The organism is Mesorhizobium sp. M1050, from assembly GCF_040318715.1.
GTDB lineage: Bacteria > Pseudomonadota > Alphaproteobacteria > Rhizobiales > Rhizobiaceae > Mesorhizobium.
Genome location: NZ_JAMYMV010000002.1, coordinates 1 through 55,864, shown reverse-complemented (window position 1 = coordinate 55,864; position 55,864 = coordinate 1). Strand labels below are relative to the sequence as shown.

Here is a 55,864-nt window from a genome sequence, read left to right as displayed (position 1 = left end):
TCGAGATCGATCAGCGCCGCGATGGCGCGCGCACGCCTGCGGATCGACGCGGCCGAGACGAAGAAGCGCCCGCCGGGCTGGCAAAGTTCATCGAGCAGAAGATTCTCGGCGACCGTCAATCCAGCGGCGCCGGCCTGGTCCGTCGCCTGATGGACGGTCGCGATGCCGGCAGCCTTGGCGGCGCTGGGCGAGGCGAAGGCGACGAACCTGCCGCCAAGCGTGATCGTTCCCGCGTCGGGCACATGTGAGCCCGAAAGGATTTTCACCAGCGTCGACTTGCCGGCGCCGTTGGCGCCCATCAGCGCCACCACCTCCCCGGCCGCGACGGCAAGATCGGCTCCGGCGAGCGCGCGCGTCGGCCCAAAAGATTTCTCGATCCCGGCGACAGCGACGGCAATGGGGGCGGCGGTGAGGGACAAGTGGTTCAGCCGGTTATGGATTGGGTGAGAACTGAGAAAGGCAGGCAAGCCAACGGGCACGGTCGCGCCTGTCAACCGCCATATTCCATGATTGCCAGCCCGGCATTGTAATCGAGCGAATAGATGATGCCATTGGCGTCGACGAACACGTCGGTCGACTGGATCACTCGTGGCCGGTTCGGACGCTTGTCGACCATGCGGCTGGGAGCCGGCGGTACCAGCGCTCCTGTCTCCTTCGGCCGATAGGGGTCGGAGATGTCGAAAACGCGCACCCCTGCATTCTGGTAGGTTGCAAAGATCAGCGTGTCGGACACGAAGCTGCCCGGTCGGTTCTCATGCAGATTGTGCGGGCCGAAATGTCCGCCCTTGGCAGTGTAGTCGGTTTCATCCGGGGTCGGCAGCGTCGAGATCGAAATCGGGTTCGCCGGATCGCGTATGTCGAAGATCCAGGTATGCTTGCGCCCATCCTCCTCATGGTCGAGCACGGCCTCGTCGGCGACGACGAGCAGACCGCGCTTGACCAGCGGTAACGCCGAATGCGTGCCGCCTCCATAGGGCGGCGACCAGTTCTTGTGGGTGATCAGCTTCGGCAGGGCAGGGTCCGCGACATCGAGGACGGTCAGCCCGCCGTCGCGCCAGCAGGCATAGGCGGTGTCGCCTTCGACGACCGCATGATGCAACGCGTAGCGTCGACCGTCGGGCCAGCCCGGTGTCTCGCCGCTGGCGAGATGCATGCCGGGAATCCACCAGCGACCGGCCTCGACGGGCCGTGTTGGATCTTGAAGGTCGACCGTGAGCAGAATGTAGTCGCTGTAGCCGTCGAGAAGCGCCGACACATACGCGTAGCGCCCACCGACATACCAGATGCGATGAATACCGATGCCATCGACCGGGAAGAAGCCGATCTGGCGAGGCTGCGTTGGTTTCGAGATATCGTAGATGGCCATTCCGGCCGACCAGGTCCGCGCCGAGCCCGAACCGGAAGCGGTGCCGATCGTCTCGCCGATCGACTTGGTGTAGTAGACCTTCTCATCGAACGCGAAAGCAGCATCGGCGAACAGGTCGCGCGCATGGACGACCAGCAACAGGTCTTCATGCGTCTGCAGATGGATCGTCCAGGTATTCGGTGGCGCCGGCACGAACACCGTCCCGCCCGGATTCTTGGGATCGCGCACATCGATGATGGAAAAGCCTTGAGACCAGGGATGCGCGACATAGGCGAAGCCCCGATGCACCATCACCTGCAATCCGTCCGGCCGCCCACCCTGATCGGAATGACCGATCAGGCGCATGTTGCTGAAATAGTCGGGGGTTGGGACAGAACTCATGATCGTCTTTCGTAAGGTCGGGCCGGCGCCTCCTGCCTGTCGGAGCGGGTGGAGGCGCAGATGCGGTCGCCGCCGGGCATTCCAGCGTGATCATCCCCGGTCAGGCCGGGGATGATTGTTCGGATTGCTGATTGTCTGAAGGAGGATGCCGGATTTCAATTGGACGCAGGTATCCAGGGTGCTTTTGCCGCGTCGCTGTCCTTGAAGGCCGGGAACTTCGCCTGCAGGTCCTCGATCGTCTTGATGTTGTTGTCGACGAGATCCTTCCTGGTGACGAGCGTCGGCTGGATCAGCACGGAATGGCCGGGATTCTGTCCGGCGATCAACTGGGCAAGTGCACGCACCGAAGCCTCGCCGACCACGGCCGGATTGGTTGCCGCCGTCGCCACCCAAGGGCTGTTCGGTTCGAGAATGGCCTGGATGTCCGAGGTCGAGATGTCGACGCCATAGATCTTCACCTTATCGGCGACGCCAAGCTCGTCGATGGCGAGCTTCACGCCACGAGCGAATTCGTCCCATGGAGCGAAGACAACCGAAAGCGTCGGGTTGGCGGTGAGCACAGCCTTGGTCTGGTCCGCGACCGAAGCGGCGACGGTGTCGTTGACCACGCCCCAGGTGGCGACTTCCTTGATGCCTAGGTACTTTTTGCCGAAATCCTTCCAGACCGCATAGCGGCGATCGAGCGGCGCGAAGCCGGCGACATAGAGGACGCCGCCATCGAATTTCTGGCCCTGGTCCTTGACCGCCTGGTCGAGCACGAGGCGCGCCATATCGGCGTCGGACTGTTCGACCTGCGGGATCTTTGGATTGTCGAGATTGGTGTCGTAGGCCACCACCGGAATGCCGGCGTCAAGCGCCGCCTGTGCGACGTCCTTGATTGCTTCGGGCTGGCCGTTGTTGATGATGATGCCTTGCACGCCGAGATTGATCGCCTGCTGGATCAACTGTCGCTCGGTGTTGATGTCGTTGCGCGCCTGCGAGATGTTGGCCTCGATGCCAAGCGCGTCGGCCTGTCGCTTCACGCCGGCCTCGAATGCCTGGAGCCAGTCGCCGGAGCCGAGGAAGCTGACGACGGCAATCTTGACGCCGCCCTTGTCGAAGGGAGCTGGTGCGCCGGATATGCCCTGCGCCGAAGCGGCGGTGACGAGACTGGCGATGCCAGCGACGGCCAGGGAAAGAAGATGCTTGATCATGTGGGGACCCCTTTGGAATTGGCGGCATTCTAGGGAGGGGGATCATCGCTTCCGAGAACGCTCGTTGCGAGTTTTTCGCATCCCGGAGCATTTCCGCTTCGCTTCCTTTCGGTCTTTTAGCAAATGAAGGCGACCTGGTGCGGGGCGTTCGCTGTCCGGGAAACAGAATTGTTCCAACGCGAGCATCCTTGCTCTAAAGGACGCGCAGGAATCCTGGATCAGATGCGCATGAGCGAACCGGCAGACCCTTCGGAAACACAACAGGTGGACGACGAGCCGCCACGGCGGCGTGAGCCGGTGTTCAACCTGCCCCCGGTGGTGCTGGCGGTGATCGGCATTTGCGTCGCCGTCTATCTGCTGCAGCAATATGTGCTGAACGAAGCACAGCAGATGTTATTGCTGTACGACGGGGCTTTCATCCCGGTTCTCTACACCGGACAATATGGCTTCGACTGGTTCCTGTTTTCCCGGCCGTTCACCTATGCCTTCATGCATGGCGGCTTTGCCCATATTGCCATCAACATGGTCTGGCTTGCAGCCTTTGGCTCGCCATTGGCAAATCGTTTGGGCACGCTCTGGTTCGCGCTGTTCTTTGCCGTAACCGGGCTGGCTTCGGTCGCGCTTTTCTGGGCGATGCATCCTTATGGAGAAGCGCCGCTGGTCGGTGCCTCGGGAGCCATATCAGGCATGATGGGAGCTGCGGCGCGTTTCGGTTTTCGTACCGATCGCTCGGCCGGCAAGGCTGCCTTCGCCGGCCCGGTGCTGCCGATCGCATTGGTATTGCGCTTGCGCGGCGTCGTGATCTTCCTCGCCGTGTGGATGATCATCAATCTTGCCACCGGTCTTCTCGGTTTTGCCCCGGGAGTAGAGGGCCAGATCGCGTGGGAAGCCCATATTGGCGGCTTCGTCGCCGGCTTCTTCGGCCTGCGCTGGTTCGACAGGCGGTGGCCGGCACCGGAATGGGAGAACACCGACCACCGCACTTGAAATGCAACCGATCACGGCGCACGATATTCACTCTTATGTGAAAGCCGGTCAGGCTGGAACCGGCGGGCAAAAAGCAGAGGAGGAAGCCATGACGGTGAAGGCAATTCTCGAGAAAAAAGGCCATGACGTGTTGACGCTCGGGCCGAACGAAAAGCTGAGCGAAGCCATTCGCATCCTGTCCGAACACAGGATCGGCGCGCTGGTCATCACCAATGGTGACCACAAGATCGTCGGCATTCTTTCCGAGCGCGACATTGTGAGGGTTCTGGCCAAGGAAGGCGGTGCCGCGCTCGATATAGCGGTGCGTTCGGCGATGACGCCCAAGGTGAAGATCTGCAACGAAAACCACACCGTCAACGAGGTGATGGAAATCATGACCCGAGGCCGTTTCCGCCATCTGCCGGTGGAAAAGGACGGCATGCTCGATGGCATCGTGTCCATCGGCGACGTGGTCAAGCGGCGCATCGAGGATGTCGAGCGCGAGGCCGAAGAGATCAGGGCCTATATCGCCACCGCCTGAGCGGTGGAGGGAACCGCCGGCCGGAGCACCGACCGGCGGAGCCGTGTCTACCTGTTGTCGAGTTCGGAACGGACGAGTTCCAGCCCACGCCGGGTGATGCGGTAGGGTCCACCGCCCGACGAGGAAACGGCCTTCTTCCGCTTCAGCTTTCGAAACATGTCGAGATCGACGCCCGGATAATGCCAGCCGTCACGGGTCAGGCATTTGACGGAGGCGATCCGCTTTTTCTCGTTCTTTTCGATTTCAATGCGTCCGCCCTGCGCGAGCAGATGCAGGATGCGCTGTTCAATGCGCGAAATATCCATGGGAGAGTTTCCGGGAAAACAGAAAATGCCGCCGCCGCGAAACTTCACGGCACGGGGTTTCAGGTTTTCTGCCCTGCCTCGCTAGGAGGTCAGGGCCTTACCGGGACTGAGCGTAAGTGGACATCCACTCTCCATTGGGATGGGCGTCCTATAGGCGAAAGCGGCTGAAAAGGCCAGTCCGTGGCTTTGCGCTTGTCTCGTTGAACGGTTTGCACTAGCGAAGTTGCACACCAAAATATGCGTAAACGCATAATCCGTAGTTCCAATACGCAGGCCACAATGTCCCTCATCGACACCCGCACGCCCGACGCCAAGCGCCTTGTTTCCGGTGCCACCGGCGACTGGGAGATCATCATCGGTCTCGAGGTCCACGCGCAGGTCACCTCGGAAGCAAAGCTGTTTTCCGGCGCCTCGACCGCCTTTGGAGCGGCACCCAACGCCAATGTCAGCCTGGTCGACGCGGCGATGCCGGGCATGTTGCCCGTCATCAACGAGGAATGCGTCAAGCAGGCGATCCGCACTGGCCTTGGGCTGAAGGCGCAGATCAACCACAAGTCGGTCTTCGACCGGAAAAACTACTTTTATCCCGACCTGCCGCAGGGTTACCAAATCTCGCAGTTCAAGCAGCCGATCGTCGGCGAGGGCACGGTGATCGTCTCGGTCGGTCCCGACCGCCAGGGCGAATTCGAGGACATCGAGGTCGGCATCGAGCGGCTGCATCTGGAGCAGGATGCGGGCAAGTCGATGCACGACCAGCATCCGACCATGTCCTATGTCGACCTCAACCGGTCGGGCGTGGCACTGATGGAGATCGTCTCGAAACCGGATATGCGCTCGGCCGACGAAGCCAAGGCCTATGTCACCAAGCTGCGCACCATCGTGCGCTATCTCGGCACCTGCGACGGCAACATGGACGAAGGTTCGATGCGCGCCGACGTCAACGTCTCGGTACGCAAGCCGGGCGGTGAGTTCGGCACGCGCTGCGAGGTCAAGAACGTCAATTCGATCCGCTTCATCGGCCAGGCCATCGACTACGAGGCACGCCGGCAGATTGCCATCCTCGAGGACGGCGGCAAGATCGACCAGGAAACGCGGCTGTTCGATGCCGTCAAGGGCGAGACGCGCTCGATGCGCTCGAAGGAAGAGGCGCACGATTACCGCTATTTCCCCGATCCGGATCTTCTGCCATTGGAATTCGACCAGGCCTATGTCGATGCGCTGGCCAGGGAGTTGCCGGAGCTGCCGGACGACAAGAAGGCGCGGCTGATCTCGTCGCTCGGTCTTTCGACCTATGACGCCTCCATCCTGGTTTCGGAAAAGCCGATCGCCGACTATTTCGAGAAGGTCGCCGCCGGCCGCGACGGCAAGCTCGCCGCCAACTGGGTCATCAACGATCTGCTCGGACAATTGAACAAGGCCGGAAAAGGCATTGAAAACGCTCCGATTTCGCCTGATCAGCTGGGCGCGGTCATCGATCTCATCAAGGATGGGACCATCTCCGGCAAAATCGCCAAGGACCTGTTCGAGATCGTCTGGACCGAGGGCGGCGATCCGCGCCAGCTGGTCGAAAGCCGTGGCATGAAGCAGGTCACCGACACCGGCGCCATCGAGAAGGCGGTCGACGAGGTCATCGCTGCCAACCCCGACAAGGTCGAACAGGCGCGCGCCAAGCCGAGCATGGCGGGCTGGTTCGTTGGCCAGGTGATGAAGGCGACCGGCGGCAAGGCTAATCCACAAGCGGTCAACGATCTCGTCAAGGTCAAGCTGGGCATCGAGTAGGGCTGTGTTCGTCCGCACCGCCGGGGAACGCGACCTTGCCGCTGTGCGGACGCTGCTGGTCGAGACTTGGCATGCGACCTATGACGCCCTTTATGGCGCTGCCAAAGTGACCGAGATCACCGATGAATGGCACTCGATTGCCTCGCTTCGTTCGCGGCTGACACGGCCGAATTCGGAGTTCCTGGTGGCCGATGACGGCAAGCGCATCGGCGGCATGGCTTTCGCCGCCGCCACCGCGGATGCGAAGGTCATCCTGTTGAACCAGCTTTACGTCCATCCGGACTGCCAAAGGCGCGGCATCGGGCAATCGCTGCTCGACGAGATCGAGGACAGTTTCCCGGAAGCGCAAGTGCTGCGCGTCGAGGTCGAGGAGGCCAATAGCGGCGCCATCGCCTTTTACCGATCGAAAGGGTTCCTGCCCGTCGGCGCCGCGGCGGAATCCCGCGACAACTCAAGGCCGACGATGCTGAGTTTTGAGAAGCCGCTCGGCTAGATCGGCGTGTCCGGTCGCCAATTGTCTCGCGTTTTTGATTTGACCTGCCCCCGCAGGCGTATCAACGCTGCTTGAGCCAGCGTCCGCATCCAACGGCGCGACGGCGAGGGGGAAATTTATGCCGAGCTTGCCGGAACTGATGCCGACACAGGTGTCGGACGAGACCTTTGGTGGCGTCACCTACCATATAGCCGGCGAACTGGTGCCGGTGCTCTCGGTCGATGTGACGCGGATGCCAGTTTATTTCGAGCACCACATCCTTTTGTGGAAGAATTCCACCATCACCATCGGCCTGAAGTCGCTGAAGGGCGCGTTGAAGCGCATGATGGCCGGAATGCAGATATTCGTCACCGAGGCTTCGGGGGCGGGCATCATTGCCTTCAGTCGCGATGGTCCGGGCCACATCGTGCCGATCCATCTCCAGCGTGGCGACGAGATACAGGTGCGCGAGCACCAGTTTCTCGCCGCGACCGGCAATGTCGACTACTCTTTCGAGCGTGTGCGTGGCCTGGCGACGATGCTGTTCGGACAGAGCGGCTTTTTCATCGACCGGTTTCGCGGTGATTCCGGGGACGGCATCGTCTGGCTGCACGGCTATGGCAATGTCTTCGAAAAGACGCTCGCCGCCGGCGAGACCATCGACATCGAGCCTGGTGGCTGGCTGTTCAAGGATGTTTCGGTCACGATGGAAACCAAGATCGATCGCCTGTCGAGTGGCTTCTTCGGTGCCAATATGAACTTTGTCGTCAACCGCTTCACCGGACCGGGCCGGGTCGGCATCCAGTCGATGTATCTGCATATGCCAAGCGAAGAGTAGTTCGAGCATGGCGGCAACGATCCGGCCCTGCGTCATCCCGGCGTTTGCTGTGCCGGCTTACGACGGATATGCAGTGACATGACCAAACTGTCCCGCATTGCCGCGCTGACGCTGCTCGCCATCATCGTTTTCGCAACTTTGTCGCCGATCCAGATGCGGCCGCACTTCGCTGAGGCAAATGTCGAGCGCGCCTTGGCTTACGCACTGTTGGGCTTCGCCCTGGGGCTCGGCTTCCCCAACCGACTTTATCACGTGGTGATCTTCGTGATTGTGACCGCCGGCATGTTGGAACTGCTTCAGATCGTCGACCCCGGTCGCCACGCGGAGCTTGCCGACGCAGTCGTGAAAGCCTGTGCTGGTATTGTCGGAATCCTCGTAGGGCAATTGTTCGCCAGAGGCAGCAGACGATTAGGAGAGCGGTAGGCGCGGGCAGAAAACCGCTGCGCCGAAGCAGCAAGACTTCGTATCGAGCTATGTAGAGGGGATCTCCACATTGTCGATCAGCCTGGTCTTGCCGAGCCAGGCGGCCGCGAGCAGGCGCCCTTCGCCGTTTCGATGCCATGGCGCGAGCGTCAGGCTTTCGCGTGCCTCGACATAGTCGACCTTCTGGAAACCGGCCGCGATCAGGGCACGGCTGGCCTCTTCGGTTGCGTGGCTCTGGCCGGCGCCTGCCGCCAAGGCCGCTGCAGTGTCGCGCAATATCACGTTGAACTGGCGGGCGATCCTCAGTTCGGTCTCGTCGAGATAGGCATTGCGTGACGACATGGCGAGACCATGCGCGTCGCGGATCGTCGGTGCGCCGATGATTTCGACGGGCAAGTCGAGGTCGCGGCAGAGCTGCCTGACGACGCAAAGCTGCTGGTAGTCCTTCTCGCCGAAGATCGCACAGTCGGGCGTTGCCTGCAGCAAGAGCTTTGCCACCACGGTGGCGACGCCGTCGAAAAAGGTCGGCCGAAAGTCCGCTTCGAGCCCGGCCGAGGGGCCGCCGACCGAGATTCTCGTGGCGAAGCCGGAGGGATACATCTCGCCAACCGTCGGCGTGAAGGCAAGGTCGGCTCTCGCCATTCCGAGCCGGTCGACGTCGCGGGCGAGCTGGCGCGGGTACTTGTCGAGGTCTTCGGTCGGCGCGAACTGTGTCGGGTTGACGAAGATCGACACGACGCAGCGCTCGGCTCTCTCAAGCGCGATTCTCACCAGCGAGATGTGCCCGTCATGCAGTGCGCCCATGGTCGGCACCATGGCGACGCGAAGACCGTCGTGCCGCCAGTCGCGGATTTGCGCGCGAAGTGCGGCGACGCTGTCGACAACGAGTGGCCGGCTCATGTGTCGTCCCTGCTGTTTGTCGCCGAAAAGACATGTCCGGGGCCGGGGAATGCCCGGCTTCGCACCTCCGCCGCATAGACTTCAGCCGCATGCGAGATCACGCTGCGCAGATCGGCGTATTCCTTGACGAATTTCGGCACCCGGTCGACGGTGAGCCCGACCATGTCGTCGATGACCAGGATCTGGCCGTCGCAGTCGCCGCTGGCGCCAATGCCGATGGTGGGAATGGCGATGCGGCCGGTGATATCGGCGGCGACCGTCTCGACCGTGCCTTCGATGACGACAGAGAAGGCGCCGGCGCTTTCGACGGCAAGCGCATCGCGAAGCAAAGCCGCAACAGCCTCCTCGGTGCGGCCCTTGATCTTGTAGCCGCCGTCCTTTTCGACGGATTGTGGCTGCAGGCCGATATGTCCCATGACCGGAATGCCGGCGGCGACGATGGCCGCGATCTGCCCGAACATGTCGACGCCACCTTCGAGTTTCACCGCTTGGCAGCCGGTCTCGTCAATAACGCGTCGCGCCGAAGCGACGGCTTGCACCGTAGAATCCTCATAGCTGCCAGCCGGCAGGTCGACGACGACGCAGGCCTTGACCGAACCGCGCATGACCGCTTGCCCATGCGCGATCATCATCTCGAGCGAGGCTCCCAGCGTCGTCTTGTGCCCGTACAGCACCATGGCGACGCTGTCGCCAACCAGAAGCAGATCGACATGGTCGTCGAGCAGACGGGCGATGGGGTAGGTGTAGGCGGTCAGGCAGACGATCGGCGTGCCACTCTTGCGGCGGCGAATCAGCTCGGTGCTGATGCGGATGTCGGTGGTCGGCAATTCCGTGGCCAATCTTCACCTCCTTTGGCCTGCTGCCGGCTTGGATACCCGCAAGGCGCGCGCAGAGCTTTAGAAAGACCGCAACGGCTTGGCAAGCGCGCATCCCGCGACGGAGGAGATCACCGGCTTGTGTCGCGTTTGGCAAGCCAATTGGGCGTTCCCCGTGGCAAAAGCCTTGCCTTCGCCAAGGGCTGACGCCATAAGCAGGAAACGGCCTGCCGGCGCGAGGGTTCTAAAGATGAAGACTTTCCTGACGCAGTTTTTCACCTGGTGGAACAGCCAGACGCTGGGAACGCGCCTGCACACCTGGCGGCATGGCAAGAAGGTCGGCCAGGATGAAGCAGGCAATGTCTATTACGAAGGCGGTATCGATTCGGAAGGCCGCACGCGCCGCTGGGTCATCTACCGCAACTATTCGGAGGCCTCAGCCATACCGCCCGGCTGGCACGGCTGGATCCATCACCGCGTCGATGTCGCGCCGGCAAGCGAAGACTACAAGCCGCGCGACTGGCAGAAGCCTCATCAGCCCAACCTGACCGGCAGCCCGGCTGCCTATCGCCCGAAGGGCTCGGTGCTGACCAATCAGCATCGCCCGCAGGTTACTGGCGACTACGACGCCTGGACACCTGGATCGTAGCTATAGGGTGCAGGACGGTCCTTTATCGCCACAATTGGTGTTTAGCTGGTTGCTGATCAGAAAACGGCGACTAGCCTTGGCGATCGATAGTGTCGCCCGGGCGCGAACCACCGGTACCATTGCATGAGCTTTTTCAACCTGACATCGATGGGCGGTATGATACTAGCCGCCGGTCTTGGCGTTGGCACGGTGGCGTTTGCCGCCTCGCCTGAACCCGCTGCACCGGCGCCGGCACCGCCCGCGGCATCGGAGCGGGTCACCAATCCCGTCGCCGAGTTCGCCGGCATCGACAAGATCACCGGCCGCATCATCACCTTCGATGTCTATATCGATGAGACAGTGCAATTCGGTGCCTTGCAGGTGACGCCACGCGTTTGCTATTCGCGGCCGCAGAACGAAGAGCCGAGGACAGATTCCTTCGTCGAGGTCGACGAGATCACGCTCGACCGCAAGATCCGCCGCATCTTCACCGGTTGGATGTTTGCCGAAAGCCCCGGCCTCAACGCCGTCGAGCATGCCGTCTACGACGTCTGGCTGAAGGAATGCAAACAGAAGTCGGATGTCCCGGCGCCGGACGGCGCCAAGGCTGACGCCACCAAAGCCGACGCTTCGAAGCCCGCCGCAGCCAAGCCGAAACCTGCGGCAACCCCGGACGCGACAGAGCAGGACCTGACAGCGCCGGATGTGACAGAACCGGATGTGACTGAGCCGGACACTTCGGATCCCGATTCGACCGACGCCAACTGATCCTCCGGAACCGTCCCGATCACCAAGCGTTGGGCCACGGAAGACTGCGCATCTATGCGTAAGGAGGATCTTCCGATGTCAGCCAGCAAGCGCATCACGGCCAGCAAGGCAGAATTGCTTGAACTCGAAAAGGGGTTCTGGACAGGCGACGCGGCCTATTATGCCGCCAATGCCGACACCGAATGCCTTGTAGCATTTCCGCAGATGGCAAAGGCGATGGATAATGCCGATCTCGCCAAGACCGCAACCAAACCCAATCGCTGGCGCGATCTGAACATCGACCTCAAGGGAATTATCGAGCCGGGCAGCGACATCGTCATGCTGACTTACGAGGCGCATGCGACACGTGAGAACGGCGAGCCTTACGCGGCGCTGGTCAGCACTGGCTACGTCCATCGCGCCAATGGCTGGAAGATGATGTTCCATGCGCAGACGCCGATAGAAGTCGGGGCTAATCGTCAGGGGTAGAATACGGCCTCGCCCTTGAGCGCATCGGCCAGCATCTTCTCGTATTTGCCGCGCGGCACGTCGACCGCGCCGAAGCGCTTGAGGTGCTCGGTGGTGAACTGCGTATCAAGTAGCGCGAAGCCCCGCGCCTTCAGGCGCTCGACGAGAAAATAAAGGCAGATCTTGGAAGCGTCGGTCTCCCTGGCGAACATGCTCTCGCCAAAGAACACCCGGCCGAGCGACACACCATAGAGGCCACCGACCAGCCGGTCGTCGCGCCACGCCTCGACCGAATGACAATGCCCTATCCGATGCAGTTCGACATAGGCTTCGCGGATCGGCGCATTGATCCAGGTCGACCGGCGCTCGGCGCGCTTCTCGGCGCAACCGTCGATCGTCGCTTCGAAGTCGAAATCGAAACGGATGTCGAAAGGGCTCTTCTTGATCGCTTTCCTAAGGCTTTTCGGTGTGTGGAAATGGTCGAGCGGTATGATGCCACGCGTCTCCGGCCGTACCCAGAACACTTCCGGGTCGCCGGCACTTTCGGCCATCGGGAACACGCCCGACGCATAGGCCTTGAGCAGAAGGTCGGTGGGAATGCGATAGCCGGGCGCGTAGGGACGGGTCATCGCGTCTCCGCGTTACTCTTCCTCGGCCAGATATTTTTCCAGCCAATGGATATCATACTCGCCATTGGCGATGTCGGCATTGCCGACGAGATCGCGAAACAGCGGCAACGTCGTCTTGATACCGTCGACGACGAATTCGTCCAACGCGCGGCGCAGGCGCATCATGCACTCGACGCGGTTGCGCCCATGCACGATCAGCTTGCCGATCAGGCTATCGTAATAGGGCGGGATCTTATAGCCCGAATAGACGCCGGAATCGACGCGTATGCCCAGGCCGCCCGGTGTGTGGAAGTGCGTGATCGTGCCGGGAGACGGCGTGAAGGTACGCGGGTCCTCGGCATTGATGCGGCATTCGATGGCATGGCCGTTGAACTTGATGTCCTCCTGCCTCACCGAGAGGCCGCCGCCGGACGCAACGCGGATCTGTTCGTGCACGAGGTCGATACCGGTGATCGCTTCCGTCACCGGATGTTCGACCTGCAGGCGCGTGTTCATCTCGATGAAATAGAACTCGCCATCCTCATAGAGGAATTCGATCGTGCCGGCGCCGGAATAGCCGAGATCGGCGATGGCTTTGGCACAGATACCGCCAATTCGAGCCCGTTCTTCGGCGTTGAGGGCCGGTGAAGGAGCCTCCTCCCAGACCTTCTGGTGGCGACGCTGCAGCGAGCAGTCGCGCTCGCCGAAATGCACGCCGCGGCCAAAGCCGTCACCAAACACCTGCACCTCGATATGGCGTGGTTTTTCCAGGTACTTTTCGATGTAGACGGCATCGTCGCCGAAGGCCGCTCCAGCTTCGCTGCTCGCTGTCTGCAAGGCGATCTCAAGTTCAGCCTCGGTAAGGGCGACCTTCATTCCGCGCCCGCCACCGCCTGCGGATGCCTTGATGATCACGGGGTAGCCGATCTCGGCAGCAATGCGCCTGGCTTCCTTTTGATCGGTGACCGCGCCGTCCGAACCGGGCACCACCGGAATGCCGAGGCGTTTTGCAGTTCGCTTGGCCTCGATCTTGTCGCCCATGATGCGAATGTGGTCGCCGGTAGGGCCGATGAATGTGATGTTGTGCGCAGCCAGGATGTCCGCGAATTTGGCATTCTCGGACAGGAAGCCGTAGCCCGGATGCACTGCGTCGGCGCCGGTGATCTCGCAAGCCGCGACGATCTGATGGATGTTGAGATAGCTGTCGCGCGATGGCGGTGGGCCAATGCAGACGCTCTCGTCGGCGAGCCGCACATGCATGGCGTCGGCATCGGCAGTCGAATGAACTACCACCGTCTGAATGCCGAGTTCCTTGCAGGCACGCAGGACCCGAAGGGCGATTTCGCCGCGATTGGCGATGAGGATCTTCTGGAACATCAGGTCCGCTCTACTCGATCACGACGAGCGGCATACCGTATTCGACCGGCGTCGCATCCTCGAAAAGGATCGCCGTCACCGTGCCGGCGCGCGGCGAGGGGATCTGGTTCATCGTCTTCATCGCCTCGATGATCAGCAGCGTCTGGCCTTCCTTGACTTTCTGGCCGACTTCGATGAACGCCTTGGCGTCGGGCGACGGTGCCAGATAGGCAGTGCCGACCATGGGCGAGGTGACCGCGTTCTTCGACACGTCGGCCACCGCCGGGGCGGCGGCCATAGCGGCTGGCTGAGCTGTTGCCGGCGCATAGGCCGGCTGCGGTGCTGCGATCGCGTGAACGGCGGGCGCCTGGCGTGAGACGCGCACCTTCAGGTCGCCCAGCTCGACCTCGATCTCCGTGAGATTGGTGTCGTTCAGTATGCCCGCCAGATCGCGGATCAGCTGCTGGTCAACACCGTTCTTCTTTATCGACATTTTCGAGCCTTCTGTTTGTTGGCCGGTCATAGGCGTGCGGCCAGCGCCTGCAGCGCCAGCGTATAGCCGAGCGGCCCAAAGCCACAGATCATGCCGACGGCAACCGGCGCGACCATGGAGACGTGGCGGAATGGTTCCCGCGCATGGATGTTGGAAAGATGGACTTCTGCCACCGGCAACGGCGCGATAGCGCGGATGGCGTCGTGGATGGCGATCGAGGTATGGCTGTAAGCGCCAGGATTGATGACGATTCCGACAGCCTTGTCGCCGGCTTCCTGAATCCAGTCGACAAGGTCGCCCTCGTGATTCGACTGGCGGAAATCGATTTCGAGTCCAAGTGCCGTGCCGGCCTGTTTGCAGTCTTCGGCGATGGCGGCAAGCGTCTTGCCGCCATAGATGCCAGGCTCGCGCTTGCCGAGCGCGTTGAGATTGGGACCGTTCAAGACGAAAACCGTTTTCAAAAAAGCCGACCTTTTCCGGCGCTGACATCAAGTCGACGCGCTGGGCCCTCTATAATGGGCATACCCGCCCGCGGAAAGAGCGCAAGTGCGTTCTTTCACTGTCCACAACAGGCGGAAATGTGCCCGTGAGAAATAGGTTGGTAGCAAGATCAGAGGGCGGCTTTCGCCGCCTCGATCTTTTCGGCCAGCACTTCCTGCCCAAGCGCCCCGAATACCACCTCGTTGCCGACGACATAGGACGGCGTTCCGGTGATCGCCAGTTTGCTGGCAAGATCGTAGGTCTTGGAGAAGGCCTCGGTGATTCTCGGGTCCTTCATTTTCTCGCGCAGCGTTGCTTCGTCGGCACCGAGCGACAGCGCGACCTTGATGGCCGCCGCCTCGGTGGCACGTCCCTGGCCGCCGAGCAGCGCATTGTGGAACTCGCCGTATTTTTCCGGGTGCATCAGGTGAAAGGCCATCGAGACGACGCTCGCCTTCTGCGAATCCGGTCCGAGGATCGGGAATTCCTTGAGCACGAAGCGCAGGTCCGGATCGGACTTGGTCAGCGCCCTCATGTCTTCGATGGCGCGTCTGCAGAAGCCGCAATTGTAATCGTAGAACTCGACGATGGTGACCTTGCCGTTCGGATTGCCGACGACGCCATCGAAAGCGGAGTTGAATATCTGGTCCTTGGCGTTCTTGATCACGCCGAGATGAGCGATGCGCTGCTCTTCCTTCTGCTTGGCCTCGAGTGCGTCCTGGACCTCCAGAAGGACTTCCGGGTTCTTGAGCAGATAGTCGCGGATGATGCCTTCCACCTCGCTGCGGTCGATCTTGGTGTCGGCCGCTACCGTCTCGACGGGCTGCGTCGTACCGGCCTTGGCAATCTGCGGGCTTCCGGCCACGAATCCGAAAGCCAGCATGGCCAACGCGACCGCAACCCCCGTGGTGCCCAACAGCAGTGCCTTTTTCATCGTTCCGTTCCTTCTACCTGTTTCCCGGCCTGGCTGTGTCGCAGCTCGTGGCCGGAAGGTTCACTTGATCTTGGTTGATGGCTTGTAGTTTATGATATCCTGGGCGCGAAGCCAGCGCGGCTCGCCGCGCTTCATCTCTTGCTGCGCCCGCATGGCGAAAATCTTCGCATCCTTGTAGTTGCCGGAATAGAAGTGACCTTCGGCGGTGGCGAGTTCGGCGCCCGGAATATCACCCAGCTCGCCATAGGCTTGCGCCAGATAACGATAGCCGGCCGAATTTTCCTTGTCGCGCTCGAGGCCATTGTTGATCTGCACCACGGCTTTTTTCAGCGAGTCGGGCGTGCCGACGGCCATCAGCGCCTGGCCAAGGGAGACAGGCAGCAATCCGGACCGCGCCGGATCGAGGCTGACCGCCTTCGCGTAGGCCCCGGCCGCATCCTTGGGCTTGTTCGCCTTCATCAGGATATCGCCGCGCAGCTCCTGGAAATAGGCGTTCTTCGGCTGCGCCTTGATCAATGCATTGGTCTTGGCGAGGGCGGCAGCAATGTTGCCGAACAGGTAGGTCGACTGAGCGTCGCCATACTGTGCGGCCAGTGTTCCCTGCATCTTTCGCATCAGCCGCGACGCAGCCGCCTGGCCATCCATGTAGACGGCGATCTTCACCCGCATCATGTCATGACGCTGCTGCAGGGCGGGAGGGTCCAGCCTATCGACATTGGGGCTCTGTTTCACCAGCACGTCCAGATTGGAGATGCGGTCCTGCGGCATCGGATGGCTGATCCGGTAGGGATCGACCTGCGCACCCGAAAGCGACAGCGCCGTCTGGAAGCGGCGGAAGGTCTTCAGCATGCCCATGCCGGACTGGCCGGTGGCGTTGAGATAAGTGATCGCCGAGCGATCGGCCGTCATCTCCTCGGTGCGCTGATAGGCGAGGATGCTGCGCTGTGCCATCTCGCCGCCGCCGGCCGCCACGCCCACGCCGGCGCCGGCAAGGCCGCGGCTGTTGGTGGTAGCACCGGCGACCATGGCGCCGGCGCCAAGCAACGTCGCGATGATGGCCATTGTCTTGGCGCGTTCGAGCTGGTCGCGCAGTTTCTGCTGGTGACCGCCGGCGATATGGCCGGCTTCGTGGGCAATGACGCCGATGATCTCGTTGGGCGTCTCGGCCGTCATCAGCGCACCGGTGTTGATGAACAGCCGGCGCCCGGTGACGAAGGCGTTGAAGCTCTGGTCGTTGACCAGCACGATGTCGATGCCGTCATTTGCCAGACCCGCCGCCCTGAAGATCGGCCGCGCGTAGTCGCGCACCAGCGCTTCGATCTCGGCGTCGCGTACGACCGGCACGTTCTGGGCGAAGGCACTGACCGAACTTGCCGCTGCGACCGCAACGCCAAGCGAAAGCGTCGCGAAGACGCGCGCTGTCCGGGCAATCGTCGATCTGGGTCGGCTCAACATGATGGCTCCACTGGTAGATGAGCGGGCGAAAGATGAAAAGTCGGCGCCGGAAACTTCCTCAACTTGTGATCCTCACATCAATCGGGCATTTGTGCGGCGTATGCGTCAGGGGCTTGGCGCGCTTGGTCGGGAACAGGGATAAAATGGTCGTTTCGCTCTCACGCCGTGGCAATGTCGAGCCCTTCCATGCCATGGACATTCTGGCCGAGGCAAACCGGCTGAAGGCAGCAGGCGTGCCGGTTGTTTCGATGGCCGTCGGCCAGCCTTCCGATCCCGCACCGGTTCTGGTTCGCGCGGCCGCGGCCAAGGCCTTGCAGGACGGACGCATCGGCTACACCGACGCGCTGGGACTGGCAGGTTTGCGCAAGGCGATTGCCGAACACTATGCCGATCACTACGGGCTCGATATCGAGCCCGGCCGGATCGCCGTGACCACGGGATCGTCGGCCGCCTTCAACCTCGCTTTCCTGGCGATGTTCGATCCGGGCGATCGCGTCGCCATCGCGGCTCCCGGCTATCCTGCCTATCGCAACATCATGGCAGCACTCGGCATCGAGGTGGTCGAGATCGAACTCGGCGACGCCGCTTACCTGCATGCCGGCCACCTGGAAACGGCGCATCGCGAGAAACCGCTGAAAGGCGTTCTGTTCGCCAGTCCGGCCAATCCGACCGGCGCGGTCATACCGGCCGATGACCTGGCGGCTCTGGTGAGGACGGCACAAGAACTCGGTATCGCCGTCATCTCGGACGAGATCTACCACCGGCTGGCCTACGCCGCCCCCGACACCACGGCGCTCGCCTATGGGGATAGCGTGACGGTGATCAATTCCTTCTCCAAATACTACTGCATGACCGGCTGGCGCATCGGTTGGATGGTGCTGCCCGAAGATCTGGTGCGACCGGTCGAGCGTGTCGCCCAGAGCCTCTACATCTCGCCGCCGGAACTTTCGCAGATAGCAGCGATCGAAGCGTTCAAGGCGATCGAGGAGCTGGAAGCGGTGAAAGCCCGCTACGCCTGGAATCGCGAGCTGTTGATGAAACGCCTGCCGGAGCTCGGCTTTCCGCTGGCGGCACCCATGGACGGCGCCTTCTATGCCTTTTGCGATGTCACCCGGCATACCAATGACAGCATGGCCTTCGCGCGAAAGATGCTGGCTGAGGCGCATGTCGCGGCAACCCCCGGCCGCGACTTCGATACCCAGGCGGGACATCGAACCATGCGCTTTTCCTATGCCGGCAGCCACGACGACATGGTCGAAGCGATGGCGCGCATTGAACGCTGGTTGAGGTAGCGCCATGCCGGAGCTCGGACAGGCTACGAAACTTGATCAGGCATTGGCCGAAGTCGCCGCTGAAATGGCGGAACGCACCGATCGTGGCGACGTCGCGTCCTATATTCCGCAACTGGGCAAGGTCGATCCGAAGAAGTTCGGCATCGCGGCTGTCACCAATGACGGCCGCATGCTGATGGCGGGCGATGCCGAACAGGCCTTTTCGATCCAGAGCATCTCGAAAGTGTTCACCCTGACATTGGCGCTCGGCAATGTCGGCGACGCGCTGTGGCAGCGGGTCGGGCGCGAGCCTTCGGGCAATCCATTCAACTCGATCGTCCAACTCGAGCACGAGAACGGCATTCCGCGCAATCCGTTCATCAATGCCGGCGCCATCGTCATTTCCGACATCCTGCTCGCCGGCCACGAGCCGCGCGAAGCGATCGGCGAAATCCTGCGCTTCGTCCAGTTCCTCGCCGATGACGAAACGATCATCATCGACCGCGAGGTCGCCGCGTCCGAACGCGCCACCGGCTATCGTAACTTCGCGCTCGCCAACTACATGAAATCCTTCGGCAATCTCCACCATGCGCCGGAGCTGGCGCTGGGCGTCTATTTCCATCATTGCGCCATCGCCATGAGCTGCCGGCAACTGGCGCTGGCCGGCCGCTTCCTGGCCAATGGCGGCAAGAATCCGGCGACCGGGCATTCCGTGGTGTCGGCCGAGCGGGCGCGACGCATCGGCGCCATGATGCTAACCTGTGGCCACTATGACGGCTCCGGTGACTTCGCCTTCCGCGTCGGCATTCCCGGCAAGAGCGGCGTCGGCGGCGGCATATTGGGCATCGTGCCTGGCGTGGCGTCGCTTGCCGTCTGGTCGCCCGGTCTCAACGCCAACGGCAATTCCAAGCTGGGATCGATCGCGCTGGAAAAGTTGGCCAGGATGATGAACTGGTCGATCTTCGCGCCTTGATGCGTGTCGCCCAAAAGTGCGCAGCAGTTTTGGGACAACGACATGCGTAGAATCAAAGAAGCGCTTTAGCATCTCGCGGCGGATCGGAACGCCAGATGTGAAAAATTCGGTAGTGGGTCAGTTCGGAATCTTGGATTTGCCGGCGAGTGCCCACAGCGCCTGCCGCGGCACCGTCTAACCCGAACGACATATATCGTTCGATCAGTTCCGGGCCATTGACCATAATACTATCGAACGGAGAATGGCCCCCTTCGCTGGAAGGGTCTCATATAGTTCTTTGCGGCATCAGGCCGTGCCTCTGCCTCTCACGTGCCTCTGCCTCAGAAAAAAATGCGGCCTCTCAAAAAAGATGCGTCGCCTTTAGGCTTCTCAGTGGAGGAAGAGATGAAAGCGCTCCTTACTTTCGCGGCGGCTTTGGCACTCGCGCTCGCAGCGTCCGCTCCCGCGTCTGCCGTGAAGAATGGATTTGACAGCGATACGTCAACCACATCCGGACAGGGAAATGGCGGAAAAACAAATGACAGCGCCAACCCGGACAACAGTGGCACGACGACAACGACCACCACGACTTCAGGACCGCATGGTCAGGTGAAGCAGGGCGAGACCGACTGTAATAACTGCTCAACGACGACCACGTCGGACCTGCCGGGCAAGAACAGATAGGCCAATGAGGAACCAGGGGCGGGAAAGCCGCCCCTGGCTACCAAAAATCCCGCGCCGTCTTTCGAACAGCGCGGGATTTATTTGTCATAAAATCACTTCAAGCGACTGAAAGATTTAGAAAAACCCTTTTCGCTGCCACCAGCCTGCACGCTTCGGCTTGTCCTCGGTTTTCGCGGCCGCTTCTTCGGCTACGGTCGACGACACCACCGGCACGACCGGCGCATTGACGGCGGCCGGCTTGCGCCGCGACGGGCGGGCCTTCGGCGCCTGCTCGACGGCAATTGCCTCGTCTGACGCAGTGGCCGGCGTCTCGACCGGTGCTTCCGCTTCGACAGCCGGCTCCTCGGCGACGACCTCTGCCGCGGCCTTCTTCGGCTTGGCGGCACGTCGTGGCTTCTTCGGCTTCTCGGTGCTGGGCGCGTCGTCATTGGCCGGAGCAAGCGCCGCCGGCTCTTCGACCGGTGCGGCGACCAGAGGTTCGCTGGCGATCGCCTCGGTTACCGAGACTTCGCCTTCAGACGCGTCGGCAGTTTCGCCAGTGCTTGCCTCGGCCTCGCCTTCGCCGTCTTCACGGCGGTTGCGCTTGCCGCCGCGCTTGCCGCGCCGCCGCTTCTTGCCTTGGCCTTCATCCGAAGTTTCAGCCGTTTCGGCAACCCCGAGAGTGGCATTGTCGTCCGCTTCCGCGTCGCTATCGCTGGCGGCGGATTCTGGGAACTCGCCGGCTGGGGCGGAAATGACAGCGCCGTCCGTTGGCGCGCCATGTTCGCGGTCGCGATCCTTGCCGCCGCGACGTCTGCGGCGCTTGCGACGCTTGCGGTCACGGCCTTCGCCTTCCTCACCGCCGGCAGCGGGTCGGGGTTGTTGCTGCGGCTGCGGGCGTGGCTGTTCGGCCTGCACCGGCGCCTCATCGTCTTCCTCGACGACGACAATCTCGTCCTCGGGCTCTTCCGGCTCGACATAGGCCGGGAAGCTGCGCGCCTCGACAAAGCCTTCCGGCTTCTCGGCCAGCGCGCCGCGGAAGATCGCATAGTGCTGCGCGCCGACGGAGTCGTCGGCCTCGATGGTGATCGTCAGCCCAAAGCGGCTTTCGAGTTCCACAAGCGTGCCGCGCTTGTGGTTGAGCACGTAGAGCGCGGTCGCCGCCGGTGTCCGCACGGTGATGTGGCTGCGCGAATCCTTGAGCAGGAACTCCTCGATTGCCCGCACCACCATCAGCGCTACCGACGAATCGGACCTCACATGGCCGGTGCCGCCGCAATGCGGGCAGGGCTTCATGGTCGATTCCAGCACGCTGGCGCGGATGCGCTGGCGTGACATCTCCATCAGACCGAAATGCGAGATACGGCCGACCTGGATGCGCGCGCGATCGTTCTTGAGGTGATCCTTCAGCCGCTTCTCGACGGAGCGGTTGTTGCGGTTCTCCTCCATGTCGATGAAGTCGATGACGATCAGGCCGGCGAGATCGCGCAGCCTGAGCTGGCGTGCGACTTCCTCGGCGGCCTCCAGATTGGTGTGGAGCGCGGTGTCCTCGATCGAGTGCTCCTTGGTGGAGCGGCCCGAATTGACGTCGATGGCAACCAGCGCCTCGGTCTGGTTGATGATGATGTAGCCGCCGCTCTTCAGCGTCACCTGCGGCTGCAGCATGCGGTCGAGTTGCGCCTCGATGCCGTTGCGCACGAAGATCGGCGTCGTGTCGCGGAAAGGCTGAACCACCTTGGCGTGGCTCGGCATCAGCATGCGCATGAAGTCCTTGGCCTCGCGATAGCCTTCCTCGCCGGAGACAAGAATCTCGTCGATATCCTTGTTGTAGAGGTCGCGCACCGAACGCTTGATCAGACTGCCTTCCTCATAGACCAGGGCAGGCGCCGTTGACTGCAAGGTGAGGCTGCGGACATTTTCCCAAAGCCGCATCAGATATTCGTAATCGCGCTTGATCTCCGCCTTGGTGCGGCTCTCGCCGGCGGTGCGCAGGATGACGCCCATGCCCTGCGGCACTTCGAGATCGGCAACGACCTCCTTGAGGCGCTTGCGGTCGACCGCGCTGGTGATCTTGCGCGAAATGCCGCCGCCGCGCGCCGTGTTCGGCATCAGCACCGAATAGCGGCCGGCAAGCGAAAGATAGGTGGTCAGCGCCGCGCCCTTGTTGCCGCGCTCTTCCTTGACGACTTGCACAAGCAGGATCTGCCGGCGCTTGATCACTTCCTGGATCTTGTACTGGCGGCGCACCGGCTTGCGCCGGTTGCGCACTTCTTCCAGCGCATCCTCGGCACCGACCGATTCGATCTCATGATCATCCGGATGCGAGGACTGCACTTCTTCCAGCATGCCGCGATCACTGTCGCCTGACGTAGCTTCGCTGTTTTGTTCGGCCTGCGGGACGGATTCGGAAATCACATCGGCTTCGACGGAGGCTGCGATCGATGTCGGACCGCCTTCGCGGGTTTCGCCTTCGTCCTGCTCAGCTTCTTCATGTCCGGACGCATCGGCATGTTCCGACGTATCGGCCGCATGTTCGATGATCTCGGAGGTGTGGGAGATGTCCTCGACAACAGCGTCGGCGCCATTGTCGTTATCTTCGCTTGCCCCGGCAGCTTCGCTTGCCTCGCCGGATTCGGCTGCATCGCGCTTGTGCTCACCACGGTCGCGTGTCTTGCCGCCGCGCCGACGGCCGCGCCGTCCACGATCGCGGCTCTGGCGATCTTCGCCATCGCCGTCCTCATTCTCCTCGTCCTCGGCCTCCTGCGCTTCCGCGCGCAGCAGTGCCTGACGATCGGCGACCGGAATCTGGTAGTAGTCGGGGTGAATTTCACTAAAGGCGAGAAAACCGTGACGGTTCCCGCCATATTCGACAAAGGCTGCCTGAAGGGAGGGCTCTACGCGCGTTACGCGGGCTAGGTAGATGTTTCCTTTAAGCTGCTTCTTGTCCTGGGATTCAAAGTCGAATTCTTCAATACGGTTACCGCGAACGACGACAACGCGTGTTTCCTCCGGGTGGGAGGCGTCTATCAGCATTTTGTTGGGCATTATTTCGTTTCCCCCCGGCAGCCGTCAGCCGCAGCTTGCGAGGCAATGCCTGCTGCTGCGTGTCTGGAGTGTGGGTGCCGGATATCTTAACGTCCGCCGGCCGCCGCTTGAGCGCCATGGCGGTGCCGCCCGCAGCCATACTGGCGCGGTTTGATGCGGACCTTTCCATGATTGCGCTTGAAGCCATCGTCACCAGCAGAACCTTTTGAACCAAAGCCCGGACGAACCGGACCAGCTTGTTTGCTCATACAGAGCCGGCACGGGAACAAACCCGGCCGTTTTCCTCACGCAGGCGATTCCCCCGCCACGGGCGCACACCTGCGAAATTCGTCGCGATCACCTGGAGCCTTTTCGCGTGAAGCGAAAGGAGCCGCCTTTTTCATCTGACCCTGTAGCAGGAAGCTGCGGAGGAGGGCGGTTCCAGGATTGCAGTGATCCACCATCGCTTTTATGATTTGGCGGGGTGGAAGGCAACCCCGATTTCCGATGCCGGCAAAAAGCAGTTCCGTTGCGTAAGTCTGGTTCGACCCTTGCATGAAAAGGCTTGGTTAACCTTCTCTGGATACCAATCGTTAATCGAGTTCGCGGCCTAACCGGCACTTCGACGAAACGACCAGGCGCCTGGCGCCAAACCGGGAGCGACTGGACGAAAGATGGGACCGGCAGACTTCACAGACAAGGGATGTCGTGTCGGCAGCCGGATTCTGGCCACTTTCTGTTTCTTGCTGCTGCTGACGATCTCGTCTGCCTTTTCCTCGATTGCCCAAGCCGCCGACGCTCCGGCCGTGGCAAAAGGCTACAAGATGGCGGGCAACGCCACCAAGATGCGGATCGTCATGGATTTCGACCGCGAGCCCGATATCAAATGGTTCCTGCTGCGCGGTCCCAACCGCCTTGTCATCGACCTAGCGAATACGAGATTCGCCATTGACGCCAAGGATTTGAAGCCACGCGGCCTGGTCAAGGGCGTACGTCTGGGCGATCTCGGGAAGGGCGTTTCGCGGCTGATCGTCACCGGCAAGGGGCCCTTCGCCGTCGACAAGCTCGATGTGCTCAAGAACGAGGACGGAACCGGCTACCGCATTGCCATCGACATGTCGGCGGCTTCCGAGCGCGAATTCGATGCCGCACTTGCCAATCAGGCGCTGACTACCGGATCGACGGTTTCGACCGACAAGGGCGAGCGGGTCGGCACTGGACCGGTCTCCAATCCGGGCCATCGCTTCACCATCGTCATCGATCCAGGTCATGGCGGCATCGACGGCGGCGCCGAGGGCCTGAACGGCACCATCGAGAAAAACGTGACGTTGGCCTTCGCCACGGAGTTGCGCGACAAACTAGCCGCCGTCGGCAATTACGATGTGTTCATGACGCGCGACACCGACGAATTCCTGCGTCTGGACGATCGCGTGCGCATTGCCCGCCAGCACGAGGCCGACCTCCTCATTTCCATCCATGCCGACACAATCAGCGTCAAGGGCATCCGCGGCGCCACTGTCTACACCGTCTCCGACAAGGCTTCCGATCCCGAGGCGCAGGCGCTTGCCGACCGTGAGAACCTCTCCGACCAGTTCGCCGGCATGGAGATCAAGAACGACAGCAAGGAAGTCACCGACATCCTGATCGACCTGATCCGTCGCGAAACGCACAATTTCTCGATGAGTTTCGCTCACACGCTGGTCGGCCAGCTGTCGACCAGCGTCGGGCTCATAAACAATCCGCAGCGTTCGGCGGGCTTCAAGGTGCTGAAGGCACCCGATGTGCCGTCCGTGCTGGTTGAACTCGGTTACCTCTCGAACGCCAAGGACGAGGCCCAGCTGCTCAACGCCGACTGGCGCGGCAAGGCGGCCCAGAGCATAACCAACGCCGTAGCGCTTTTCGCTTCAGCCAAAGCCGGAGCAAGGGCCGGAGGCTGACATGTCCGGCGGCTCTGCAACCAGAGGCGGCGTGGCGCCACGACAACACCGGTGCTTTTATTTCCGGCTCGGGGCCGCGAAATCCGGCATTGCCGTATTTTGCCCACATGGTGGCGACAAGGGTTTTCGATTACGGATTGGGACCGGCTCGAATGCTTGCGCGAAAGGCGGCTTCGTTTAGGAAATTCCCGAACCAAGGACTGGAGCGGGTATGATTCGTCTTATTGGCTATTTTTTCGGCATCGGCACGACGCTGGCCCTTCTGGTCGCGGCGGGCGTTGCGATCTACATTGGCCACTTGTCGAAGGATCTGCCCGACTACGAGGTGCTGGCCAAATACGAGCCGCCGGTGACCACCCGCATCCATTCGTCGGATGGTGCGCTGATGGCCGAATATGCCCGCGAACGGCGCCTGTATCTGCCCATCCAGGCCATACCGGATCGCGTCAAGGCGGCCTTCCTGTCCGCGGAAGACAAGAACTTCTACAATCACCCCGGCATCGACGTGACCGGTCTCGGCCGGGCCATCATCGTCAACCTGCAGAATCTCGGCTCCGGCAGGCGCCAGGTCGGCGCCTCGACGATCACCCAGCAGGTGGCGAAGAACTTCCTGTTGTCCTCGGACCAGACCTACGAGCGCAAGATCAAGGAGATGATCCTCGCCTTCCGCATCGAGCAGGCCTATCCCAAAGACCGCATTCTCGAACTCTACCTGAACGAAATCTTCTTCGGCTTCGGCGCCTACGGCGTCGCCGGTGCGGCGCTGACCTATTTCGACAAGTCGGTCAACGAGCTCAGCGTGGCCGAGGCCGCCTATCTGGCATCCCTGCCGAAGGGTCCGAACAATTATCACCCCTTCAAGCATACCGATCGCGCGCTGGAGCGCCGCAACTGGGTCATCGACCAGATGGTCGAGAATGGCTATGTCACGCGTGAGGAAGGTGCCAAGGCCAAGGCCGAGCCGCTGGGCGTGACGCCGCGCCGGAACGGCAACTATCTGTTTGCCGGCGAGTACTTCACCGAAGAGGTGCGCCGCCAGATCATTGCCCGTTACGGCGAGAATGCGCTCTACGAGGGCGGCCTTTCCGTCCGCACCACCCTTGATCCGAAGATCCAGCTCATTGCCCGCAAGTCGATGCAGAACGGGTTGATGAAATATGACACCCTGCGCGGTTATCGCGGGCCGGTGACGTCAATCGACGTGTCCGGCGACTGGGGCGTGCCGCTGGGCAGCGTCAAGGGGCTGGAGGATGTTCCGGAATGGTCGCTCGCCGTCGTGCTCGACAGTTCGGCGACCGGTCTGTCGATCGGCCTTCAGCCAGCGCGCCAGGCGTCGGGCGAGATCGCCAAGGAACGCGTCGAAGGCACCGTCAGCAAGGAGGACATGGGTTTTGCCATGCGCCATGTGGTCGACGGCAAGACCGTCAAGGCCAAGTCGCCGGCAGAGGTGTTGAAACCGGGCGACGTCATCTTCGTGCAGAAGAACGATGGCTCCGATAGCGCCTACAGCCTGCGCCAGGTCCCCGAAGTGGAAGGCGGCCTGATCGCCATGGATCCGCATACCGGCCGGGTGCTGGCCATGGTCGGCGGCTTCTCCTACGCTCAGTCCGAATTCAACCGCGCGACGCAAGCCATGCGCCAGCCGGGCTCCTCGTTCAAGCCGATCGTCTATTCGGCGGCTCTCGACAATGGCTATACGCCGGCCTCGGTGATCATGGACGGACCGATCACCATCCAGAGCGGCAACACGACCTGGACGCCGAAGAACTACGACGGCACCGTCGCGGGCCCGGCGACCCTGCGCTCCGGCATCGAGAAGTCGCGCAATCTCATGACGGTGCGGCTTGCCAATGACATGGGCATGAAGCTGGTCGTCGAATATGCCGAGCGCTTTGGTGTCTACGACCATCTGGCCCCCTATCTGCCGATGGCGCTGGGCTCCGGCGAAACGACCGTGATGCGTATGGTGTCGGCCTATTCGATCATGGCTAATGGCGGCAAGTCGATCAAACCGTCGCTCATCGACCGCATCCAGGACCGCTACGGCAAGACGGTGTTCAAGCAGGACGAACGTGGCTGCCAGGGGTGCAATGCGACCGAATGGCAGAACCAGCCCGAGCCGGAACTGGTCGACAACTCCGAGCAGGTGCTCGATCCGATGACCGCCTACCAGATCACCTCGATGATGGAAGGCGTCGTGCAGCGTGGCACCGGCGCCACCATCGGCGAACTCGGCCGCCACATCGCCGGCAAGACCGGAACGACCAACGACGAGAAGGACGCCTGGTTCATCGGTTACACGCCCAATCTCGTCGTCGGTCTCTACATGGGCTACGACACGCCGCGCGGCCTTGGTCATGGCGCCACCGGCGGTGGTCTTGCAGCACCTATCTTCAAGGACTTCATGCGGGTGGCGCTGGATGGCACGCCCAATGTCGACTTCAAGGTTCCGGACGGCATGAGTCTGGTCGCCATCAATCGCAAGACCGGCATGCGCGCCGCAGCGGGTGATCCCGGCACCATCACGGAAGCCTTCAAGCCGGGTACCGGTCCTGCTGACAGCTATTGGGTGATCGGCATGGGCGCCGACGGCTCAAATGCCACAGGTGGCGCGCTGTCGCCACAGGCCAATCAAGCCATCCAGTCCGGCGGCGGCGGCCTCTACTGACGACTTTCATGGGCGGGTGGGCTGGCCTTGCGCCAGCCCATTTTGCTTTACAGCCGGCGGCGGCCTCCCTATGTATCGCGCCGACCGATTTCAGCAAACACAGGACAGAACAGCCAGCCATGCGCGCGGAAACGCAGAATATTGTCGACGAGATCAGGCAGGCGATCACCCTGCTGAGGAGGCATCTTTGACTGGGATCAGGCCATAAAACGGCTTGAATACCTCAATGTGCGCGCCGAGGACGCCAGTCTCTGGAACGAACCGCTGGAAGCGCAGAAACTGATGCGCGAACGTCAGAGCCTCGAAGAAGGCATCGCCTCGGTGAGAGGGCTGACGCAGGCGCTGGAAGACAATATCGGCCTGATCGAACTCGGCGAGGAAGAGGGCGACGAGGGCGTGATCGCCGAAGCCGAAGCCGCGCTCCGTTCGATGCAGGGCGAAGCGAAGGCCCGCCAGGTTGAGACGCTGCTGTCGGGTGAAGCCGACGCCAACGACACTTATCTCGAAATCCATGCCGGCGCCGGCGGCACCGAAAGCCAGGATTGGGCGTCGATGCTGCTGCGCATGTACACGCGCTGGGCCGAGCGGCGCCGCTTCAAGGTCGAGGTCCTGGAGGTGCATGACGGCGAAGAGGCCGGCATCAAGTCCGCCACGTTGATGATCAAGGGCCACAACGCCTATGGCTGGATGAAGACCGAATCCGGTGTGCATCGGTTAGTGCGTATTTCGCCCTATGACAGCAACGCACGTCGGCATACGTCCTTCGCCAGCGTCTGGGTCTATCCGGTCATCGACGACACGATCGAGATCGACGTTTCCGAATCCGATGTTCGCATTGATACCTATCGCTCGTCCGGCTCCGGCGGCCAGCACGTCAACACCACCGACTCCGCGGTGCGCATCACCCACCTTGCGACCGGCATCGCTGTCGCCTGCCAGGCCGAACGTTCGCAACATAAGAACAAGGCCAAGGCCTGGGAAATGCTGCGCTCGCGTCTCTATGAGGAGGAGCTGAAGAAGCGCGAGGCGGTTGCAAACGCCACCGAAGCCTCGAAGAGCGATATTGGCTGGGGTCACCAGATACGCTCCTATGTGCTGCAGCCCTATCAGTTGGTGAAGGATCTTCGCACCGGCGTCGAGAGCACCAGCCCGTCGAGCGTGCTCGATGGCGACCTCGACGATTTCATGGAGGCCTCATTGTCGCAGCGCATCGAAGGCGGTGCCGGCGAAGCAGTGGCGGACCTGGACTAAGGGTATGCTCATATTCAGGTGAGGCCGGCCTGCAAACGGCGGCTCATGCGCTGCCGGTGCTGATGGACCCGAACCCTGCGCCCCAGGACGAGGAGAGAATGCCGACGGCCTGCCTCAATATCAAGAGCATGTGATCGCCAACCAGCCATAGGCTGGAACCACACGGCACCGATCCCGTTTATTCGACACCTGTTTGCCGGGAAGTTGATTTCAGCGGTCGGTAGCGGATGATTGGTTGGCATGCGCCGCGGTACTCGTGAACGCAGCAATTTCTTGCGCCGACTCACATTTGCGCTCACCATCACGGCATTGAGGGGAGACAAAAAGCATTTATGGCCGGGCGCGGCATATCTGCAAGCTGACGATCTGGCCGCTGGGAAGACACGTTCCGGGAACGGGCAAGCGAACTGCTTGATGCTCGTTTGAAAGGAACGCTTCCATGTCTGCTGCCACTTCCAGATCGGCCCATGCCGCTGAACCGGCCGGCCGACTCTTGTTTTCCCTGTTCGCAATTGCCGCAATCGCAATGCTGACGGCACCTGCCTTTGCGCATGACGCCACACCGACAGCGGCAAAGCCACTAGGCTGGAGTTACCCATTCGCATGCTGCGCCAACTATGATTGTCGTACGGCTCATACTGGCGAAGTGTTGGAAAAACCCGAGGGCTATGTCATCGCCGGCACGGGTGAGGTTGTTCCCATGAGCGACAAGCGCGTCAAGGACAGCCCTGACGGTGAGTTCCACTGGTGCGCGCATCAGGCCGGTCTCGACGCCGGCAAGACAATCTGCCTGTTCGTGCCGCCTCGCTCTTATTGACGACACGACATCCGCGGCCGCGTGTAATGGGGCAGGCTACTGACTTGCCGGAGCTTGTCTATGCCTGGGCAGCCCGGGCATTCGTGGTTCGGTGGACGCATGATGACAGACGGTTGTCAGGAGCACTTCTTTATGCTGCCTTTGCCGCATAGGTGGCGGGCAATGGAGAGGAATTCGTCGATGACCATCAAGGGAAGCTGTCATTGCAAGGCGACGACGTTTGAGGTTTCGCAGGCACCGCAGACTGTGACGCAATGCACCTGTTCGTTCTGCTCGAAACGCGGCTCGCTCTGGGCCTACTACATTCCATCGCAATTCAAGCTCACCAGCCCGATGGAGAACGTTTCTTTCTACCGATGGGGGTCGAAAACGGTAAAGCATGGGTTTTGCGCTACCTGCGGCTGCGGCACCTTCACGGAAACGCCGGACTGGTCGACGGGCGAGCCTAATTTCGAGAATCCCAAGATCAGCGTCAATTCGCGGTTGTTCGATGATTTCGATCTGGACAAGGTCGAAGTGGTGGTCATCGATGGCAAGAATCTCTGGTAGCCTAATTCAGGCCACCCCGGCGTGGCGATGCGGCGCCGTCGCCGGGGTGTGATCCCCGGAAAAGCCGTGGGCGGCGTTTTTGCCGTTCCGTTTTTCGCCGCAATTCATGGTACAAGTCGCCGGAAGGGCTGATTTGGCGCCACCGCAAGGCGTGACTTGGAGAGGGACCATCCTATGAAAAAGACTGTGCTCGTCGTCGTGGCGACGGCTGTGCTCATGAGTGCCTGCACCACCACTGATCCGTATACAGGCGACCAGAAGATTTCCAACACCGCTGCCGGTGCTGGCCTTGGCGCCCTGGCGGGTGCCAGCCTTGGCCTGCTTGCCGGCGGCAATGACCGCCGCAACGCGCTGATCGGCGCGGGCATCGGTGCGCTCGCCGGTGGTGCCATCGGCGCCACAATGGACCAGAACGAAGCCGAACTGCGCCGGCAACTCGAGGGTACCGGCGTCAGCGTCACCCGTAGCGGCGACCAGATCATCCTCAACATGCCCTCCGATATCACCTTCAATACGGATCAGGACGCAGTGAAGCCCGGCTTCTACCAGGTGCTGAATTCGGTCGCATTGGTGCTGAAGAAGTTCAAGCAGACCACGGTCGATGTGTTCGGCCACACCGATTCGACTGGTGGGGATCAGCACAATTTCGACCTGTCCCAGCGCCGCGCCCTGGCGGTCGCCAACTATTTGTCCGGCCAGGGCGTCGATCAGCGCCGCTTCGCCGTCACCGGTTTCGGCAAGACGCGTCCGGTCGCATCGAACGCCACGGCCGAAGGCCGTGCCCAGAACCGCCGCGTCGAAATCCAGCTGTCGCCGCTTACCTGATCTGTTCGGCAAGGAATGCGAAGCGGCCCCGCGTTGGGGCCGTTTTTGTTTGGGCTGTTAAGGGCGCTCTTCGGATCAGCGCCGGAACATTAGTTTATGCTAAATAAAAACTTCCCCGCAACCACGGAAAGGAATAGCGTAATTGCCGTTCCGTAGGGGATGAGGCGGTGCAACTGGCCGCGCACTCAGCATTTTTTTCCGCCTCGGGTCTTGCACGGCCAGATGAGAAAATCTGGGAGGAATGCATGCCAAGAACAGCCAGCCTTGGGCGCTGCGGCGTCCTTGCTTTAACAGGCCTGATGAGCGCATGGTTGGGCGTCGCCACGGCGCGGGCCGAGGACGCCAACAAGGCCGACATCGATGCCTTGAAAAAGTCGCTCGCCAAATATGAAGACTACACCGCAGCCGTCCGCGATCTTTATCTGTCGACAGTCGGCTGCGTCTACTACAGCGGCGAAAAGATAGCGGGTGCGATGGATTACCCGAAAGGCGCCATGGGTATCCATTTCGTCAACGTCCCGAGTGTCGGCCAAAAACTCGACCCGATGCACCCCAATGTGCTCATTTACGAACCGACCAAGAAGGGTTTGCGCCTGGTGGGTGCGGAATGGCTGGTGCCTCTGACGCCAGACATCAAGGAACCTCCGAAGCTTTTCGGCCAAACCTTCATGGGACCGATGGAGGGGCACTATCCGCTCATCCCGCGCGAGTTCGTGCACTATGATCTTCACGCCTGGCTGACGGACAACCCGAACGGGATGTTCAGTCCGACGAACCCGAACGTGAAATGCAGTAAGGCCGAATTTCCGATGCTGGAGAAGCCGACCAAGATGATGCCTGGACCGATGTAACGGGCGAGCCAGGCTGGCTAGTGCATGTCGCCCAAACCTCGGTTATGGGACAACGACATGCATGACACAAAGACCTAAAGCGGGTCGCCTGGATCCGTTCGGACGCGACACGCTTTAGGGCGTGAATTCATAAACGGGCATGGTTGGATCAACATGTCTGCTTCCGAGGCGAAAGCGGCCATTCTCGGCTAGCCGTGTCACCACCAGCAAGCTCTTGTTCTAGATCAACCCGTCATGGAACTCTCTTCAGGGAGGATACAATGATCAAGCGAGGACGCATGTGGGTGACAAGAGCTTCATGCGTCCTTTGCCTTTTTACACTGCCCGCCCACGCGAGCAACTTAGGTGATCTTGTCAGGAATGGCGACGTCGCGGCGGTGGCTTCCGCCTTGGACAAAGGCGCCGCTGTCAACGAAATTGACGGCGTTACGGCGCTCTACATCGCCTGCGAAGGCGGAAATGTCGAGTTTGCCAAACTTCTGATCAATCGTGGCGCGGACGTCAACCTGCCCGTCAGCTGGCAAAGAACGCCACTCTACGCCGCCAACAAGGCTGGGCACGCCGAGATTGTGAAGCTGTTGCTCGACAATGGGGCCGATCCAAATCAGGTGGCGAAAGCGCAGACGCCGCTGCACGTGGCTGCCGAAAATGGCTGCCTTCAATGCGTCATTCATCTTGTGGACGCCGGGGCAGAGGTCAACGCACTGACATCGAATGGAAATCCGCCCATACATTTGGCTAAGCTCAGGGGTCACGATGACATCGTGGCCTACTTGCGCAGTCATGGCGCCGGACGACCGGCCGTTGCGCCGATTTCGGCTCGACTTGCATCGGCAAGCGCTGAATCAGGCAAGGAAATTTTCGACGGAACGTGCGGGGCTTGTCATCTTGCATCGCCGAACCTTAAGATTCCCAAACGGGTTAATCTGTGGGGCGTCGTAGGGCGGCCGAAGGCCTCACAAAGCGATGTCCCGTATTCGTCAGCTATAAAGGAAGCCGGCGGCACTTGGACCTTTGAGGACCTCAATTCTTTTATCTCAAATCCGGCATTCGCTTTGCCCGGAACAGATATGATTTTCCCGGGTCTGCAGGACGAGAAGCAGCGAGCTGACCTCATCGCTTACCTGCGGACCTTGAGTGACACACCGCTGCCGCTTCCCGACAATTGATTGCTCCTGTCTGGCGAGCACTGCAATCCGCAACCAGCGATCGGAGCCGTCAGGCATCCTGCGCGTGAGCGCACCAGTTCTGTTCGGTCCGGATTTCCTCGTACGGGTCATCGCGGATTACATGCGGACCTATCCTCGGGTCGAGGTTGACCTCCAGCTTTCCGATGGATTTGTCGATCTCGGTGCCGATCTGGCGATACGAATCGGCAAATTGCCGATTCCAGCGCAAACGGCTGCTTTTGCGCGTCCAAGAGGACGCGCAGCGCTGTCGTATCAGACCTTGGCGACGATCTTCATGAAGGCTGGCATGTCATCGCCGAAGCCGACGGTGGAGTCGTTGTCTTCCTGGTGGCGTTGGCGGGCAGGGCGGTTGCTGTCGCGCTGCGGCCTGGTGTCGCCGCGTTCCGGTGCGCGCTGCTCGTTGCGATCGGATGATTTGCGCTCGGTGTTTTCCGACCGGATCGCGTCCTTGCGCGAGCGGCGTTCGCCGATGTCGGCGACCGCGCCCTCGGCCACATCGGGCTGATCCTCGCGGACCGTTTCCGGTGCCGGTTCTTCACTGTGCCTGGCGTGGCGTTCGCGTGGTTTGCGGTCGCCCCTGTCCTTGCGTTCGTCGTCCTTGCGGCCGGCACGGCGCGGCGCGCCTTTGCCGCGGCGCGGAGCATCGTCCTCGCCTTCGCTGGCGACCACTGTCGACAGGTCGCCATCATGCCACTCGATCTTGTTGCCGATCAGCCGCTCGATGGCGTCGATGTACTTGGTGTCCGACTTGGTCGCGATGGTGAAGGATTTTCCAGAGCGCCCGGCGCGTCCGGTGCGGCCGATGCGGTGAACGTAGTCCTCGGCATGGATCGGCACATCGTAATTGAAGACGTGGCTGACATCGGGGATGTCGAGACCGCGCGCGGCGACGTCGGAGGCGACCAGGTAGCGCAGCTTGCCATCGCGGAAATTGGCCAGCATCTGCATGCGCGCGCGCTGGTCCATGTCGCCATGCAGCGCGCCGGCGTCGAAATCATACTTCAGCAGCGAGCGGAACAGTTCCGACACTTCCACCTTGCGGTTGCAGAAGATGATGGCGTTCTTCAGCTCCGCATCCTCTGCCTTGATCAAATTGCGCAAGGTCTCGCGCTTGTCCCATGGCTTGGAGCCGGACTTGACCAGGCGCTGGATGATGTTGGTCGCTGCGGACGCGGCCTTCGAGACCTCGACGCGAACCGGCGCATGCAGGAATTTTTCGGTGAGCTTGGTGATCTCCGGCGGCATCGTCGCCGAGAAGAACAGCGTCTGCCTGGTGAACGGGATCATCTCGCAAATGCGCTCGATGTCGGGGATGAAGCCCATGTCGAGCATGCGGTCCGCTTCGTCGATAACAAGGATCTCGACGCCATTGAGCAACAGCTTGCCACGCTCACGGTGATCGAGCAGGCGGCCGGGCGTCGCGATCAGCACGTCGGCGCCGCGCTCCAGCTTCTTGTCCTGTTCGTCGAACGACACGCCGCCAATCAAGAGCGCGATGTTGAGCTTGTGGTTCTTGCCGTATTTGACGAAGTTTTCCTCGACCTGCGCGGCAAGCTCACGTGTCGGCTCGAGAATGAGCGTGCGCGGCATGCGGGCACGGGCGCGGCCCTTTTCCAGTCTTGTGAGCATCGGCAGCACGAAGGATGCCGTCTTGCCGGTGCCGGTCTGGGCAATGCCCAGCACGTCCTTGCCGAGAAGCGCGTGCGGAATGGCACCAGACTGTATCGGCGTCGGCTGCGTGTAGCCGGCGTCGGTGACTGCGGAAAGAACCTTCGGCGACAGGCCTAGGTCTGAAAAGGTCAACGCTTCTGGAGCGGTCGTGGTGTCTGAGGACAATTGTTGCTGTCTTTGGCTGGTTCGGGGAAGCGCAACGGCGTCTAACGGCGTCTATCGCGGCAAGCGCCACGCGCCTGCAAGATTGGTATTGCAATTAGGAGCAAGCCCTCGATTTGTCAACAGAAACGGCCGTGATTGGCGCGATTGTGAAGTTGTAACCTTAATCGGGATGCTTAATCGAGGTGTCGGTCGCGGCGCCGGCTCAATAGCGGAACTGTTCGGCGAGAATGCGTTCGTTCCAAGAATGGTTGGGATCAAACAGCAACGTCGCCGTCGCAGTGGGCGATTCCCTGACCGTGACCGAGGTCACCGCCTTGACTTCCGTATGGTCGGCGGCGGCGTTCACAGGCCGCTTTTCCGGCTCGAGGATGTCGAAGCGCACGGTTGCCTTGTTGGAGAGCAGCGCGGCGCGCCAGCGGCGCGGGCGAAACGGGCTGACCGGGGTCAGCGCCAGCAGTGGCGCGTCGAGCGGCAGGATGGGCCCGTGCGCGGAAAGATTGTAGGCGGTGGACCCGGCCGGCGTCGCGATCATCACACCGTCGCAGCTCAGTTCCTCGAGCCGTATTTGCTCGTCGACGGTGATGCGGATCTTGGCCGTCTGATAGGATTGCCGCCACAGCGCGACTTCGTTGATCGCCAGCGCCGAAAGCGTTTCGCCTGCCGAGGTCTCGGCCATCATCTCCAGCGGGCGGATCGTTTCGGCGACCGCGGCCGCGATCCGCTCGGTGAGCCCGCCGGACCGGTACTCGTTCATCAGGAAACCGATGGTGCCACGGTTCATGCCGTAGACCTTCTTGCCGGTCCCCATCGTCTCGCGCAGCGTCTGCAGCAGGAAGCCGTCACCGCCAAGCGCGACGACGATCTCGGCATCCTCGACGGAGGATTGGCCATAGCGCGCCGAAAGGCTTTCCAGCGCCGTCTTGGCGTCGGCGGTGTCGGACGAGACGAAGGCGATGCGGCTGGCGGTTTTGCTCATGGTTCCCCGACGACGATCGGTTGGCAGCACGCTGTTGCTGGGCCGCGCCAGCGCCGGGGTAGCATGGGCGGGCCAGGTCTGCAAAGAGAGGCATTATCCCGGATGCCGTGGCTATCCTGGATGCCATGGCTATCCCGGATGCCATGGGCTATCCCGGATGGCAAGGCGACGGCAGAACGGCGGGTTGCGGACGTGCCGTTCGCGCGTCATGTCAGAGGCTGCGCGAATGTGATGGTTAAGACCGGGCTTAAGCTCTCGTAAAGCCGGACCCGTCATGTTAGCCGGGCATCGGATGGGTGGCGTGGGGCTAGCCAGTCGAGGCCGTCATATTGCCGGTAACACGCCTGATCATCGTCTTTCTGATGCTGGGAAGCTTCGCGCTCCTCTTTGCCGAATTGGTGCGCCAGTCCGAAGAGACGAGCTTCCGGCCTCAACCCACGGCGTCGCGCTGTGGTGATGCCGCCGGGGCGCCATGCCCGCAAAGGGCGCTGTAACCCGGACCTGACTTGGCGAGGCATGTCCTTCCTGGCTGGAGGCGAAAACCGGATGCCGGGTATTGAGCGGACATTCCAGCTGTTGCGCCAACGGATGCTCAGCTATGAACGCTGCCGCAGATGGCAGCCGGCTTGCCGCTTCTGCGCCAAGTACTCGTCGACAAGCTGGCGATAGCGCACCTTTCCGAAGCTCGGGAAATGGCCGCCATGCACGACCGAGACGTCGAGGTCGCGCAGGCGCAGCAAGGTGGCGATATAGTCATCGACCACAGAGTGGTAGACATCGTCGATCAGCGGGCCGTCATAGATGATGTCGCCGGATAACAGGATGCCCGTCCTGTTTTCGTAAAGCGCGATGCCGCCGGGCGAGTGGCCGGGCGTATGGATCACCTCGAAGGCGCGGTCGCCGAGATCGACGACATCGCCATGCGCGAGCAGACGACCGGCGGGTGCGGGTAGAATGCCGTAGCGTGCCGTGTCCCAGCCTTGCGGCATGCCCTCGAACATCTCGTCCGTCGCGTAGGTGCTGGCGGCGGTCCATTCGTTGCGCGGATCGGCGAGGATTTGAGCCTCGGCTGCATGCACACAGCGATCGGGAAATTCATGGTGGCAGCCGATATGGTCAAAATGGGTGTGGCTGGCGACGCAGGTCAGTTGTCGCTCGCTCACCAGCGGCACATGACGCCTGAGGCTGAAATGGCCAAGCCCGGTATCGAACAGGAGATCGCGGTCGCGGCCGCGCACGTGCCACATGTTGCAGCGGAAGAATGGCTTGATCCACGGCTCGTGGATCAGCGTGACACCGTCGGCCATGCGGATGGTCTCGTACCAGTCTGGCGCGTCGATGAGCGGAAGCGTGCCCATGTTCAATCCGTCAAAAGGATGATCGCGCCGATATCGCACGAAATCGCGACGGTGTCGCCGGGCTGGACGGTCGACGAAGCCGGAAGTCTGGCGATGAACCGCAGCGCGGGATCCTCGACCGAGGCGGCGAGCACGCGCTTGAAGCTGCCCTGGAAGACGATGTCGCTCACCTCGGCCGTACCCAGCCTGACACCGCCGCTGCCCACGCCGAAGACGAGATGCTCCGGCCGTATGGCGAGCCCGACGGCCGAGCCGACCGGCAACGTGCAGGGCAGTGAAATCCGCCCGACCGGCGTCGCGACCGTGCTGGTCCTGTCCTTGGCCTCCGCAACCGTGCCGGCGAGGATCGTGCTTTCGCCCATGAAGGTCGCGGAGAAGCGCGTCGCCGGCCGCGCATAGACGCGCTCGGGCGGGCCTTCGTCCTCGATGCGCCCGTCATTCATCACCACGCAATGGTCGGCCAGCGCCATGGCCTCTTCCTGGTCGTGGGTGACGTGGATGAAGGCAGTGCCGACGCGCTTCTGGATCGCCTTCAACTCGTCCTGCATTTGCCGGCGCAATTTGAGGTCAAGCGCGCCGAGTGGCTCGTCGAGCAAAAGCACCGCCGGTTCGATCACCAGCGCACGCGCCAGCGCCACGCGCTGCCGCTGGCCGCCGGAGAGCTGATGCGGCTTCTTGTCGAAAGCGGAGGCCAGCCCAACCAGCGCCAGCGCCTCGCGTGCCCTTGCCGCCCGTGTGGCGCCGTCGACGCCCTGCATGCGCAGCCCAAAACCGACATTGCCGCCGACGCTCATATGCGGGAACAGCGCGTAGTCCTGGAACACCGTCGTCGTCGGGCGCTTGGCCGGCGGCACCGAGGTGCAGTCCTCGCCGCGGATGAACACTTTGCCTTCGCTGGGCGTGACGAAGCCGCCCAGAATGGACAGCAGCGTCGTCTTGCCGGAGCCTGAGGGTCCGAGCAGGATCGTGTAGCTGCCCGGCTCGATCTTGAGCGAGACATTCTTCAGCACGATTTGCTGGCCAAAGCGATGCGATACGGAACTTATGTCGACCAGGGGTGCAGTCATGCTCTTCTCCTGCGCAGCAATGTCAGTTCGAACAGCACGACCAGCACGATCGAGACGGCGAAGACCAGCGAGCCGACGGCATTGGTTTTCGGGTTGAGGCCGGAGCGCAGCAGGTTCCAGATTTCCACCGGCAAGGTCGTGTCGAAACGGGTCAAAAGGAAAGAGATGACGAACTCGTCCCACGAGAAGGTCATCGACAGGAAGAAGCCGGCGAAGATTGCCGGCGCCATGACCGGCACGGTGATCAACAGCAGCACTTTCCATTCCGGCGCGCCGAGATCGCGCGCGGCGCGTTCGATGTTGATCTGGTGGTCGCCCATCTGGCTGTAGATGATGGCAAAGCACAGCGGCAGGTTGATCACGACATGGCCGATCCCTGCCGCAAGCAGCGATTTCGGCACGCCAGCCCAGTTGAACAGCACCAGAAGCCCCATGCCGATGATGAGATAGCTGACCGTCAGTGGCAGCGTGATCAGCCCGCGCAGCAGGCCAGATCCGGGCAGGACGAAGCGGGCAAAGCCCCAGGCCGAGAGGAAGCCGAGCGTGACGGCGGCGAGCGACGAGATGGAGGCGACCAGCAGCGAATTGACCAGCGCCGAGGTCAGCCGCGGGTCCGAGAGAACCGCATCGTACCAGCGCAACGACGGGCCGGTGAAGGGCGGGATCGGAAACGACGTCGCCTGCAACGAAAACAGCACCAGCACGACGACCGGCAGGAAGATGAAGCCGTAGATCAGGACGGCGTAGAGCCACGAGGCGATGCGGACGATCCTGCCCATCTCAGGCCCGCTCGATCTTAAGCCAGCGCGCGCAGCCGAGATAGGCAAAGGTGACCACCGCCATCAGGATGATCGACAGCGCCGAGGCCAGCGGAAAGTCGCCGCGCCGGCCGATCTGCATCATCACCAACTGCGGCATCAGGAGCTCGTTGTTGCCGCCCAGGATCTGCGGCGTGATGTAGTCGCCGATACACAGCACGAAAGTGAGGAAGGCGCCGACCATGATGCCGGGCAAAGTCAGCGGCAGGACGACATGCAGGAAGGTGCGCACCGGCCCGGCGCCGAGATCGGCGGCGGCCTTGCGGTAGCTCGGGCTGAGCTGCTTGAGGTTGGCGAAGATCGTCAGCGTCAAAAGCATGATGAAGAAATGCACGAAGCCGGTGACGGTGGCGAACCGTGTATTGGCGAGTTGCAGCGGCTCGCTGAACAGGCCGGTGCCGGTCAGCGCCCGGTTGACCACGCCGTTCTGTGCCAGCACCAGCAGCCAGGAATAGGAGCGCACGACATAGGAGGTCCAGAACGGCAGCACGGCCAGCATCAGCGCCAGCCGTTGCCAGCGTTCCGGCACCTGTTCCGCCAGGATCCAGGCAAACGGGTAGGCGAGCAGCACGGAGACGACGGTGACGATCGCCGTCACCTCAAGCGAGTTCACCATCGCTTGCCAGTAGGAGGGGTTGGTGAAGAACTGGCTGTAGTTGGACGCCGTGAAGCCGCCGCCCTCATGCGCCGTCAGGCTGGACAGCCCCATGGCGATGAAGGGCAGCACGAAGAACAAAAGCGTCCAGCTGAGCGCTGGCGTCACCAGCGCCCAGGGCAAGGCACGCCCGTTGCTTCCAATTGACTTCATCAGCCGCAATCGCTCATTTTGCCTGCAGTATTTCGGTCCACATATCCTGCATCTTCTTGTCGAGATCGGCGTTCGGCGCCGGATAGGACTGGGCGCGGGCGAGGAAGCCCGGCTGCTCGTCGAAACGCAGGATCTTTTTCTGCTCGTCGGTCAGCGTCGCCTTGGTGTTCGCCGGCATGCCCCAGTAGCAGGACGAGGTGGCAAGCCGCGCCTGGCCTTCCGGGCTCATGATGTACTGGATGAATTTCAGCGCCATGTCCTTATTTTTGGAATCCTTGAACATGGCCAGCGACTGCGACCACAGAACTGCACCTTCTCTGGGAATAGAGAAGTCCAGCGCCGGGTTTTCCTTGGCCAGCCCCGCCGTCACCCATTCGCCGCCACCAACAAGTATGTCGACCTCGCCGGTCGCCAGCGCCGTCTGGCTGGCGGTCACTTCGCCGACAAGCTTGGCATTGGCCTTCATCTTGAGAAGTTCGTCCTTGAGGGCGGGCAGGTCGGCTTCGGTCAGATCCGCCGTCTTCTTGCCGATGGCCAGCGCGGCCATGCCGATGACCGGCAGATAGTAGTCGTAGATGGCGACCTTGCCCTTGTACTTGTCGCCGGTCAGCGCCGCCATCGACTGCATATCGGCCGGATCGACCTTGGTCTTGTTGTAGCCGATCGTGTTGTAGCCGAACTTTTCGGTGATGCCGTAGCGCTTGCCGCCGACCACGGTGGAGCCGTCCATCTTCACCTGCGGGAACAGGTCGGCCAGCGGCAGTCTGTCTTCCGGCAGCGGCTCGAACAGGCCTTTCTCGACGCCGCGCGGCACGTCGATGCTGTCGATCACCATCACGTCCCAGTCGCCGGGCTGCGACTGTTCGACGATGGCGAGCCCAGCGCCGGTGCCCTCGAATTCCTTGACGTTGACCTTGACGCCATTGGCCTCTTCGAAGGGTTGCAGCAGCGCCGGATCGGCGTGATCGCACCAGATCAGCGCGTTGAGGTCAGCGGCCTGGGCTAGACTGCTGGCCCCGAGCAGCAGTGCCGTGGCGGCGCACGCCGCATGCAGATGGCTCTTCAGAATGGAAAGCGGATTCCTGGATGTAGGTTTAGCGGACATCGAGTGTTCTCCCTTGCCTTTGTGGCTTCTTGCAAAAAATTGAACCAATTCTAAAATTGAGTCAATTCTGTTTTTATGGCAAGAGGCTACGATGAGCGGATTGCGGGCAAGGCAAAAGGCGGATCGGCACCGCCGCATCATCGAGGCGGCCGCGGAGCTTTTCCGCGACGCCGGTTATGAGGGTGCCAAGATCGAGGCTATCGCTGCCCAGGCCGAGGTCTCGATCGGCACCATCTATAATTACTACCAGAATAAGGGCGACATCCTCGGCGCCATCGTCTCGCTGGAGGTCAACGAGGTGCTGAATGCCGGACAAGGCGTGGTCGCCAGGCCGCCGGCCAATGTCGGCGATGCGCTGGACACGCTGGTCGGCATCTATATCGAGCACTCGCTGCACTATCTCAGCAAGGAGATGTGGCGGCAGGCGATGGCGATCTCGACGCAACTGCCAGACAGCCCGTTCGGCCAGGCCTACACCGCGCTTGACCGCGCGCTGACCGAACAGATCCGCGCGCTGATCGCCCGGCTGCAGGCGCTCGGCCTTGTGCGGCAGGACATCGACGGGGCAGCGCTCGGCGAATTGATCTTCAACAACATGAACATGATGTTCATCGAGTTCGTGAAGCGCGACAAGGCGAAGATACCGGAGCTACGCGCGGCGATACGCAGGCAGAACCGGATACTGGTGGCGGCGATCGGGGTGTAATTGCCAGGAACAGGCGGCGGCATCGATCGTTGGAAGGCGACGGTGCCCAGCCCTCTTGAGTCGAACCTGAGGTGCAACCCATAGCGGCATCTCTAGGGGAGGGATCTTTGCAGTCCGATCCGCCAATAAGCCTTCACAGAATCCGGCGTAGCTCGTCGGACCTCACGCCCAGCTTCGTAGTGCCATGTGTGATCGCCTCGGCGATCAAATGACGTACACGTCGTGGAAGGTCAGGACCGCCCCGGCCTGTAGGTGGGCGATTTCCATCTGAGCGGCCGATTTCGAGCCATCGGGGTCATAGTACAGAATGCCCGTGGTCTGGTTGTAGAGCAGGTAATCGTTATGGCTGGTGGCGTGTTGGCGCAACTCGAAATAGGACGAGTTCACCTGCGTCGGGCTGGACAAGGAACCGGGACCGAGGCTGGTGAAGACGGCGTTGTCGAGATAGAGCGCGTCGTCCGCTGCGTGGAAGTCGGGGAGCGTAGCGACATTGTCCGGGCCAAAGGCCGTGTCAAACACGAAGGTGTCCTTGCCGGCGCCACCGTTGAGCACGTCGTTGCCACCCCGGCCCCACAGTATGTCGTTGCCAGCCAAAGCATCATAGGTATCGGCCGCGGCAGTGCCGAAAAAAGTGTCGTCCCCGGTAGTTCCCGTGGCCGGGTCGGTAGGCGGGGTCGGCGGTGACGGTGGCTGGTCAGTCCCGTCATGGGCTGCATGCCAGACCGCCTTGGCGTTGGCCCAGTAGTCGCGCGCCGCCTGGCCTTGAAGGACCGTCCAACCGTCGGGCGGCATTGGATAACTGGACGGCAGCGGCGTGTCAGAGAGGTTGAGATAGTAGTTGCCGTGCGACTCGACCGTCTTGTCCCAGGCCCGCTGCAGCCGCTCCATGCCGTTGTGGTTCACGTCGGTGATCGCCACCACACAATCGATAAAGTGCAGGCTGGGCACGATATCGTTAGAGCCTGTCCCCTTGTCGAGTTTAAACGGCGAACCGTGGGTCATCTCGCCTTTGCGAAGGTACTCTCCCATGCCCAGAAGCATGCCATCCATGATGACCGTGTTGTCAGACCCATCAACGTCACCGTCGCCAAGGCTCACTCCGGAAAACACGTGGTCGAACAGGGAATCCTTGATCGTGCCGCCGATGACGTCATCGTCCTCGACCGCGTCGTCGCGGGAGTAGCCGACATAGCTATCCTCGATGACGAAGGTGCCCGTGCCGCCGACACGGATGCCATCCCAGGGCTGGGTAACCGTCCAATCGTCGATGACAAAGTTGTGGGCTGAATTTATACGGACTGCGGCGGAGTTGACGTAAATGTCCTCCCAGTCGCCGGTTTGGGAGACCGTGCCGTTGATCGTGCCGCCAAATGCCAGGAGGTTGGCGCCGGGGTTGACGACCGCGAAGGGATAGAGGTTGGTGGGGCTTCCCTGATTGGCGACGATCCACGAGGCGTCGGTGGCATCGATGGTGGTATCGGCGGGCAGGCCGGATGCCTTATACTGGGTGTAGCCATAGTCGCCGCTTAAGACAATGGTGCTTGCCTGGGCCATGGTTGGCCACCTTTCACCCCGCCCCGCCCATTCCGCCAAGTGCCTGAAGCCGGAAAGGCCTGCGCCTACCAGAGCCCCGTTAGCGTTATCGTGCAAATCACAAAATGTGTCAAAAAATCGGAAGGTGATCGACATCCTATCAAGCACCTCGCTGCACTATCTGGCCCAGGAGATGTGGCGGCAGGCGATGGCGATCTCGACACAACTGCCCGACAGCCCGTTCGGCCAGGCCTGTACCGGGCCCGATCGCTCGCTCACCGCGCGGATTTGCCCTCTGGTCGCCCGGAGGGGGCGTTTTCCATCTGGCATTGGGCGATCATGCTGCTGTTGATCGGCGTGCCTGTTTTCTTTGCTGTTCGATCAGCCACGAAGCCGTCACAGAATCCTGCGGCTCTTGTAGGCATCGGCGGCTGGCTGATGCTGCTGGCGATCGGCCAGGCATTGTCACCGCTGCGCACACTCGCCAACTTGGCCATTTCGGCCGAAGGCTACCAGCAACTCATGGCTCTCCCGAACGGGGTCATGGCGGCCTATGGCGAGCTTGCTCTCAATCTGGCATTTCTGGCGCTTCAGCTGGTTGTGCTCGTTTCGATGCTGCGGCGAAGCCACCGCTTCCCGCGGTTGTTTCTGTTCCAGTGGTTTGCAATTCCGGTCGTATTCATCCTGGACACCATCTGGATCGCGTCAGTTCTGGGCGTTCCGGCGAACAAGGTGCTCGCAGGTGATGCGTTGCTGGCAGCCATAGCGTCGTTTGTAGGGACCGGCATCTGGACCGCTTATGTCTATAAGTCAGTGAGGGTGAGGAATACGTTCACTCGCACGATCGCTTCCGGCCAAGTAGCAAGCGCCTCATAGAAGATATCGGTGCGGTCGGACATCAAGGTCGCTCAGGCGAGTGAGTGTCGCCATGTAGTCGGGGATGTCCGAGTGATAGACGTCGATCGATCAGCGTGCCGTCAGAGAGGATGCTGTCGGATAACAGGACGTCCGTCCTGTTTTGGCAGAGCGCGATGCCACCGGGCAAGTGGCCCGTTCGGCCAGGCCTATACCGGGCAAGACCGCGCGCTCACCAAGCAGACCCGCGCGCTCATCGCCCGGCTGCAGGCGCTCGGCCTGGTGCGGCATCGATGGGGAAGCGCTCGGCGAACTGGTCTTCAACAACATGAACATGATGTTCATTGAGTTCGTGAAGCGCGACGCGGCGAAGATACCGGAACTGCGCGCGGCGATACGGAGGCAGAACCGGATATTGGTGGCGGCGATTGGGTTTGAAATGGCGGACCTACTAAGCTAGCTGCATTGTTTATGTTGGACCGGCGCTCGCGATCCAGCCGACATAGAACAAGGCGGCGTAAAACAGCGCGACATCCATAAAGTCGACCTCGCGTGCCCGGTGAAGAAGGGCACGAAAGCTCATCAAGCTGCAAAGTTATCGGTGCCTCTTGTGACTGCCAGTAACCAAGTTACCCGCCAGTGAACTGGGTACCACCGGGGTCCAACCACCTTGTCGGCTGTCAATGTTCATTCACCCGTGACAAGTAATGTTGCAAAACCGGACTAGCTCCCTCGGACGAGAAGGCGCCGCTCAGGCCCTGAGCAGCCCCTTCCGCCGCGATGGCAGCCCGTCCCGCCATTGCCTCTTCATATCCGGTGACGGCCCGCCAGCCGTGGCCCGAGGTCAATGCGTCGGCGAGATCAACCGCATCGGCGAGCGCGAGATTCACCCCTTCACCCGAGAAGGGAGACATCAGGTGCGCCGCATCGCCCAGGAGAGTCAGCCCCGAACGACTGGTCCAGCGATGCCCGACAGGCAGCGCATAGAGTGGACGGACCGCGATGAAATCCCCGGTCTCGATGATTTCCTTCAACGCGTGAGCCCATTCGGCGAAGGGCCCACGCAACTCTGCGCGCACCCTTTCGGGTGACACCGCCTGCCAGTTCCGCGCGGTCGCCTCGTCCAGGCGCAGGCCGGCATATCCGCGAATATGGCCGAGCCCGTTTCGCTGGGTGATCAGTACGCGATTGTTGCCGACCGCAAACATCTTGCCACTGCCTGTCAGTGCGTCGATGGCGGGATGCCGTTCTACGTCGAAGCCCAGTTCGACCAATGTCACGCCTTCATAGACTGGCACGGCATGGCTGAGCAGCGGTCGAACGCGCGACCATGCGCCATCTGCGCCGACCACCACATCGAAGCGCTCGCACCACCTATCGCCGATCAGCGCATGGCCATCGTCGGCAGGCGTGATTTCGAGGACGCGATGTCCCCAGCGCACCGTGCCGGGCGTGAGCGCATCCAGAAGGATCTGACGCAGGATCGTCCGATCGATTTCGGGCCGATCGTCAGCGGGCCCGTTGCGGTCGAACAGCAGGGTGCCGTCAACGTCGTAAAGCCGGTCCCCCTGATCCTCGGGGCGGGCCGCAGTGGTGAACTCGGCTTCTAGGCCCGCCAGCCGCATCGCGCGTTGGCCAGTTTCGTCATGCAGGTCGAGCGATCCGCCTTGCGGCCGCTCCCCGGCATGCGCATCCCGCTCGAACACGACGGGGGAGAGACCGCCCATTTGCAGCAGTCTCGCCAGCAACAGCCCGCCGGGGCCGCCGCCGATGATCGCGATCCGATCCATTGCCATATCATCAACCTCCATGTACATAGGAGCCTATGTAAATGAACATAGGAGCCTATGCAATGCCCAATACCGATGATGATTGGGAGCCGCTTCGCCATCCTGGCCATTACTTCAGCCGTATCGCACGCGAACTGAGCCGTATCGGCGACGCGCGGCTGCGCGACCTCGGCTTCGCCACGGCGCAGTTGCCCGTACTGGTGGCACTCAAGGATGGAGAACGACTGTCACAGACGGAACTCGCGCGTTGGGCGAAGGTGGAGCAGCCGACCATGGCTCAGATGCTCGCCCGGATGGAGCGCGATGGCATCGTCAAGCGTGAGCCCGATCCGCGCGACGGGCGCTCGAGCCTGATATCGCTGACGGACGAAGCGCTTGCGCGATTGCCGGCTGGCCGCGCGATACTGCGGCAGGGCAATGCCGATATCATGAAAGGTCTGTCGCCGGAGGAGGTCGACACACTCGTGTCGCTGCTCCAGCGCGTCCTCGCGAATATCGAAGCGCTTGAGCAGTGAGCAAAGCATACCGATCGAATTGCGGTTAGCGGTAAACCGACCGAACTGTTCCCGAACGTCGTCGAGGCTCGTGTGGGATGCCGTGTACGCCGAAAATGACAACGATTTCAGGGATAGGCAGAAGAAGGAGCGTAGAGGCTTCGGCGAAAGGGAATAACAGGGATGGTGCCCCCGGACGGAATCGAACCGCCGACCTTCGGTTTACAAAACCGCTGCTCTACCAGCTGAGCTACAAGGGCACGGCGCTCCGGTTAGCATATTTGTTGCGCCAGTAAAGACAAAACTCCGTTTTATCAGGCATGTCGTATGGGCTGTCGGAGAGGGCATCCTGAAAACCGCCGGATTGTTTCCTACATATGGAAACGTTGCAATCGCTTCGAGCAGGGGTGTGGCATGATCAGATTTGTCATCATTCTCCCGATCATCTTCGTAGCCTGGATGCTGCTGGTGAAGATCATCAACGATGTGAAGAAGGCCAATGTCGACTGGGCCGGCGTGACCACCATCATCGGCTTCATCGCGCTCGCCTTCTGGCTTCGCCACGTCACGGGCATGGGGTGAGAGAGTAGCCACGAAGTAGGCACCGCCGGCGAAGCTACCGATCTCCCTAGCAAAGAGGACATTGGCCATCGTCAACGTCCTCGCCGATCTCTGCGGGCCGAACTGGCCGCCAGCACGACCTCGGCCCAAGCGAACCAAGCCGTTCCAGAAAAATCGAAAAAAGATTCGAACCTTTTTCCTTGCCGCGACGACAGATGATCAAGAGGCGGATGGATCGCCTCGGTCAACGAAGCAAGGAGATCATCATGTTCACGCGCACACTCGTTTCCGGCGTCATCGCCACCGCCGTCGCCGCCAGCTCTCTGCTCGGCACCGTTCAGCCCTCGGCGGCCCACAACCATCACAACCGCGACATCGGCATCGGCATCGCCGCAGGCGTTGGCGGTTTCGTGCTGGGCAGCCTGCTCTCCCAGCAGCCGCGCACCGTTTATGTCGACGAAGACGGCGGCTCATGGCATGTCCGCCGCTGCTACGATCGTTACGCCAGCTACGACGTCGACTCCGACACCTATATCGGCCACGACGGCTATCGTCACTACTGCCGGCTCTGAGAGGAGGTGGCTTCAATCAGCTGTAAAGAGGGGCGCCCCACCGCCTCTCTTTTCGCTGTTCGTATGATCTCAGGCCGAGCTGACGCCGCCGATCATCCTGGTCACTTCGGCCGCGGCATCGCGCACCAGCGGGCCGATTTCGGCCAGCCGCTCCGGCGTTACCCGCACGGTCGGCCCGGAGACCGAAACGCCGCCGATCGGCTCGCCGAATTCGTTGAAGATGGCGGCCGCCACGCAGCGCATGCCGGGGTGCCGCTCCTCGTCGTCGACCGACCAGCCGCGCAGCTTGATTCGTGCCAGATCGTGGGCGAGGGCGGAGATGTCGGACAGCGTCTTGTCGGTGAAGCGCTGCAGCCCTGCCTTGCGCAGGATAGTTCCGACGCGCTCCGGCTCGAGATGCGCCAGCACCGCCTTGCCGATGCCCGACGCATGGAAAGGGCTGCGTGTGCCCGGCCGGAAGAAGGCGCGGATCGCCTGATGCGTCTCGACCTGGCTGACGAAGATCACGCAATCATCCTCGGCGACTCCGAGATTGGCGGTCTCGCCGGTTCTCTCCATCAGCTCCTGCATGACGACACGGGCGCGGTCGACCAGCTTGCGGCGGCGCAGGAAGGCCGCGCCCATGCGATAGGTCTCGACGCCGATCGACCACAACTGATCGCTGGTATCGAATTCGACCATGCCGTGGTTTTGCAGCGTCGTCAGCATGCGGTAGGCGGTGGAGGCGGCCAAGCCGCTTTGCGCCGATATCTCGCTCAACGAAAGGCCGCTGCCCTCCGCGACGATGGCCAGGATACGCAACGCCCGATCGAGCGACTGCACCGAAGCCTCCGATGGGCCGTTGAAAGCGCGCGGGCGGCCGCGCTGGCGTTTCTCTGTTGTTTCCATGTCGCCATTCTCGCCGATTTCGCCAAACACACAATGAAAAACTTTTTCACTCGGTCGGATGGATGCGTTTCTGGAAAACAGAAAATCCAATAAAATCAGGATATAGTCGCAGTTTTCTAGAAATGAAAAAATATTCTGAAAAAATTGAAAAATAGCTGACTTGCTGGCATCCTTGGCCAATCCAACAATGACAAACCCTGTGGAGGGCTGGAAATGGCCAGGATGCGCGCTGTCGATGCCGCGGTTCTCGTTCTCGAAAAAGAAGGCATTTCCTGCGCTTTCGGCGTGCCGGGCGCGGCGATCAATCCGTTCTATTCGGCGATGAAGGCGAGGGGCACCATACGCCATGTGCTTGCCCGTCACGTCGAGGCCGCCTCGCACATGGCGGAAGGCTATACGCGCGCCAAGTCAGGCAATATCGGGGTCTGCATCGGCACCTCGGGCCCCGCCGGCACCGACATGATTACCGGGCTCTATTCGGCCGCGGCTGATTCCATTCCGATCCTGTGCATCACCGGTCAGGCGCCACGCGCGCGCCTCAACAAGGAGGATTTCCAGGCCGTCGACATATCAGCCATCGCCGCACCTGTCGCCAAATGGGCGGTCACCGTCATGGAGCCCTATCTGGTGCCTATGGCGCTGCAGAAGGCCTTCCACTTGATGCGCTCGTCTCGACCCGGCCCGGTGCTGATCGACCTGCCGGTCGACGTGCAATTGGCCGAAATAGAATTCGACATCGATGCCTATGAGCCGCTGACGCCGTTCAAGCCGGCCATGACGCGCGCGCAGGCCGAAAAGGCGCTGACGATGCTCAACGCGGCCGAGAAGCCGCTGGTCGTCGCCGGCGGCGGCATCATCAACGCCGATGCGTCGGATCTGCTCATCGAATTCGCCGAAATCTCGGGCGTTCCGGTCATCCCGACGCTGATGGGCTGGGGCGCGATCCCGGACGACCACCGGCTGATGGCCGGCATGTGCGGGCTGCAGACCTCGCACCGATATGGCAACGCGACGATGCTGGAGGCCGACTTCGTCTTCGGCATCGGCAACCGCTGGGCCAATCGCCACACCGGCTCGGTCGATGTCTACACCAAGGGCAAAAAATTCATCCATGTCGACATCGAGCCCACCCAGATCGGCCGTGTCTTCGCGCCGGACCTTGGCGTCGTGTCGGATGCGGGTGCGGCATTGAAGGTGCTGCTCGACGTCGCCACCGAGTGGAAGACGGCCGGAAAGCTGCGCGACTGGTCCGGCTGGGCCAAGGAGTGCCAGGCTCGCAAGAAGACGATGAAGCGCAAGACGCATTTCGATCAGGTGCCGCTGAAGCCGCAGCGCGTCTACGAGGAGATGAACAAGGCGTTTGGTCGCGACGTCACCTATGTCACCACGATCGGCCTGTCGCAGATCGCCGGCGCGCAGTTCCTGCATGTCTACAAGCCGCGCAACTGGATCAATTGCGGCCAGGCCGGCCCGCTCGGCTGGACCTTGCCGGCAGCCCTTGGCGTTCGCGCCGCCGATCCCGACCGCACCATCGTCGCGCTGTCTGGCGACTATGATTTCCAGTTCATGATCGAGGAACTGGCGGTCGGCGCACAGCACAAATTGCCCTATCTGCATGTCGTCGTGAACAACGCCTATCTCGGGCTGATCCGCCAGGCGCAGCGCGGTTTTTCGATGGATTTCGAGGTCAGTCTCGCCTTCGAGAACATCAACCGATCAGGTGATCCGGAAGCCGGCTATGGCGTCGACCACGTTGCGGTTGCCGAGGCGATGGGCTGCAAGGCGGTCAGGGTGCGCAAGCCCGAGGAATTCGCCGCCGCCTTCAAGGAGGCGCACCGGCTGATGAAAGAACACCAGGTTCCGGTCGTGCTCGAATTCATCCTCGAACGCGTCACGAACGTCTCCATGGGCACCGAGATCGACAAGATCACCGAATTCGAGGACCTTGCCGAGCATCAGGAAGATGCGCCCACGGCGATCGTGATGTTGGATTGAGAAGAAGGACAAGAAGAATGCCACGGTTTTCGGCCAATCTGTCGATGCTCTTTGGCGAGCATGACTTCCTTGACCGTTTCGACGCGGCCGCCCGCGCCGGCTTCAAGGGCGTCGAATATATCGGCCCGTATGACCATGCGCCCGAAATCGTCGCTGCCCGGCTGAAGAAGAACGGCCTGACCCAGGTGCTGTTCAACCTGCCGGCAGGCGACTGGGGCAAGGGCGAGCGCGGCATTGCCGCATTGCCGGACCGCGTGCCGGAATTCCGCCAGGGCATTGCCAAGGCGATCGCCTATGCGCAAGCGCTTGGCTGCCAGCAGGTCAACTGCCTGGCAGGCATCGCGCCGGCGGGCGCCGACGGCAAGGTGCTGGAGGATGTCTTTGCCGAAAATCTCGCCTTCGCGGCGGAGAAGCTGGAACAGGCCGGCATCAGGCTGCTGATCGAGCCGATCAACACGCGCGACATTCCGGGTTTCTTCCTCACACATTCCGAACAGGCGCTGGCGCTGATCGATCGTATCGGGTCGAAGAACCTGTTCCTGCAATACGACATCTATCACATGCAGATCATGGAGGGGGATCTCGCCCGTACAATCGAGACTAATCTCAGCCGCATCGCGCATATCCAGCTTGCGGACAATCCCGGCCGTCACGAGCCGGGGACGGGCGAGATCAACTATCCCTTCCTCTACGAGCACATCGACCGCATCGGCTATTCCGGGTGGATCGGGGCGGAATACAAGCCGAAGGCCGGCACGGAGGCCGGCTTGGGCTGGTTCAAGGAACTGGCCGGGCAGGGCAGCGCGGCGGCTTAGCGGCTATCGCAGTAGAAGTCGCGTTCCTTCGCGCCTAACAAAAAAACGGAGAACCACAATGGAAACCATCGGTTTCATCGGCCTCGGCATCATGGGCGCGCCGATGGCTGGGCATCTGCTGGACGCCGGCTACGAGGTGATCGCCAGCGACCATCGCTCCAAGCCGCCTGCCGATCTCGTCGCCAAGGGCCTGAAGTCGGTCTCCGGCCATGCGGCCGTGGCCAAGGCTGCCGACATCATCATGCTGATGGTGCCCGACACCCCGCAGGTGGCCGACGTGCTGTTCGGCGAGAACAGCGTCGCGTCCGGCCTGACGAAGGGCAAGCTGGTCATCGACATGAGCTCGATCTCGCCCATCGCGACCAAGGTTTTTGCCAAGAAGATCAACGAGCTGGGTTGCGACTATCTTGACGCGCCGGTCTCGGGCGGCGAGGTCGGGGCCAAGGCTGCGTCGCTGACCGTCATGGTTGGTGGCGAGGAAAAGCCGTTCGAGCGCGCCAAACCCATCTTCGAGAAGATGGGCAAGAACATCACTTTGGTCGGCCCCAACGGCGTTGGCCAGACCACCAAGGTCGCCAACCAGATCGTCGTCGCGCTGACCATTGAAGCCGTCGCCGAAGCGCTTGTTTTTGCTTCAAAAGCCGGCGCCGATCCGGCCAAGGTCAGGCAGGCGCTGATGGGCGGGCTGGCGGCTTCGCGCATTCTGGAAGTGCATGGCGAGCGCATGGTCAAGCGCACCTTCGCGCCAGGCTTCCGCATCGAACTGCACCAGAAGGATTTGAACCTGGCGCTGGAGGGTGCCAAGGCGCTCGGCGTGTCGCTGCCCAACACCTCGACCACGCAGCAGCTGTTCAACTCCTGCGCGGCCAATGGCGGCGCCAGGGAAGATCATTCGGCCCTGGTCAGGGCGCTGGAGCGGATGGCGAATTTCGAGGTCGGCAGCGCGGCAGGCGACGTCAAAGGCAAAGCGGCATAGGTCAGGAGAGGGTGGCGCAACGTTCCCAAGCCGCCAGCTCTTGCCCGTCGAAGAGCGGGTTCCGGCGTCTGTCGCTGGAACCTGTTTCTCGTTTCGAGATGTTTCTGCCGTCCTGGCTCAGCCGCGCTTCAAAAATGTCCGCGCCACATAAAGGCTGATCGCCGCGGCATTCGATACGTTGAGCGAATGGATCGCGCCGGGCATGTCGAGCCGTGCCAGCGTCGTCACCGTCTCGCGCGTCTTCTGGCGCAGGCCCTTGCCCTCCGCACCCAGCACCAGCGCTATCTTGTCACTGGCAAAGCTGGTTTCGAGTTCCGCCGGCCCGTCCGAATCGAGGCCGATGGTCTGAAAGCCGGCCTCGTGCAGTTGACCGAGCGCGTCGGCGAGGTTCTTCACCTCGATCTGGTCGATATGCTCCAGCGCGCCGGAGGCGGATTTTGCCAGCACGCCGGATTCCTGCGGGCTGTGGCGAGCCGTGGTGATCAGCGCGCCGGCGCCGAAGGCGACTGCCGAGCGCATGATGGCGCCGACATTGTGCGGATCGGTGACCTGGTCGAGCACCAGCACCAGCTTGGCATCGCCAAGTGCATCAAGCCGCTTCGGTTTCAGCGGCTCGGCCTCGATCACCACGCCCTGGTGCACGGCGTCCGAGCCGGTGACCTTGTCGATGTCCCTGGGTTCGACCAGTTCCGTCTTGAAGGGCAGGGCGGCGAGATCGGCGATTTCGAGGCGCTCGGCCGCATTGCGCGTCACCAGCATCTTCCTGATCTTGCGGCGCGGGTTGTCGAGTGCCGCCCGCACCGTATGCAGGCCATAGAGCCGCACCAGGCCGTCCGCGGCATTTTCGCCCGGCGGAACCGGCTGCCGCGGCCTGAACGTCGGTGCGCCGCCGCCGCTTTTCTCGTCGCGATAGGCGCGGCGCAGCTTGGCGTAATGGGTGTCTTTGGGAGTGTTGGTTTTATCGCTCATGGCTGGCTTCTATAGCGGTCTCCTCCGGTCAAGGATATGGCCCGTCGCCGCAGCCGGCGAACAGAAACGAAAAACCCTGGTTGCGCGGTTGACACCCAATGGGCTTGCCGCCATAAGGCGCTGCGCTGGTTTCGGAGAAGACATATCTCGGGTCCGGATTGGCGCGAATGCCTCGTTGCATGGCTCCGGCGGCAGATTGGAGAGGTGCCCGAGTGGTTAAAGGGGACGGACTGTAAATCCGTTGGCTTAGCCTACGTTGGTTCGAATCCAACCCTCTCCACCACTGCCGGCCCGGAAGCCCTGAAACGCGAGAAGAATCGGACCGAAAAGTGCATGGCGCTTTTCGGGTGAATCCGGTACTTCAGGAAAGGCGCGGGTATAGCTCAGTGGTAGAGCAGCAGCCTTCCAAGCTGAATATGCGGGTTCGATTCCCGCTACCCGCTCCAGATTTTCATTCCTACGATCGGTAGACCGGAACGCAGCGCAAGGCGCGCGCGGTGCTGTTTGGTTGGCTCGATGAGAGGGTGGCTACGCGACGACAGTCAGCCGGCGCTTGCGCTGATCCAGCGACACGATGGTCAGCCCGCTGCCGACAACCAGCAGGATGCCGCAGATCGCTAGCGCGTTGGGGAATTGCCCGAACACCAGCAGGCCTGAAAGAACCGCCCAGACGGTGAAGCAATAGTAGAACGGCGCCACAGCACTGGTCGGTCCGACGCGGTAGGCCATGAAGATGAAGAAGTGGCCGAAGATCAGGAAAAATCCGGCGCCGGCCATCAGCAGCAGGTGGTGCATCCCGGGCATCACCCAGCGCTCGGAAACCAGATGCGCGGCACCGGCGCCGATCAGCACGACGACGACGGCGGAAATCGCCACGATCATGCCCGGCACCTCGGCCGAGACCCGCCTGCCGGCAAGGTCGCGCGCGGCCGCAAGCGCTGCATTGCCGAGCGCCAGCAGGGCGTAGATCGAAATGCCTTGCATCGTCGGCTGCGCCACCATCAGCGCGCCGATGAAGCCGAGCCCGATCAGCGCCATGCGCCGGCCGCCGATCCGCTCGCCAAACAGGATCGAGGAGCCGACCAGCATCAAGAGCGGCGTGATCTGTCCAAGCGCGGTGGAATCGGCGATCTGCATGTTGGCGAGCGCCACGACATAGCAGAGGATCGCCGCCAGCTCGAGCAGGTTCCTGCGCAGCACATGGCGGTCGAAGATCAGCGGGATCTGCTTGCCGTAGCCCAGCGCCAACAACAGCGGGAAGCCCCAGAGCGCTGCCGCCGCACCGCGCAGAAACAGCACTTCATAGGACGGCAGGCCTGCCGTCGCGAGCTTCATCATCGTGTCGTTGACGAGATAAGATCCCGTCGAAACGATCATGAACAGCGGGCCACGGATTGAGGGCGGGATGAAGTGCATCCGGTCAGGAGATCAGACCTCGATGACTTCAGCAATGGTCCATGGCCTGGCCATGAATCAGACAGGGATTGGGCAGGCAAGACAACGCTATCGCGGCATCGATCGATCGGCCCGCCACCCATTTCATTTCGCGGTGCGCCTCCCTATATCAGCGCCACATCCCCGCAATCGGATCAATGGTTCGGACTGGGTGAGACGGCACCCGGCCAAAAGACGCTTGTGTTTTTTGGCCTTTGTCGCTAATCGCCCCGCATTCGACTGAACTGAAGGTCTTCGACCGAACTGAAGATCCGGGCCGTCCAAGGAAAGAGACTATGGCAAAAGGTAAATTCGAGCGTAACAAGCCTCACGTGAACATCGGCACGATTGGCCACGTCGACCATGGCAAGACGTCGCTGACGGCGGCGATCACCAAGTATTTTGGCGAGTACAAGCGCTACGACCAGATCGACGCTGCCCCTGAAGAGAAGGCGCGCGGCATCACGATCTCGACGGCGCACGTCGAATACGAGACGGCCAACCGCCACTACGCTCACGTCGACTGCCCCGGCCACGCCGACTATGTGAAGAACATGATCACCGGTGCCGCGCAGATGGACGGCGCGATCCTGGTCGTGTCGGCCGCCGACGGCCCGATGCCGCAGACCCGCGAGCACATCCTGCTCGCCCGTCAGGTCGGCGTGCCGTCGATCGTGGTGTTTTTGAACAAGGTCGACCAGGTCGACGACGCCGAGCTGCTCGAACTGGTCGAGCTCGAGGTGCGCGAGCTTCTGACCAAGAACGAGTTCCCCGGCGACGACATTCCGATCGTCAAGGGTTCGGCGCTGGCTGCTTTGGAAGATTCGGACAAGAAGATCGGCGAGGACGCGATCCGCGAGCTGATGGCTGCGGTCGATGCCTATATCCCGACGCCGGTTCGTCCGCTCGACAAGCCGTTCCTGATGCCGATCGAGGACGTGTTCTCGATCTCCGGCCGTGGCACGGTCGTCACCGGCCGCGTCGAGCGCGGCGTGGTCAAGGTCGGCGAGGAACTCGAGATCATCGGCATCCGTCCGACGACCAAGACGACCTGCACCGGCGTCGAGATGTTCCGCAAGCTGCTCGATCAGGGCCAGGCCGGCGACAACATCGGCGCGCTGCTGCGCGGCGTTGATCGTGAAGGTGTCGAGCGCGGCCAGGT

55 protein-coding genes, 3 tRNA genes and 1 pseudogene (1 of these 59 cut by a window edge) are annotated in these 55,864 nt (G+C 61.9%); 33 read left to right on the top strand and 26 right to left on the bottom strand.

Annotated features, from left to right (window positions below; translation table 11 throughout):
* From NKH57_RS01510 to NKH57_RS01500, 3 genes are all read right to left on the bottom strand, one after another.
* Window positions 1-419, bottom strand: partial view of a sugar ABC transporter ATP-binding protein gene (locus NKH57_RS01510; protein WP_352726683.1) — the 5' portion only. Its footprint begins 1,111 nt before the window's first position; 419 of the gene's 1,530 nt are visible here — the first part of the coding sequence; its start codon is at window positions 417-419; its stop codon lies beyond the left edge, outside the window.
* A gap of 71 nt (window positions 420-490) precedes the next feature.
* Window positions 491-1,747, bottom strand: coding sequence for an LVIVD repeat-containing protein (locus NKH57_RS01505; protein WP_352941100.1), 1,257 nt, complete (start codon window positions 1,745-1,747; stop codon window positions 491-493).
* A gap of 155 nt (window positions 1,748-1,902) precedes the next feature.
* Window positions 1,903-2,940 carry a substrate-binding domain-containing protein gene (locus tag NKH57_RS01500; RefSeq protein ID WP_023759405.1) on the bottom strand — a complete coding sequence of 346 codons (1,038 nt, stop codon included), beginning with the start codon at window positions 2,938-2,940 and terminating at the stop codon, window positions 1,903-1,905.
* Window positions 2,941-3,168: 228 nt separating this feature from the next.
* On the opposite strand from NKH57_RS01500, the gene NKH57_RS01495 reads away from it, so the two are divergent.
* Both NKH57_RS01495 and NKH57_RS01490 read left to right on the top strand, forming a co-directional pair.
* A complete protein-coding gene (locus NKH57_RS01495; protein ID WP_352941097.1) occupies window positions 3,169-3,927 on the top strand; it encodes a rhomboid family intramembrane serine protease in 759 nt (252 codons plus the stop codon).
* An 88-nt stretch (window positions 3,928-4,015) separates the two neighbouring features.
* A complete protein-coding gene (locus tag NKH57_RS01490; RefSeq protein ID WP_023759403.1) occupies window positions 4,016-4,447 on the top strand; it encodes a CBS domain-containing protein in 432 nt (143 codons plus the stop codon).
* Between the two features lie 47 nt (window positions 4,448-4,494).
* Here NKH57_RS01490 and NKH57_RS01485 read toward each other — a convergent pair whose 3' ends face one another.
* Window positions 4,495-4,752 carry a YjhX family toxin gene (locus NKH57_RS01485; RefSeq protein ID WP_023759402.1) on the bottom strand — a complete coding sequence of 86 codons (258 nt, stop codon included), beginning with the start codon at window positions 4,750-4,752 and terminating at the stop codon, window positions 4,495-4,497.
* 279 nt (window positions 4,753-5,031) lie between these two features.
* Here NKH57_RS01485 and gatB point away from each other — a divergent pair, with 279 nt between their 5' ends.
* From gatB to NKH57_RS01465, 4 genes are all read left to right on the top strand, one after another.
* A complete protein-coding gene (gatB, locus tag NKH57_RS01480) occupies window positions 5,032-6,531 on the top strand; it encodes an Asp-tRNA(Asn)/Glu-tRNA(Gln) amidotransferase subunit GatB (RefSeq protein WP_352726690.1) in 1,500 nt (499 codons plus the stop codon).
* Between the two features lie 4 nt (window positions 6,532-6,535).
* A complete protein-coding gene (locus NKH57_RS01475) occupies window positions 6,536-7,024 on the top strand; it encodes a GNAT family N-acetyltransferase (protein WP_352941094.1) in 489 nt (162 codons plus the stop codon).
* A gap of 118 nt (window positions 7,025-7,142) precedes the next feature.
* Window positions 7,143-7,841 (top strand): AIM24 family protein, encoded by a 699-nt coding sequence (locus tag NKH57_RS01470; RefSeq protein ID WP_352941092.1) that lies wholly within the window; start codon window positions 7,143-7,145, stop codon window positions 7,839-7,841.
* A 78-nt stretch (window positions 7,842-7,919) separates the two neighbouring features.
* The gene (locus NKH57_RS01465; protein WP_023759398.1) at window positions 7,920-8,264 is read left to right on the top strand and encodes a VanZ family protein; all 345 of its coding nucleotides are present in this window, start codon (window positions 7,920-7,922) and stop codon (window positions 8,262-8,264) included.
* Window positions 8,265-8,312: 48 nt separating this feature from the next.
* Here NKH57_RS01465 and panC read toward each other — a convergent pair whose 3' ends face one another.
* On the bottom strand, window positions 8,313-9,164 hold the full coding sequence (gene panC, locus NKH57_RS01460) for a pantoate--beta-alanine ligase (protein ID WP_352941090.1): 852 nt from the start codon (window positions 9,162-9,164) through the stop codon (window positions 8,313-8,315).
* Complete coding sequence (panB, locus tag NKH57_RS01455) at window positions 9,161-10,003, bottom strand: 3-methyl-2-oxobutanoate hydroxymethyltransferase (protein ID WP_502907257.1); 843 nt, start codon at window positions 10,001-10,003, stop codon at window positions 9,161-9,163. The genes panC and panB overlap by 4 nt, the downstream gene beginning before the upstream one ends.
* A 226-nt stretch (window positions 10,004-10,229) precedes the next feature.
* On the opposite strand from panB, the gene NKH57_RS01450 reads away from it, so the two are divergent.
* The 3 genes from NKH57_RS01450 (at window position 10,230) to NKH57_RS01440 (ending at window position 11,843) form a co-directional block, all read left to right on the top strand.
* Window positions 10,230-10,628, top strand: coding sequence for an NADH:ubiquinone oxidoreductase subunit NDUFA12 (locus NKH57_RS01450; RefSeq protein ID WP_023759395.1), 399 nt, complete (start codon window positions 10,230-10,232; stop codon window positions 10,626-10,628).
* Between the two features lie 123 nt (window positions 10,629-10,751).
* On the top strand, window positions 10,752-11,375 hold the full coding sequence (locus tag NKH57_RS01445) for a DUF2155 domain-containing protein (RefSeq protein ID WP_352602512.1): 624 nt from the start codon (window positions 10,752-10,754) through the stop codon (window positions 11,373-11,375).
* Between the two features lie 75 nt (window positions 11,376-11,450).
* Entirely contained in the window at window positions 11,451-11,843 is a 393-nt protein-coding gene (locus tag NKH57_RS01440; protein ID WP_352602510.1) for a hypothetical protein, read from the top strand.
* On the opposite strand, the gene aat is transcribed toward NKH57_RS01440, so the two are convergent.
* From aat to NKH57_RS01410, 6 genes are all read right to left on the bottom strand, one after another.
* Complete coding sequence (aat, locus tag NKH57_RS01435; protein WP_352941086.1) at window positions 11,834-12,451, bottom strand: leucyl/phenylalanyl-tRNA--protein transferase; 618 nt, start codon at window positions 12,449-12,451, stop codon at window positions 11,834-11,836. The two genes, NKH57_RS01440 and aat, sit on opposite strands and share 10 nt — an antisense overlap.
* A gap of 12 nt (window positions 12,452-12,463) precedes the next feature.
* A complete protein-coding gene (accC, locus tag NKH57_RS01430; RefSeq protein ID WP_023759391.1) occupies window positions 12,464-13,807 on the bottom strand; it encodes an acetyl-CoA carboxylase biotin carboxylase subunit in 1,344 nt (447 codons plus the stop codon).
* A gap of 10 nt (window positions 13,808-13,817) precedes the next feature.
* Window positions 13,818-14,279 (bottom strand): acetyl-CoA carboxylase biotin carboxyl carrier protein, encoded by a 462-nt coding sequence (gene accB, locus NKH57_RS01425; protein WP_023759390.1) that lies wholly within the window; start codon window positions 14,277-14,279, stop codon window positions 13,818-13,820.
* Between the two features lie 26 nt (window positions 14,280-14,305).
* On the bottom strand, window positions 14,306-14,740 hold the full coding sequence (gene aroQ / locus NKH57_RS01420) for a type II 3-dehydroquinate dehydratase (protein ID WP_023759389.1): 435 nt from the start codon (window positions 14,738-14,740) through the stop codon (window positions 14,306-14,308).
* 149 nt (window positions 14,741-14,889) lie between these two features.
* Window positions 14,890-15,693 carry a DsbA family protein gene (locus NKH57_RS01415; RefSeq protein WP_352602508.1) on the bottom strand — a complete coding sequence of 268 codons (804 nt, stop codon included), beginning with the start codon at window positions 15,691-15,693 and terminating at the stop codon, window positions 14,890-14,892.
* Window positions 15,694-15,753: 60 nt separating this feature from the next.
* A complete protein-coding gene (locus tag NKH57_RS01410) occupies window positions 15,754-17,148 on the bottom strand; it encodes a M48 family metalloprotease (RefSeq protein ID WP_352941082.1) in 1,395 nt (464 codons plus the stop codon).
* A 143-nt stretch (window positions 17,149-17,291) separates the two neighbouring features.
* On the opposite strand from NKH57_RS01410, the gene NKH57_RS01405 reads away from it, so the two are divergent.
* The 3 genes from NKH57_RS01405 to NKH57_RS01395 all read left to right on the top strand — a co-directional run bounded on the left by NKH57_RS01405 (window position 17,292) and on the right by NKH57_RS01395 (window position 20,055).
* The gene (locus NKH57_RS01405) at window positions 17,292-18,440 is read left to right on the top strand and encodes a pyridoxal phosphate-dependent aminotransferase (protein ID WP_352941079.1); all 1,149 of its coding nucleotides are present in this window, start codon (window positions 17,292-17,294) and stop codon (window positions 18,438-18,440) included.
* Window positions 18,441-18,444: 4 nt separating this feature from the next.
* Entirely contained in the window at window positions 18,445-19,392 is a 948-nt protein-coding gene (locus tag NKH57_RS01400; protein ID WP_023759385.1) for a glutaminase, read from the top strand.
* A 384-nt stretch (window positions 19,393-19,776) separates the two neighbouring features.
* Window positions 19,777-20,055, top strand: coding sequence for a hypothetical protein (locus NKH57_RS01395; protein WP_156938545.1), 279 nt, complete (start codon window positions 19,777-19,779; stop codon window positions 20,053-20,055).
* Between the two features lie 114 nt (window positions 20,056-20,169).
* Here the strand turns inward: NKH57_RS01395 and NKH57_RS01390 are convergent, their stop codons facing one another.
* Window positions 20,170-23,079: an Rne/Rng family ribonuclease gene (locus NKH57_RS01390; RefSeq protein WP_352941076.1), complete on the bottom strand. Its 2,910-nt coding sequence runs from the start codon at window positions 23,077-23,079 to the stop codon at window positions 20,170-20,172.
* Between the two features lie 653 nt (window positions 23,080-23,732).
* Here NKH57_RS01390 and NKH57_RS01385 point away from each other — a divergent pair.
* The 9 genes and pseudogenes from NKH57_RS01385 to NKH57_RS01345 form a co-directional block, all read left to right on the top strand.
* A complete protein-coding gene (locus tag NKH57_RS01385; protein ID WP_352831048.1) occupies window positions 23,733-24,995 on the top strand; it encodes an N-acetylmuramoyl-L-alanine amidase in 1,263 nt (420 codons plus the stop codon).
* Window positions 24,996-25,206: 211 nt separating this feature from the next.
* Window positions 25,207-27,663: a penicillin-binding protein 1A gene (locus NKH57_RS01380; protein WP_352831050.1), complete on the top strand. Its 2,457-nt coding sequence runs from the start codon at window positions 25,207-25,209 to the stop codon at window positions 27,661-27,663.
* Between the two features lie 119 nt (window positions 27,664-27,782).
* A protein-coding gene (gene prfB, locus NKH57_RS01375) for a peptide chain release factor 2 (protein ID WP_156938544.1) occupies window positions 27,783-28,914 on the top strand; the annotation gives its coding sequence in 2 pieces (ribosomal slippage) (window positions 27,783-27,848 and window positions 27,850-28,914; 1,131 coding nt in all).
* A gap of 439 nt (window positions 28,915-29,353) precedes the next feature.
* A complete protein-coding gene (locus NKH57_RS01370; RefSeq protein WP_023759378.1) occupies window positions 29,354-29,731 on the top strand; it encodes a hypothetical protein in 378 nt (125 codons plus the stop codon).
* 180 nt (window positions 29,732-29,911) lie between these two features.
* Window positions 29,912-30,280: a GFA family protein gene (locus NKH57_RS01365; RefSeq protein ID WP_352602496.1), complete on the top strand. Its 369-nt coding sequence runs from the start codon at window positions 29,912-29,914 to the stop codon at window positions 30,278-30,280.
* A 174-nt stretch (window positions 30,281-30,454) separates the two neighbouring features.
* Complete coding sequence (locus tag NKH57_RS01360) at window positions 30,455-31,105, top strand: YiaD family glycine zipper/OmpA-like lipoprotein (RefSeq protein ID WP_352941070.1); 651 nt, start codon at window positions 30,455-30,457, stop codon at window positions 31,103-31,105.
* Window positions 31,106-31,350: 245 nt separating this feature from the next.
* A complete protein-coding gene (locus NKH57_RS01355) occupies window positions 31,351-31,956 on the top strand; it encodes a hypothetical protein (protein ID WP_023759375.1) in 606 nt (201 codons plus the stop codon).
* 260 nt (window positions 31,957-32,216) lie between these two features.
* Window positions 32,217-33,125: an ankyrin repeat domain-containing protein gene (locus NKH57_RS01350; protein WP_352941067.1), complete on the top strand. Its 909-nt coding sequence runs from the start codon at window positions 32,217-32,219 to the stop codon at window positions 33,123-33,125.
* Window positions 33,094-33,333, top strand: a pseudogene (locus NKH57_RS01345) (LysR substrate-binding domain-containing protein); the annotation flags it as partial. The gene NKH57_RS01350 and the pseudogene NKH57_RS01345, both read left to right, overlap by 32 nt.
* Before the next feature lie 65 nt (window positions 33,334-33,398).
* Here NKH57_RS01345 and NKH57_RS01340 read toward each other — a convergent pair.
* The 7 genes from NKH57_RS01340 to NKH57_RS01310 form a co-directional block, all read right to left on the bottom strand.
* On the bottom strand, window positions 33,399-34,982 hold the full coding sequence (locus NKH57_RS01340) for a DEAD/DEAH box helicase (RefSeq protein ID WP_031260221.1): 1,584 nt from the start codon (window positions 34,980-34,982) through the stop codon (window positions 33,399-33,401).
* Between the two features lie 202 nt (window positions 34,983-35,184).
* A complete protein-coding gene (locus NKH57_RS01335) occupies window positions 35,185-35,958 on the bottom strand; it encodes an NAD kinase (RefSeq protein ID WP_352941065.1) in 774 nt (257 codons plus the stop codon).
* Between the two features lie 596 nt (window positions 35,959-36,554).
* The gene (locus NKH57_RS01330; RefSeq protein ID WP_352941063.1) at window positions 36,555-37,316 is read right to left on the bottom strand and encodes an MBL fold metallo-hydrolase; all 762 of its coding nucleotides are present in this window, start codon (window positions 37,314-37,316) and stop codon (window positions 36,555-36,557) included.
* Window positions 37,317-37,318: 2 nt separating this feature from the next.
* Window positions 37,319-38,383 carry an ABC transporter ATP-binding protein gene (locus tag NKH57_RS01325; protein WP_352941060.1) on the bottom strand — a complete coding sequence of 355 codons (1,065 nt, stop codon included), beginning with the start codon at window positions 38,381-38,383 and terminating at the stop codon, window positions 37,319-37,321.
* Window positions 38,380-39,162 carry an ABC transporter permease gene (locus tag NKH57_RS01320; protein ID WP_352941058.1) on the bottom strand — a complete coding sequence of 261 codons (783 nt, stop codon included), beginning with the start codon at window positions 39,160-39,162 and terminating at the stop codon, window positions 38,380-38,382. Before NKH57_RS01320 ends, NKH57_RS01325 begins: the two co-directional genes overlap by 4 nt.
* Window position 39,163: 1 nt before the next feature.
* A complete protein-coding gene (locus tag NKH57_RS01315; protein ID WP_352831062.1) occupies window positions 39,164-40,009 on the bottom strand; it encodes an ABC transporter permease in 846 nt (281 codons plus the stop codon).
* A gap of 13 nt (window positions 40,010-40,022) precedes the next feature.
* A complete protein-coding gene (locus NKH57_RS01310) occupies window positions 40,023-41,114 on the bottom strand; it encodes a polyamine ABC transporter substrate-binding protein (RefSeq protein ID WP_352941056.1) in 1,092 nt (363 codons plus the stop codon).
* Window positions 41,115-41,205: 91 nt separating this feature from the next.
* Between NKH57_RS01310 and NKH57_RS01305 the strand changes: the two genes are divergently transcribed.
* A complete protein-coding gene (locus NKH57_RS01305; protein WP_023759364.1) occupies window positions 41,206-41,820 on the top strand; it encodes a TetR/AcrR family transcriptional regulator in 615 nt (204 codons plus the stop codon).
* 204 nt (window positions 41,821-42,024) lie between these two features.
* Here NKH57_RS01305 and NKH57_RS01300 read toward each other — a convergent pair whose 3' ends face one another.
* Window positions 42,025-43,374, bottom strand: coding sequence for a calcium-binding protein (locus NKH57_RS01300; RefSeq protein ID WP_352941054.1), 1,350 nt, complete (start codon window positions 43,372-43,374; stop codon window positions 42,025-42,027).
* Window positions 43,375-43,692: 318 nt separating this feature from the next.
* On the opposite strand from NKH57_RS01300, the gene NKH57_RS01295 reads away from it, so the two are divergent.
* On the top strand, window positions 43,693-44,229 hold the full coding sequence (locus NKH57_RS01295; protein WP_352941051.1) for a DUF2569 family protein: 537 nt from the start codon (window positions 43,693-43,695) through the stop codon (window positions 44,227-44,229).
* Between the two features lie 142 nt (window positions 44,230-44,371).
* Window positions 44,372-44,668, top strand: a complete 297-nt coding sequence (locus NKH57_RS01290) for a hypothetical protein (protein WP_352941049.1) — start codon at window positions 44,372-44,374, stop codon at window positions 44,666-44,668.
* Between the two features lie 220 nt (window positions 44,669-44,888).
* Here NKH57_RS01290 and NKH57_RS01285 read toward each other — a convergent pair whose 3' ends face one another.
* The gene (locus NKH57_RS01285; RefSeq protein WP_352941046.1) at window positions 44,889-45,998 is read right to left on the bottom strand and encodes an FAD-dependent oxidoreductase; all 1,110 of its coding nucleotides are present in this window, start codon (window positions 45,996-45,998) and stop codon (window positions 44,889-44,891) included.
* Window positions 45,999-46,060: 62 nt separating this feature from the next.
* Here NKH57_RS01285 and NKH57_RS01280 point away from each other — a divergent pair, with 62 nt between their 5' ends.
* Window positions 46,061-46,513: a MarR family winged helix-turn-helix transcriptional regulator gene (locus NKH57_RS01280; protein WP_023759357.1), complete on the top strand. Its 453-nt coding sequence runs from the start codon at window positions 46,061-46,063 to the stop codon at window positions 46,511-46,513.
* A 163-nt stretch (window positions 46,514-46,676) separates the two neighbouring features.
* On the opposite strand, the gene NKH57_RS01275 is transcribed toward NKH57_RS01280, so the two are convergent.
* Window positions 46,677-46,752 (bottom strand) — tRNA-Thr (locus tag NKH57_RS01275).
* Window positions 46,753-46,906: 154 nt separating this feature from the next.
* Here NKH57_RS01275 and NKH57_RS01270 point away from each other — a divergent pair.
* Window positions 46,907-47,074: a hypothetical protein gene (locus NKH57_RS01270; protein ID WP_352602471.1), complete on the top strand. Its 168-nt coding sequence runs from the start codon at window positions 46,907-46,909 to the stop codon at window positions 47,072-47,074.
* 245 nt (window positions 47,075-47,319) lie between these two features.
* Window positions 47,320-47,625: a BA14K family protein gene (locus tag NKH57_RS01265; protein WP_352602469.1), complete on the top strand. Its 306-nt coding sequence runs from the start codon at window positions 47,320-47,322 to the stop codon at window positions 47,623-47,625.
* 69 nt (window positions 47,626-47,694) lie between these two features.
* On the opposite strand, the gene bhcR is transcribed toward NKH57_RS01265, so the two are convergent.
* The gene (gene bhcR, locus NKH57_RS01260) at window positions 47,695-48,513 is read right to left on the bottom strand and encodes an HTH-type transcriptional regulator BhcR (protein WP_352602467.1); all 819 of its coding nucleotides are present in this window, start codon (window positions 48,511-48,513) and stop codon (window positions 47,695-47,697) included.
* 213 nt (window positions 48,514-48,726) lie between these two features.
* On the opposite strand from bhcR, the gene gcl reads away from it, so the two are divergent.
* Genes gcl through NKH57_RS01245 form a run of 3 tightly spaced genes read left to right on the top strand, consistent with a single transcriptional unit; the run spans window position 48,727 to window position 52,299 of the window.
* Window positions 48,727-50,508 carry a glyoxylate carboligase gene (gene gcl, locus NKH57_RS01255; RefSeq protein ID WP_352941043.1) on the top strand — a complete coding sequence of 594 codons (1,782 nt, stop codon included), beginning with the start codon at window positions 48,727-48,729 and terminating at the stop codon, window positions 50,506-50,508.
* 17 nt (window positions 50,509-50,525) lie between these two features.
* Window positions 50,526-51,323, top strand: coding sequence for a 2-oxo-tetronate isomerase (gene otnI, locus NKH57_RS01250; RefSeq protein ID WP_352941041.1), 798 nt, complete (start codon window positions 50,526-50,528; stop codon window positions 51,321-51,323).
* A complete protein-coding gene (locus tag NKH57_RS01245; protein ID WP_352941332.1) occupies window positions 51,223-52,299 on the top strand; it encodes a 2-hydroxy-3-oxopropionate reductase in 1,077 nt (358 codons plus the stop codon). The genes otnI and NKH57_RS01245 overlap by 101 nt, the downstream gene beginning before the upstream one ends.
* Before the next feature lie 117 nt (window positions 52,300-52,416).
* Here the strand turns inward: NKH57_RS01245 and rlmB are convergent, their stop codons facing one another.
* A complete protein-coding gene (gene rlmB, locus NKH57_RS01240; RefSeq protein WP_352941039.1) occupies window positions 52,417-53,268 on the bottom strand; it encodes a 23S rRNA (guanosine(2251)-2'-O)-methyltransferase RlmB in 852 nt (283 codons plus the stop codon).
* Between the two features lie 198 nt (window positions 53,269-53,466).
* Here rlmB and NKH57_RS01235 point away from each other — a divergent pair.
* Both NKH57_RS01235 and NKH57_RS01230 read left to right on the top strand, forming a co-directional pair.
* Window positions 53,467-53,551 (top strand) — tRNA-Tyr (locus NKH57_RS01235).
* Between the two features lie 89 nt (window positions 53,552-53,640).
* Window positions 53,641-53,714: transfer RNA gene (locus NKH57_RS01230), tRNA-Gly, on the top strand.
* 82 nt (window positions 53,715-53,796) lie between these two features.
* Here the strand turns inward: NKH57_RS01230 and NKH57_RS01225 are convergent.
* The gene (locus NKH57_RS01225; protein ID WP_352941036.1) at window positions 53,797-54,684 is read right to left on the bottom strand and encodes a DMT family transporter; all 888 of its coding nucleotides are present in this window, start codon (window positions 54,682-54,684) and stop codon (window positions 53,797-53,799) included.
* Between the two features lie 314 nt (window positions 54,685-54,998).
* On the opposite strand from NKH57_RS01225, the gene tuf reads away from it, so the two are divergent.
* On the top strand, window positions 54,999-55,864 hold an 866-nt coding region (gene tuf / locus NKH57_RS01220; protein ID WP_352941034.1), incomplete at its 3' end, for an elongation factor Tu.

Bases quoted from the DNA above. Each gene is read 5' to 3' on its own strand.
- otnI (WP_352941041.1), top strand. From the start codon at position 50,526: ATGCCACGGTTTTCGGCCAATCTGTCGATGCTCTTTGGCGAGCATGAC.
- NKH57_RS01415 (WP_352602508.1), bottom strand. From the start codon at position 15,693: ATGAAAAAGGCACTGCTGTTGGGCACCACGGGGGTTGCGGTCGCGTTG.
- NKH57_RS01325 (WP_352941060.1), bottom strand. From the start codon at position 38,383: ATGACTGCACCCCTGGTCGACATAAGTTCCGTATCGCATCGCTTTGGC.
- NKH57_RS01470 (WP_352941092.1), top strand. From the start codon at position 7,143: ATGCCGAGCTTGCCGGAACTGATGCCGACACAGGTGTCGGACGAGACC.
- NKH57_RS01270 (WP_352602471.1), top strand. From the start codon at position 46,907: ATGATCAGATTTGTCATCATTCTCCCGATCATCTTCGTAGCCTGGATG.
- NKH57_RS01410 (WP_352941082.1), bottom strand. From the start codon at position 17,148: ATGTTGAGCCGACCCAGATCGACGATTGCCCGGACAGCGCGCGTCTTC.
- NKH57_RS01315 (WP_352831062.1), bottom strand. From the start codon at position 40,009: ATGAAGTCAATTGGAAGCAACGGGCGTGCCTTGCCCTGGGCGCTGGTG.
- NKH57_RS01305 (WP_023759364.1), top strand. From the start codon at position 41,206: ATGAGCGGATTGCGGGCAAGGCAAAAGGCGGATCGGCACCGCCGCATC.
- panC (WP_352941090.1), bottom strand. From the start codon at position 9,164: ATGAGCCGGCCACTCGTTGTCGACAGCGTCGCCGCACTTCGCGCGCAA.
- accC (WP_023759391.1), bottom strand. From the start codon at position 13,807: ATGTTCCAGAAGATCCTCATCGCCAATCGCGGCGAAATCGCCCTTCGG.
- NKH57_RS01280 (WP_023759357.1), top strand. From the start codon at position 46,061: ATGCCCAATACCGATGATGATTGGGAGCCGCTTCGCCATCCTGGCCAT.
- NKH57_RS01350 (WP_352941067.1), top strand. From the start codon at position 32,217: ATGATCAAGCGAGGACGCATGTGGGTGACAAGAGCTTCATGCGTCCTT.
- gatB (WP_352726690.1), top strand. From the start codon at position 5,032: ATGTCCCTCATCGACACCCGCACGCCCGACGCCAAGCGCCTTGTTTCC.
- NKH57_RS01330 (WP_352941063.1), bottom strand. From the start codon at position 37,316: ATGGGCACGCTTCCGCTCATCGACGCGCCAGACTGGTACGAGACCATC.
- NKH57_RS01295 (WP_352941051.1), top strand. From the start codon at position 43,693: ATGCTGCTGTTGATCGGCGTGCCTGTTTTCTTTGCTGTTCGATCAGCC.
- NKH57_RS01355 (WP_023759375.1), top strand. From the start codon at position 31,351: ATGCCAAGAACAGCCAGCCTTGGGCGCTGCGGCGTCCTTGCTTTAACA.
- NKH57_RS01385 (WP_352831048.1), top strand. From the start codon at position 23,733: ATGGGACCGGCAGACTTCACAGACAAGGGATGTCGTGTCGGCAGCCGG.
- NKH57_RS01445 (WP_352602512.1), top strand. From the start codon at position 10,752: ATGAGCTTTTTCAACCTGACATCGATGGGCGGTATGATACTAGCCGCC.
- NKH57_RS01265 (WP_352602469.1), top strand. From the start codon at position 47,320: ATGTTCACGCGCACACTCGTTTCCGGCGTCATCGCCACCGCCGTCGCC.
- NKH57_RS01365 (WP_352602496.1), top strand. From the start codon at position 29,912: ATGACCATCAAGGGAAGCTGTCATTGCAAGGCGACGACGTTTGAGGTT.
- NKH57_RS01225 (WP_352941036.1), bottom strand. From the start codon at position 54,684: ATGCACTTCATCCCGCCCTCAATCCGTGGCCCGCTGTTCATGATCGTT.
- NKH57_RS01490 (WP_023759403.1), top strand. From the start codon at position 4,016: ATGACGGTGAAGGCAATTCTCGAGAAAAAAGGCCATGACGTGTTGACG.
- NKH57_RS01380 (WP_352831050.1), top strand. From the start codon at position 25,207: ATGATTCGTCTTATTGGCTATTTTTTCGGCATCGGCACGACGCTGGCC.
- NKH57_RS01395 (WP_156938545.1), top strand. From the start codon at position 19,777: ATGAAAGCGCTCCTTACTTTCGCGGCGGCTTTGGCACTCGCGCTCGCA.
- NKH57_RS01335 (WP_352941065.1), bottom strand. From the start codon at position 35,958: ATGAGCAAAACCGCCAGCCGCATCGCCTTCGTCTCGTCCGACACCGCC.
- bhcR (WP_352602467.1), bottom strand. From the start codon at position 48,513: ATGGAAACAACAGAGAAACGCCAGCGCGGCCGCCCGCGCGCTTTCAAC.
- NKH57_RS01320 (WP_352941058.1), bottom strand. From the start codon at position 39,162: ATGGGCAGGATCGTCCGCATCGCCTCGTGGCTCTACGCCGTCCTGATC.
- NKH57_RS01300 (WP_352941054.1), bottom strand. From the start codon at position 43,374: ATGGCCCAGGCAAGCACCATTGTCTTAAGCGGCGACTATGGCTACACC.
- NKH57_RS01405 (WP_352941079.1), top strand. From the start codon at position 17,292: ATGGTCGTTTCGCTCTCACGCCGTGGCAATGTCGAGCCCTTCCATGCC.
- NKH57_RS01310 (WP_352941056.1), bottom strand. From the start codon at position 41,114: ATGTCCGCTAAACCTACATCCAGGAATCCGCTTTCCATTCTGAAGAGC.
- NKH57_RS01440 (WP_352602510.1), top strand. From the start codon at position 11,451: ATGTCAGCCAGCAAGCGCATCACGGCCAGCAAGGCAGAATTGCTTGAA.
- NKH57_RS01495 (WP_352941097.1), top strand. From the start codon at position 3,169: ATGAGCGAACCGGCAGACCCTTCGGAAACACAACAGGTGGACGACGAG.
- NKH57_RS01505 (WP_352941100.1), bottom strand. From the start codon at position 1,747: ATGAGTTCTGTCCCAACCCCCGACTATTTCAGCAACATGCGCCTGATC.
- NKH57_RS01360 (WP_352941070.1), top strand. From the start codon at position 30,455: ATGAAAAAGACTGTGCTCGTCGTCGTGGCGACGGCTGTGCTCATGAGT.
- NKH57_RS01500 (WP_023759405.1), bottom strand. From the start codon at position 2,940: ATGATCAAGCATCTTCTTTCCCTGGCCGTCGCTGGCATCGCCAGTCTC.
- NKH57_RS01390 (WP_352941076.1), bottom strand. From the start codon at position 23,079: ATGCCCAACAAAATGCTGATAGACGCCTCCCACCCGGAGGAAACACGC.
- NKH57_RS01370 (WP_023759378.1), top strand. From the start codon at position 29,354: ATGTCTGCTGCCACTTCCAGATCGGCCCATGCCGCTGAACCGGCCGGC.
- NKH57_RS01485 (WP_023759402.1), bottom strand. From the start codon at position 4,752: ATGGATATTTCGCGCATTGAACAGCGCATCCTGCATCTGCTCGCGCAG.
- rlmB (WP_352941039.1), bottom strand. From the start codon at position 53,268: ATGAGCGATAAAACCAACACTCCCAAAGACACCCATTACGCCAAGCTG.
- NKH57_RS01465 (WP_023759398.1), top strand. From the start codon at position 7,920: ATGACCAAACTGTCCCGCATTGCCGCGCTGACGCTGCTCGCCATCATC.
- gcl (WP_352941043.1), top strand. From the start codon at position 48,727: ATGGCCAGGATGCGCGCTGTCGATGCCGCGGTTCTCGTTCTCGAAAAA.
- NKH57_RS01285 (WP_352941046.1), bottom strand. From the start codon at position 45,998: ATGGATCGGATCGCGATCATCGGCGGCGGCCCCGGCGGGCTGTTGCTG.
- accB (WP_023759390.1), bottom strand. From the start codon at position 14,279: ATGTCGATAAAGAAGAACGGTGTTGACCAGCAGCTGATCCGCGATCTG.
- NKH57_RS01400 (WP_023759385.1), top strand. From the start codon at position 18,445: ATGCCGGAGCTCGGACAGGCTACGAAACTTGATCAGGCATTGGCCGAA.
- NKH57_RS01450 (WP_023759395.1), top strand. From the start codon at position 10,230: ATGAAGACTTTCCTGACGCAGTTTTTCACCTGGTGGAACAGCCAGACG.
- aat (WP_352941086.1), bottom strand. From the start codon at position 12,451: ATGACCCGTCCCTACGCGCCCGGCTATCGCATTCCCACCGACCTTCTG.